General features: G+C 43.1%; 39 protein-coding genes and 1 pseudogene (1 of these 40 running past the window's edge). 14 read left to right on the forward strand and 26 right to left on the reverse strand.

The annotated features are described in order from the left end of the window. Positions 1-241: 241 nt before the first annotated feature. Positions 242-712 (reverse strand): annotated as a pseudogene (locus RDN93_RS08075) (ATP-binding protein); the annotation flags it as partial. 349 nt (positions 713-1,061) lie between these two features. Here RDN93_RS08075 and RDN93_RS08080 point away from each other — a divergent pair. Continuing rightward, positions 1,062-1,559: an HU family DNA-binding protein gene (locus RDN93_RS08080; protein ID WP_308745029.1), complete on the forward strand. Its 498-nt coding sequence runs from the start codon at positions 1,062-1,064 to the stop codon at positions 1,557-1,559. Positions 1,560-1,662: 103 nt separating this feature from the next. On the opposite strand, the gene RDN93_RS08085 is transcribed toward RDN93_RS08080, so the two are convergent. The 6 genes from RDN93_RS08085 to RDN93_RS08110 all read right to left on the reverse strand — a co-directional run bounded on the left by RDN93_RS08085 (position 1,663) and on the right by RDN93_RS08110 (position 12,491). Beyond that, positions 1,663-3,438, reverse strand: a complete 1,776-nt coding sequence (locus RDN93_RS08085) for an oxaloacetate decarboxylase (RefSeq protein WP_308745030.1) — start codon at positions 3,436-3,438, stop codon at positions 1,663-1,665. 320 nt (positions 3,439-3,758) lie between these two features. Next, the gene (locus RDN93_RS08090; RefSeq protein ID WP_308745031.1) at positions 3,759-4,514 is read right to left on the reverse strand and encodes a succinate dehydrogenase/fumarate reductase iron-sulfur subunit; all 756 of its coding nucleotides are present in this window, start codon (positions 4,512-4,514) and stop codon (positions 3,759-3,761) included. A gap of 36 nt (positions 4,515-4,550) precedes the next feature. Then, complete coding sequence (locus tag RDN93_RS08095; protein WP_308745032.1) at positions 4,551-6,530, reverse strand: fumarate reductase/succinate dehydrogenase flavoprotein subunit; 1,980 nt, start codon at positions 6,528-6,530, stop codon at positions 4,551-4,553. 37 nt (positions 6,531-6,567) lie between these two features. Next, positions 6,568-7,272, reverse strand: a complete 705-nt coding sequence (locus tag RDN93_RS08100) for a succinate dehydrogenase/fumarate reductase cytochrome b subunit (RefSeq protein ID WP_308745033.1) — start codon at positions 7,270-7,272, stop codon at positions 6,568-6,570. A gap of 120 nt (positions 7,273-7,392) precedes the next feature. Continuing rightward, complete coding sequence (locus RDN93_RS08105) at positions 7,393-8,265, reverse strand: helix-turn-helix transcriptional regulator (protein ID WP_308745034.1); 873 nt, start codon at positions 8,263-8,265, stop codon at positions 7,393-7,395. A gap of 77 nt (positions 8,266-8,342) precedes the next feature. Then, positions 8,343-12,491, reverse strand: coding sequence for a two-component regulator propeller domain-containing protein (locus tag RDN93_RS08110; protein WP_308745035.1), 4,149 nt, complete (start codon positions 12,489-12,491; stop codon positions 8,343-8,345). Between the two features lie 217 nt (positions 12,492-12,708). Between RDN93_RS08110 and RDN93_RS08115 the strand changes: the two genes are divergently transcribed. The 6 genes from RDN93_RS08115 (at position 12,709) to rhuM (ending at position 23,140) form a co-directional block, all read left to right on the forward strand. Beyond that, on the forward strand, positions 12,709-14,115 hold the full coding sequence (locus tag RDN93_RS08115) for a hypothetical protein (protein WP_308745036.1): 1,407 nt from the start codon (positions 12,709-12,711) through the stop codon (positions 14,113-14,115). Positions 14,116-14,136: 21 nt separating this feature from the next. Further along, positions 14,137-17,166, forward strand: coding sequence for a TonB-dependent receptor (locus RDN93_RS08120; protein WP_308745037.1), 3,030 nt, complete (start codon positions 14,137-14,139; stop codon positions 17,164-17,166). 22 nt (positions 17,167-17,188) lie between these two features. Then, positions 17,189-18,796, forward strand: a complete 1,608-nt coding sequence (locus RDN93_RS08125) for a RagB/SusD family nutrient uptake outer membrane protein (RefSeq protein ID WP_308745038.1) — start codon at positions 17,189-17,191, stop codon at positions 18,794-18,796. 10 nt (positions 18,797-18,806) lie between these two features. Beyond that, a complete protein-coding gene (locus RDN93_RS08130) occupies positions 18,807-20,432 on the forward strand; it encodes a glycoside hydrolase (protein ID WP_308745039.1) in 1,626 nt (541 codons plus the stop codon). A 30-nt stretch (positions 20,433-20,462) separates the two neighbouring features. Further along, a complete protein-coding gene (locus RDN93_RS08135; RefSeq protein WP_308745040.1) occupies positions 20,463-22,052 on the forward strand; it encodes a glycoside hydrolase family 30 protein in 1,590 nt (529 codons plus the stop codon). A gap of 110 nt (positions 22,053-22,162) precedes the next feature. Next, the gene (gene rhuM / locus RDN93_RS08140) at positions 22,163-23,140 is read left to right on the forward strand and encodes a RhuM family protein (protein WP_308745041.1); all 978 of its coding nucleotides are present in this window, start codon (positions 22,163-22,165) and stop codon (positions 23,138-23,140) included. 98 nt (positions 23,141-23,238) lie between these two features. Here the strand turns inward: rhuM and RDN93_RS08145 are convergent, their stop codons facing one another. The 7 genes from RDN93_RS08145 to RDN93_RS08175 all read right to left on the reverse strand — a co-directional run bounded on the left by RDN93_RS08145 (position 23,239) and on the right by RDN93_RS08175 (position 33,380). After that, positions 23,239-24,828, reverse strand: a complete 1,590-nt coding sequence (locus RDN93_RS08145; protein WP_308745042.1) for a S41 family peptidase — start codon at positions 24,826-24,828, stop codon at positions 23,239-23,241. Between the two features lie 20 nt (positions 24,829-24,848). Beyond that, positions 24,849-25,304, reverse strand: a complete 456-nt coding sequence (gene coaD, locus RDN93_RS08150) for a pantetheine-phosphate adenylyltransferase (RefSeq protein WP_308745043.1) — start codon at positions 25,302-25,304, stop codon at positions 24,849-24,851. Further along, positions 25,301-27,178: a DNA topoisomerase IV subunit B gene (locus RDN93_RS08155; RefSeq protein ID WP_308745044.1), complete on the reverse strand. Its 1,878-nt coding sequence runs from the start codon at positions 27,176-27,178 to the stop codon at positions 25,301-25,303. Before RDN93_RS08155 ends, coaD begins: the two co-directional genes overlap by 4 nt. A 10-nt stretch (positions 27,179-27,188) precedes the next feature. Next, positions 27,189-28,325: an N-acetyltransferase gene (locus RDN93_RS08160; RefSeq protein WP_308745045.1), complete on the reverse strand. Its 1,137-nt coding sequence runs from the start codon at positions 28,323-28,325 to the stop codon at positions 27,189-27,191. Between the two features lie 99 nt (positions 28,326-28,424). After that, positions 28,425-30,899, reverse strand: a complete 2,475-nt coding sequence (locus RDN93_RS08165) for a PQQ-binding-like beta-propeller repeat protein (RefSeq protein WP_308745046.1) — start codon at positions 30,897-30,899, stop codon at positions 28,425-28,427. A gap of 45 nt (positions 30,900-30,944) precedes the next feature. Next, a complete protein-coding gene (locus RDN93_RS08170) occupies positions 30,945-32,822 on the reverse strand; it encodes a sodium:solute symporter family protein (protein ID WP_308745047.1) in 1,878 nt (625 codons plus the stop codon). A gap of 123 nt (positions 32,823-32,945) precedes the next feature. After that, positions 32,946-33,380, reverse strand: coding sequence for a hypothetical protein (locus RDN93_RS08175; protein ID WP_308745048.1), 435 nt, complete (start codon positions 33,378-33,380; stop codon positions 32,946-32,948). A 177-nt stretch (positions 33,381-33,557) separates the two neighbouring features. Here RDN93_RS08175 and RDN93_RS08180 point away from each other — a divergent pair, with 177 nt between their 5' ends. Next, a complete protein-coding gene (locus RDN93_RS08180) occupies positions 33,558-34,184 on the forward strand; it encodes an AAA family ATPase (RefSeq protein ID WP_308745049.1) in 627 nt (208 codons plus the stop codon). 24 nt (positions 34,185-34,208) lie between these two features. Here the strand turns inward: RDN93_RS08180 and RDN93_RS08185 are convergent, their stop codons facing one another. The 5 genes from RDN93_RS08185 to RDN93_RS08205 form a co-directional block, all read right to left on the reverse strand. Beyond that, positions 34,209-35,396, reverse strand: a complete 1,188-nt coding sequence (locus RDN93_RS08185) for a glycoside hydrolase family 130 protein (protein ID WP_308745050.1) — start codon at positions 35,394-35,396, stop codon at positions 34,209-34,211. A gap of 193 nt (positions 35,397-35,589) precedes the next feature. After that, positions 35,590-36,771, reverse strand: coding sequence for a hypothetical protein (locus RDN93_RS08190; protein WP_308745051.1), 1,182 nt, complete (start codon positions 36,769-36,771; stop codon positions 35,590-35,592). A gap of 23 nt (positions 36,772-36,794) precedes the next feature. Further along, positions 36,795-38,363, reverse strand: coding sequence for a glycoside hydrolase family 30 beta sandwich domain-containing protein (locus RDN93_RS08195; protein ID WP_308745052.1), 1,569 nt, complete (start codon positions 38,361-38,363; stop codon positions 36,795-36,797). Positions 38,364-38,393: 30 nt separating this feature from the next. After that, positions 38,394-40,022: a RagB/SusD family nutrient uptake outer membrane protein gene (locus tag RDN93_RS08200; protein ID WP_308745053.1), complete on the reverse strand. Its 1,629-nt coding sequence runs from the start codon at positions 40,020-40,022 to the stop codon at positions 38,394-38,396. Positions 40,023-40,057: 35 nt separating this feature from the next. Further along, entirely contained in the window at positions 40,058-43,123 is a 3,066-nt protein-coding gene (locus tag RDN93_RS08205) for a TonB-dependent receptor (RefSeq protein WP_308745054.1), read from the reverse strand. Between the two features lie 1,335 nt (positions 43,124-44,458). Here RDN93_RS08205 and RDN93_RS08210 point away from each other — a divergent pair. Continuing rightward, positions 44,459-45,295 (forward strand): Rpn family recombination-promoting nuclease/putative transposase, encoded by an 837-nt coding sequence (locus tag RDN93_RS08210; RefSeq protein ID WP_308745055.1) that lies wholly within the window; start codon positions 44,459-44,461, stop codon positions 45,293-45,295. A gap of 454 nt (positions 45,296-45,749) precedes the next feature. On the opposite strand, the gene RDN93_RS08215 is transcribed toward RDN93_RS08210, so the two are convergent. Then, positions 45,750-46,667 (reverse strand): alkaline phosphatase, encoded by a 918-nt coding sequence (locus RDN93_RS08215; protein ID WP_308745056.1) that lies wholly within the window; start codon positions 46,665-46,667, stop codon positions 45,750-45,752. 227 nt (positions 46,668-46,894) lie between these two features. Here RDN93_RS08215 and RDN93_RS08220 point away from each other — a divergent pair, with 227 nt between their 5' ends. Beyond that, positions 46,895-48,463: a DUF4832 domain-containing protein gene (locus RDN93_RS08220; protein WP_308745057.1), complete on the forward strand. Its 1,569-nt coding sequence runs from the start codon at positions 46,895-46,897 to the stop codon at positions 48,461-48,463. Between the two features lie 8 nt (positions 48,464-48,471). Here RDN93_RS08220 and RDN93_RS08225 read toward each other — a convergent pair whose 3' ends face one another. Further along, positions 48,472-49,461 carry a calcium/sodium antiporter gene (locus RDN93_RS08225; RefSeq protein WP_308745058.1) on the reverse strand — a complete coding sequence of 330 codons (990 nt, stop codon included), beginning with the start codon at positions 49,459-49,461 and terminating at the stop codon, positions 48,472-48,474. Between the two features lie 259 nt (positions 49,462-49,720). On the opposite strand from RDN93_RS08225, the gene RDN93_RS08230 reads away from it, so the two are divergent. The 4 genes from RDN93_RS08230 (at position 49,721) to RDN93_RS08245 (ending at position 54,210) form a co-directional block, all read left to right on the forward strand. Next, positions 49,721-49,915 (forward strand): transcriptional regulator, encoded by a 195-nt coding sequence (locus RDN93_RS08230; RefSeq protein ID WP_308745059.1) that lies wholly within the window; start codon positions 49,721-49,723, stop codon positions 49,913-49,915. Positions 49,916-49,933: 18 nt separating this feature from the next. Then, positions 49,934-50,572, forward strand: coding sequence for a hypothetical protein (locus RDN93_RS08235; RefSeq protein WP_308745060.1), 639 nt, complete (start codon positions 49,934-49,936; stop codon positions 50,570-50,572). Between the two features lie 11 nt (positions 50,573-50,583). After that, positions 50,584-52,056, forward strand: a complete 1,473-nt coding sequence (locus tag RDN93_RS08240; RefSeq protein ID WP_308745061.1) for a DUF4062 domain-containing protein — start codon at positions 50,584-50,586, stop codon at positions 52,054-52,056. A 297-nt stretch (positions 52,057-52,353) separates the two neighbouring features. Next, on the forward strand, positions 52,354-54,210 hold the full coding sequence (locus RDN93_RS08245; RefSeq protein ID WP_308745062.1) for a mechanosensitive ion channel family protein: 1,857 nt from the start codon (positions 52,354-52,356) through the stop codon (positions 54,208-54,210). Between the two features lie 55 nt (positions 54,211-54,265). On the opposite strand, the gene RDN93_RS08250 is transcribed toward RDN93_RS08245, so the two are convergent. The 5 genes from RDN93_RS08250 to RDN93_RS08270 form a co-directional block, all read right to left on the reverse strand. Continuing rightward, complete coding sequence (locus RDN93_RS08250; protein ID WP_308745071.1) at positions 54,266-54,742, reverse strand: hypothetical protein; 477 nt, start codon at positions 54,740-54,742, stop codon at positions 54,266-54,268. Between the two features lie 17 nt (positions 54,743-54,759). Then, positions 54,760-55,410, reverse strand: a complete 651-nt coding sequence (locus RDN93_RS08255) for a hypothetical protein (RefSeq protein WP_308745063.1) — start codon at positions 55,408-55,410, stop codon at positions 54,760-54,762. Between the two features lie 47 nt (positions 55,411-55,457). Further along, positions 55,458-56,663, reverse strand: coding sequence for an SAM-dependent methyltransferase (locus tag RDN93_RS08260; protein ID WP_308745064.1), 1,206 nt, complete (start codon positions 56,661-56,663; stop codon positions 55,458-55,460). Between the two features lie 76 nt (positions 56,664-56,739). After that, positions 56,740-57,513 (reverse strand): M15 family metallopeptidase, encoded by a 774-nt coding sequence (locus RDN93_RS08265; protein WP_308745065.1) that lies wholly within the window; start codon positions 57,511-57,513, stop codon positions 56,740-56,742. A 59-nt stretch (positions 57,514-57,572) separates the two neighbouring features. Continuing rightward, positions 57,573-57,671, reverse strand: partial view of a DUF6493 family protein gene (locus tag RDN93_RS08270; protein WP_308745066.1) — the 3' end only. Its footprint extends 2,790 nt past the window's final position; 99 of the gene's 2,889 nt are visible here — the last part of the coding sequence; its start codon lies beyond the right edge, outside the window; its stop codon occupies positions 57,573-57,575.

Here is a 57,671-nt window from a genome sequence, read left to right on the forward strand (position 1 = left end):
GATACCGTTTATAATAAACGGTGCAAGAATTTATTAGAAACGTTGACGGGGATTTAATATAAAAGATAAACTTTTTTCTGTGTAAGGGGATGTTTCTGACTTGAATTTCGTTTTGTTACGCATGTGAAGTGGTAAAATAATGTTATACAAATAATATGTACTTTCTTAGTTGGTATACTTTATCGGGCTGATACAAATCTAATACGGGAAAGTGCGTATTGTGGAATATAGTATTTAATTTAATGCAAATGACTATCTGTATTCCTTTCTCTATTGCTATTTTTTCGGGTAACTGCAAGATGTCATTTTCCGCATTATTCTGCATATTGTACTCGAATGAAATAGAGAAATCGTTCATTGGATCCGCTCCAATAGAGATTCTAGGATTTATGTGTGAAAGAAATTGTTTCGTATTCTCAATCCATTCATTCCATTTGGAAGAAGTTTGTTTCTAGACAGAGGTGGCAAAGAGACGATAAAACTCATTTTCGGTGCGGCAAGAAAAGATATCTATATAAACGACTTTCCTCTTATTATCTTGTGATAGCTGGGCTACTTTCTTAACGAGCGATGTTTTTCCCCATCTTCTAGGAGAAATAAGTACTGTATTTACTCCATGTGCAAAGTTGAGGAGTAAACGTTAAGTCTCTTTCTCCCTGTCCGTAAAGTTATTACCGGAGGTGGCTACACCAAAAACAAAAGGTTTTTCCATGATAATTCTCTTTGTTGCAATGAGCAAATGTGATCTCTGAAATAACTAATAAGTTTGTTAGTAACAAAGTTGTTAGTTGTATATATGTTAGTTTGTATTGTTATACTTTTATTGGGTGACAAGTATAGTATGAACGCATTCTCCGAAAATTAATTAGTTTGTATATTTGATTAATAATTAGTACGTTACTGTTTCATTCTGATAGCTCATAGATGACGAAAGAAGACACAATGGGGACAAAAGGGGACTGGGCGGTATGTGCCCCGTTATATCTTTGCAGAGTCATTCAAACAAAGAGAATGGCATACAGATAACCCTTATTTTTTTAACCATTTAAACTTTAACAATTATGGCTTTAGAGTATGTAGTAACAAAACGTGTGTTCGGTTTTGACAAGGACAAAAACGAGAAGTATGTAGCGAAATCGGTTCGTTCCGGTAGAGTAAATTTCACCAAAATGTGTCGTAAAGTAAGTCAACTTTGTGGCGTTCACCGCAAGGTGGTAGATCTAGTAGTCAGTGGCCTGGTGGATATTATGGCAGAGGATATTGACGACGGAAAGAGCGTACAATTAGGTGAGTTTGGCATCTTTAATCCCACTATTCACACGAAAAGTGCAGATGATGCGAAAGATGTGTCGGCGAAATCAATCATTCAAAGGAAGATTAACTTCTATCCGGGAAAAATTTTCAAGAATACGTTGGAAGATATGAGCATCACCCGTCGTGTGGAGATTGAAACGGATTATACGGATGGAAGTAGTAACGGTGGTAATACCGGCGGAAATCCGGGTTCCGGTGATGATGGGAAAGGGGATGACGGTGAGACACCGGATCCGGCTGCATAATTAGGCTGGTTTTGTCTTGGAAGTGGCTTTAGAGTAGTAGTGATGCACAGAGAATCGGATTAATAACCGATAATCTGTGCATTTCTTATTACTTAATTATTAATCATGCGAAAATGTCACTTCTTTGGATATAAGCTATCACATCTCCTTTATGGACATTATCACCTTGCTGTGCGCATACTTCAACAATACGCCCGGTAAATCCGGTAAATACTTTTTCGTATTCTCCCCACGGAGTGGAAAGATAACATAGTACAGAATCGTGTTGATATTTGCACCCGATGAATGGCGCGGTCGACGGTCCTTCTACGGACACCTCCCAAAGTACTTGTCCGTTGGCGGGGGCAATGACGGGGTCGGCTTTCGCACGTTTCAGTTTCTTTATCTCTTCTTCCGAATAGCCATTCTTTACCATGGATGCATCTTTGGCACGTTGCAGTTCTTCCTCAAAACGCTTCTTGGCAGCGCCCGATTTATAGTCGCGATATTGACGGTCGTGCATAGCCAATTCAAAGAGTTCTTCATCATCTTCTCCATATTCCCAGCCGTTCTCGTCCATTTCCTTGCGGTAGTTATCCAAAGCATCCGGATAGTTCAACTGCGGGTCTGTATCGACAAATTCATATCCTTTGGATTTTGCCAGTTCCACAATCTCCGGTGCAAGAGTGCCGGGAAGACGTCCGCTTTTGCCTAAAATCATGTCCCAGGTGTGATTGTCTATCATTGTCCAGCGTTCTTCACCTTTCACCAGTTGCATGAGGTTCATTAATGCAACGTTCTTTACATACTGGCTGAAAGGGGTTACTAAAGGGGGATAGCCTAACTTGGGCCATACATATTCCACTTCATCGAAAAGCATGACAAGCAGGTCGTCAATATTGAGTTCCGGTTCGTTCTTGCTTCTTAATATCATATTGATGCCGGAATGTACACCTTTCAGGTCTGCCATCATAGAACCCATCATTCCACCCGGTAAACCACACTTTAATAGAAGTGAGGACATATACTTGTTGGTGGTATCCATGAAATAACCTAAGAAATCGTCAATGAATTCTTGCGTCATGGCACGGGCTTTCATATATGCTTTCATGTTTATGTCAGGAACCTGGAATCCCAAGTCCTTTAACATTGCCTGTACGGAAATAATGTCCGGATGAACCTTGCCCCAGGACATGGGCTCCATGGCTACATCGATAATATCCGCACCGTTCTCACAGACTTCGAGGATAGATGCCATAGATAATCCGGGACCGCTATGACCGTGGTACTGTATCAATATCTCCGGGTGTTTTTCTTTAATAGTCTTGACCAGTCGTCCTAACATACCCGGACGTCCCACGCCTGCCATATCTTTTAAGCAGATTTCCGGTGCGCCGACAGCAATTAACTGATCGGCAATTCGGGCATAATATTCAACGGTATGCACCGGAGAGTAAGTAATGCAGAGCGTTGCTTGTGGTATCATGCCTGCATCCAAAGCATACTTAATGGAAGGAATTATGTTTCTCGTCTCATTCAGTCCGCAGAAGATACGTGTAATGTCTACGCCTTGTGCATGTTTGACTTTATACATCAGTCTGCGCACGTCTGCGGGAACAGGATACATTCGCAACGCATTCAGACCGCGGTCAAGCATATGCGTTTGGATGCCAGCTTCTCTGAAAGGTTGAGTGAAAGCACGGACGGCTTTGTTGGGGTTTTCACCGTATAACAGGTTTACTTGCTCGAAAGCACCCCCATTGGTTTCAACTCGTGCGAAACACCCCATTTCAATAATTAAAGGAGCTATACGTACTAGTTGGTCAACTCGCGGCTGATATTTACCGGAAGACTGCCACATGTCCCGATAAACAAGACTAAACTTAATTTCCTTTTTCATTGTAGTCAGCATTAAACGTTCTTTTTTCGGTTAACTTCACATATACAAATATAAAGGAATATTCTGACATATAGTCAATTAAATGCTTGATAATATAGGTGAAAAGATATGTTATATATCATAATGCAAGTAGATAGGAACTTTTCGCTCTTGTTTAGGCTTGGTCTTATGTTAAACTGATTCAGCGGGTGGGTAATTGGCTTTTATGTAAAAGAGCAACCTTTTAAGTGAGAATGGTGAAAAAAAATCCCCTGTCGGCACGCCGGCAGGGGATTCTGTCATTAATCAAATTGTCTCTCAACTCGAAAACTAGCAGTTTTTTAGTCTTTCAATTTCGCGATGATGAAGTCACGGTTCAAGCGGGCGATGTTGCTGATAGAAATGTTCTTCGGACATTCAGCCTCGCAAGCGCGAGTGTTGGTACAGTTACCGAAGCCCAGTTCGTCCATTTTGGACAACATGGCTTTTGCACGACGCAAAGCTTCCGGTTTACCTTGCGGGAGCAAGTTCAACTGGCTGACCTTTGCAGAAACGAACAACATGGCAGAACCATTCTTACATGCAGCTACACAAGCACCGCAACCGATACAGGAAGCGGCATCCATAGCTTCGTCAGCGATAGGTTTTGCAATCAGGATAGCGTTGGCATCCTGAGGAGCACCTGTGCGGACGCTTACATAGCCACCGGCCTGCATAATCTTGTCATAGGCAGTACGGTCTACCATCAAGTCCTTGATAACAGGGAACCCTGCCGAACGCCAAGGTTCAACAGTGATTGTGTCACCGTCGTTGAAACGGCGCATATAAATCTGGCAAGTAGTAGCACCTGTTGCAGGACCGTGCGGATGTCCGTTGATATACAGGGAACACATACCGCAGATACCTTCGCGACAGTCATGGTCGAATACGATAGGTTCTTTTCCATCGCTGATTAACTGTTCGTTCAGGATATCCAGCATTTCAAGGAATGAAGTATCACCGGGGATATCCTTCATTTGGTAGGTTTCAAAAGCACCTTTAGCCTTCGGGCCGGCCTGGCGCCATACCTTCAGTGTAAATGATATATTCTTATCCATTTTCTTCTAATTCTTTTTAATGTTTAACTTCGCCGATTAGCTCTTGTAGTTACGGGTCTGAACCTTGATAGCTTCGTAAACCAACGGTTCTTTGTACAATACCGGAGCCTTTTCATCGTCGCCCTGATATTCCCAGCATGCTACGTAGAAGAAGTTTTCGTCATCACGTTTTGCTTCTCCTTCTTCGGTCTGGTATTCTTCGCGGAAGTGACCACCACAACTTTCGTTACGGTTCAATGCATCGTAAGCAACAAGCTCACCCATAGTGATGAAGTCGTACAGACGGATTGCTTTGTCAAGCTCTACGTTCATTCCTTCTTTAGAACCAGGGATAAACAGATTAGTTTCGAATTCCTTGCGGATTTCTTTCAGTGCGGCGATACCTTTCTTCAAGCCTTCTGCCGTACGTCCCATACCTACGTATTCCCACATGATGTGACCCAGTTTCTTGTGGATAGAATCAACTGATTCCTTACCTTGGATGCTCATGAACTTGTCAATCTTAGCCTGAACTGCCTTTTCTGCTTCAGCAAATTCGGGAAGGTCAGTAGAGAAACGAGGAACAGTAATCTGGTCTGCCAGGTAGTTTTGGATAGTGTAAGGCAATACGAAGTAACCGTCAGCGAGACCTTGCATCAATGCAGAAGCACCGAGGCGGTTTGCACCGTGGTCGGAGAAGTTACATTCACCGATAGCGAACAGTCCCTTGATAGTGGTTTGCAGTTCGTAGTCTACCCAGATACCACCCATTGTATAGTGGATAGCCGGATAAATCATCATCGGATTATAATATTTCACCCCATTGATTTCTTTTGCCAGTTCGCCCGGGTTGACATCAGTGATTTCTTCGTACATATCGAAGAGGTTACCGTAACGTTGAAGAACAACGTCAATGCCCAAACGGTTGATGGCTTCAGAGAAATCGAGGAATACAGCCAAGCCGGTATTGTTTACACCGAAACCTGCGTCGCAACGTTCTTTGGCGGCACGGCTGGCAACGTCACGCGGAACGAGGTTACCGAATGCCGGATAGCGGCGTTCCAAGTAATAGTCGCGGTCTTCTTCAGGAATATCGCTTCCTTTGATTTCGCCTTTTTGGAGTTTCACTGCGTCTTCTTTCTTCTTCGGAACCCAGATACGACCGTCGTTACGGAGAGATTCGGACATCAGAGTCAGTTTGGACTGTTTGTCACCGTGTACCGGGATACAAGTCGGGTGAATCTGAACATATGCAGGGTTAGCGAATACAGCACCTTTGCGGTAACAAGAGATGGCAGCCGTACAGTTACAACCCATAGCGTTGGTAGACAGGAAGTAAGCGTTACCGTAACCACCGGTAGCGATAACTACGGCATGAGCGGCGAAACGTTCCAGTTTACCTGTGATTAAGTTTTTAGCGATGATACCGCGGGCACGTCCGTCAACGATGACAACGTCCTGCATTTCGTAACGTGTGTACAGTTTTACAGTACCTACGTTCACCTGGCGGCTCAGTGCGGAGTAGGCGCCCAGCAACAACTGCTGACCTGTCTGACCTTTAGCATAGAAAGTACGTGATACCTGGGCACCACCGAAAGAACGGTTGTCCAGCGTACCGCCGTATTCGCGGGCAAAGGGAACACCCTGAGCCACACATTGGTCGATGATAGCGTTGGATACTTCAGCCAGACGATATACGTTAGCTTCGCGGGCACGGTAGTCACCGCCTTTTACTGTATCGTAGAACAGACGGTAAACGGAGTCGCCATCATTTTGATAATTCTTAGCAGCATTGATACCACCCTGTGCAGCGATAGAGTGTGCACGGCGCGGAGAGTCCTGGATACAGAAGTTGAACACTCTGAAACCCATTTCACCGAGTGAAGCAGCGGCAGAAGCACCTGCCAGACCCGTACCCACAACGATGATATCCAAACGACGCTTGTTAGCGGGGTTCACCAATTTCTGGTGAGCTTTATAGTTAGTCCATTTCTCAGCCACTGGGCCTTCCGGAATCTTTGAATCTATCTTGATCATAATATTATTTACAATTTAATCATTTACAATATCCTATTTAGCAAGCACCGCCGCAAATCAGCGTTTTCACGAAGAATACCACTACTACGAGGGCGAAACCGAGTACAACAATTGTAGAGTAGATGTTGGAGATGCATTTCCAACGGCTAATCCATACTTTGTTGTTCCATCCCAGTGATTGCATGGAGCTCCAGAAACCGTGAGTCAGGTGGAACCACAGCGCAAACAGCCAAACGAGGTAAAGAACTACGTAAACCGGGCAGGAGAAAGTCTGCTGGATGTGATAAGCGCCGTTAGCGGCATAAGCCAGCGTCAGTGTGTCGGCGTGCATGCCCATGTTGTGCATCAGTTCCGGCAACTGCATTTTTGCCCAGAAATTGAAGAGGTGCAGGCCAAGACCTACGATTACGATAATACCCAACACCAGCATGTTCTGGGAAGCCCATTCTACAGTTTTAGGCTTGTCGGTCACTGCATAGCGTTCGCTACCACGCGCTCTGCGATTCTGCATTGTCAGCCAGAATGCGTAGATGATGTGAATGATGAAAAGAGCAGCCAATCCTGCGGTAGCCACTAACGCATACCAGTTTGCTCCCAGGAATTCACAGATCATGTTGTAACCATCAGCCGAGATGATTGCAACCAAGTTCATCGCCATGTGAAATGTTAGAAACAGGACAAGGGCGATACCGGTAACGCTCATCACCACTTTCCTTCCTACAGATGAATTACTTAACCACATAAATGATTGAATTTAAATTATTTAATTGTTAGAACTAAAATTTCGACGTTTTACACCTCTTACAGTCTGCAAAAATAGGGGAAATAGATTGATTGAGCAAGGAATTAAAGAAATAATTCCTTAATCGGCAATCTTTCCGATTTTTTCACCGCTGGCTGCCTTCTTGCGCAGCGCGCGGGGAGTGTCGCCAAAAGAGTCTTTGCAGAAGTGCGCAAAGTGGGACAGGGAATCGAATCCGTATCGGTTGCAGATTTCCGTTATGCGCATTTTAGTGTGTTGAAGGTCTTCCAGGATACCTTCTCGCTTCTTCTCCAGTATCCATTCGTACACAGGTACACCGTAGAGGTTCTTGAAAAGCCGGCGGAAAGTAGTGGTGGTATAACCGCCCAGATGTGCAAATTCTTCCACGTTCTTCACAGTGCTGTAATTTTGCATCACGAAGTAATGGAAACTTTCCGTGTAGGTGCTGATAGGGTAGAAGAAAGAACTTAATTGCGGCAAGGGGTAGAAGTTGGTAATCAGGAAAACCAGCTCTTTGCACTTCAGCTCAATGTATTTGCTGCAAGGGGATTCCTCATTGAGGAATTCAGGCATACTGGTGATTAGATGAAAGAGTCTTTCGCTCATAATCATCGGAGTATAGGTGAGAGGGGCTTCTGCTTGTTCCATCACTTCCTTGTAACGGTCTTCGCAAAGCAACGGCAGTTCGTTGAACCAGTACACAATGTATTCGACATCTGTAAGTGCCAGGAGTTCTATCTTTGAGCCGATGGCTTGCAGGATGAACTGTTTTTCACGCAATATGTTTCCCGGATATTCTTCGCTATTGATAAGCAGCTCGCCTTTTATCATAAAAATCATACAGTTTTGCGTACACTTATCCTTCGGGATATGCTCTCCCTTAGGTAAGTTTTTATGTGCAAGGATGTTCTCTGCGGCTCTGGGGCATCCTTCACAGTTTGTATATTGTATGCAAAAAGAATCTCCTGGCATGAGTTTTATTTCATGAATTGTTATCTTCGGGGAACAAAGATAAGCTTTTTTGCGGAAAATGAAATGTTTTCTTGTATTTATGTTTCAGTGAAATGTTTTATATGATTCTTGATTTGTTTCAGATAATCCGAAGGAGAAACACCGAACTCATCTTTAAAACATTGGCGGAAATATCCTGTACTGTTCATTCCTACCTTGTAAGCAATTTCGGAAATGTTGTATTTTCCTTCAAGTAATAAGCGTTCCGCATTCTCCATTTTTACTTTTCGGATGTATTCATTGGTCGACAGTCCGGTCAACGCTTTCATTTTCCGGTAAAGGGTAGAACTACTCATACACATCTTATCTGAAAGGTAAGTGATATCAATCTTTTCCGAAGAAAGGTTCTCTTCAATTAATAGTGTAATCCTTCCGATAAATTCATTGTCAAGTTTACTCAGCGCTTCGGTAATCAGCGTACGTTTCTCATTTAAGGCTGTATGACTGTTTGGAGTAGGCTGCGACTGGAATTGTGCAACCAGTTTCTTCCTTGATTCAAGCAGATTATTGATGCGGCTGCGCAGCAACGAAGCACTGAACGGCTTCGTCAGATAAGAATCTGCCCCTACCTCGTATCCTTCTTCCTTGTCCTGCAAGGAATCTTTCGCGGTCAACAGTATGATAGGAATATGGCTTGTACGTACATCATCTTTCAACTGCCGGCATAGCGTGATACCGTCCATGACAGGCATCATAATATCGCTGACTATAATATCGGGAATATGGTCGAGAGCCTGTTGTTTCCCTTCTTCGCCATTGTTGGCTGTGATGACTTCAAAAGAATCTGAGAAAGACTCGGCAATGTAGTTTTGTATTTCCTCATTATCTTCTACAATCAACAGGATAGGTTTGCCGCTATCCATTGCTGCATCCTGTATATCTTTCGAGACAGCATCCCGCCTTTCTTCCTTTTCAGCCAGTTCTGTTGAATCGGTGTGTAACGCATTTGGGTAGATATTATCCGTCAGCAGACTGATATAGAAAGTACTCCCTTCGTTTTGCGTACTCTCAACGCGAATTTCCCCTTCATGCAGTTCCACGAGATTTCTGACCAAAGCTAGTCCGATACCTGTTCCGGACGCCTGATGCGAACCGCTTTCCTGATAATAACGGTCGAAAATATGCGGCAGAGCCTCGGCTGAAATTCCGTATCCGGTATCGCTGACTTTAATCTCCGTATAAGCCACTTCATTGCGTGCCGTTTGATAAAGACTCAGTGTGATGCATCCCTGTTCTGTATATTTGATAGCATTGGAAATCAGATTATCCAGAATAATGGTAACGATTTCCTTGTCAAAGAAAAGAAGCATCTCCTCTTTCTCTATCTGAATCCGGAAGTCAATCTTTGTTTTCTGGTTGAGTTCCTTGTATTTAAGCCCTGTCTCGTAGATTAGGGGGGCGATATTGCCTTTGCAGACACATAATTTCTTGTTCTGTGTCTCCGTCTTGCGGAACTCCAATATCTGATTAATCAGATTGAGCAACCGGAGTGCACTTTGATGAATGACGGACAGCTTCTGCGCCTGTTTTACCGGAAGAGACTGGTCTTTCTGCATATCTTCCAAAGGCCCGAGGATTAATGTCAGCGGTGTGCGCAGTTCATGGGTGATATTCGTGTAGAAACGCAGGCGTTCCACATTCAACTCCTGTTCTTGTTCGTGATTCTTCTTCTCCAGTGTATAGAGGCTTTCTAAATCCAGCTTCTTTTTGTAAGCGTGCAGAATAAGATAGATGATACTGACAGATACCAGTATGTAGACCAACTTCGCCCACCACGTCAGCCAGATGGGTGGATTAATCCGGATGGTGAGCGAAGTAGCTTCGCCCGGCCATTCTTGATTATGCACCCGCGCTTTGATAAGGAATTCATATTTCCCCGGCGGGATATTCCGGAAAGTGACGCTGTTGTTCTCGTTGACTGTGTACCATGAGTTTTCGAGTCCTTTCAGCATATAGGCATACTCCATTTGGTTGACAAGGGAGTAGTTCTGTACATTGAATGTCAGGCTGAATGTATTTTGGGCATGGGTCAATTCCACTTCTTTTCCTTCCAACAGTGAGACAAAGGTGTCATTGCTTTCCTGATTATCCAGCCGCTCGAATATTTTCATTTCCGTGATGATGATTGGCGGCGTTTTAAGTTCGCTCATTGTGATGTTGGGAGTAAAGCAGCACACCCCGTTGATAGAACCGAAATAGATAGCCCCGTCCATATTCCTTGCTACACTGGCACTCATAAAACTTCCGGCAGGCACATCGTCCGAGTGACCGTAATAATAGAAACAATCTTTTTCTGTCACATAGCAGCCGATACCTTTGTTACTGCTGAACCAGATATTTCCCGTTTCGTCTTCGGTGATAGCTTGGATACACGTATTGACAAGACCGTCTTTGCGTTGATAAGTCTTGTAATCCAAATCGTTCATAGGATTGAAACATACCAGCCCGTCTCCGGTAGCTATCCACATTCTTTTTTGTTTGTCCCGGTAGATTTGATTGATAGTGTTGGAGCAGAAACCTTCTCTTTGAATATACTTCCTTATTAAGTGGAAGTCCGGTGAATAAACCCCCATTCCATCGCCGAATGTGCCAATCCAGAAGCGTCCTTTCTCGTCCTGTGCGATACTCCGGATGAAATTGCCATGCAGCTCACTGTTGCCGGTGTGGTAATGTTGAATGACTTTCATATTGTCGGGATTGTAGACGAATATCCCTTCACTGCATCCTATCCAGATACGGTGCTGGCTGTCTTCGTAAAAGGTGCGGACATCCAGATTGGATTTCCCCATTGGGGAGATTGAACGGAATGCCTTTACACGGGTGTTATAATAGCTGATACTTCCTTGAAAAGCACCGAACCATAGATTGTCTCTGGAATCACGGAAAGCGGTCAGAACAGAGTTTGCCTGTAAATCTCCTGTTTCCTTTTTATATATGGCAATCCGTTTGTTATTCTTAAACACATTGATTCCGCTACCGTCCGTACCTATCCACAGACGTCCTTGGCTATCGGCGCAGATACTGCTTACCACCTTATTGTTCAGACTGTTCTCATTGTCGTGGATAGGAGAATAATCAATAGTCGTGAATAAAGGGGGCTCACTGCTGATAAAGTTGATTCCGCCGCCCCATGTCCCAATCCAAATGTTATTGAAAGAGTCCTGATAGATATACCGCACACTGGCATTGGAAAGGCTGCGGTTATCGTCCCCTTCCCGTAGAAATTCGAAAGTAATCTGTTTGGGTGAAAAGAACTGGCTCTGCTTCAGGTCGAGTATGGCGATACCGTTCAATTCGGACGCAATCCATAATTTATTATCATTCAGTTGCTTGATAGAGAAGATGCGGCTGGAGAGTGTACCATGTTTGTCGTTCGGATTCTGACGGAAGGTTATAAAGTTTTGGGTCGTGGCATTATAGAGGGCCAGACCGTTGTCTGTCCCAAGCCATATATTTCCGTTATTGTCTTTTAGTATAGTCCGTACATCATTCCCAGGCAGGCTGTTGGGATTGTCCGGTTCATTTTTGAAGTTCCTTACACTCTTGTCTTTCAAGGAAAGTATGCTGAAACCTCCGTTCACATGTCCGATATAAAGATTGTCGTCTCCACCATCTAATACGGTCCATGTCTGTTCGCAGCCTAATGCCGGAACGGTTGTCTTGTTGTAATGCGTGAACTGTCCGGTGGTAGTATTGAGATAGTCTATGCCTCTATAATAAGTACTTATCCATAATCCGTCCATACTTTCTGTGGAAGCGGCTATATCCGTGACATCGTTTGTTATCAGGCTATGCGGATTCTGCGGGTCATGCTGATAAGCGGTAAATGTCAGCGAATGATAATTGTAGGCATTTAACCCGTCACGTTGCGTAGCAATCCATACAATGGGACGTTCCGGGTCGGCATATATCCGGTTAAGTTCATTCCCGGTGATACTTTGGGAATTCTTGGACGGGTCGTTCTTATAAAAGGTGATGAAACGGGTGCCGTCAAACTTATTGAGCCCTTCTTCCGTGGCAAACCACAGGAACCCTTGCTTGTCCTGCGCGATACTGACTACATAATTATTAGAAAGTCCTTGCTCAATACCCAACCGTTTTACAGAATAAGGTTGCGCTGTCAGTTGGGAGACTGATAATAAAGACAGGAAAAGAAATAAAGTGCCAAACGCAATGTGTTTTCTCATAACTCGTGCCTATTCGTTTCATTTACAGGTTCAAAAATAGGAATAAATATTTTATTTAGCGTATGTAAATCGTGCATTGCATGATTTGTGATGCTTCTCTGCATGATTTTTATCTGTTTTTATAATAGGAATGGTCTAAATTTGTGATGTCGATTTAAAATATTCATATATAGATAAATCGTACTAAGACAATATTAATCATTAAATACTAATTATTATGAAAGCTAAATTGTTGCATGGCACGGTTTTGTGGACTTTCCTTTCGGCTACGGCCTTATTGGTTGGATGCAGTGATGATAAAGACTACAAAGATGTAGATGGACAGTCTCCAACTCTTGAATTAACTTCCGGACATATCCGTACTTTGACAGGATATGAATTTAAAATTACCGGTAAGATAGCGGATAAGGACGGTATCCGTTCAATTAGATTACAATCTGATGAACTTTATCTGGATAAAACGATTGAATTGCTGGCTCTTTATTCTGAACCATTGTATGAATATAACCTGAATTATGGTTTCACTATTCCTGAGAAGACTAAAGGGGAGAGTTTCAGTGTAAAGATAACTGTAACCGACCTGGGCGGACGCACTGTAGAGGATGATGTATTGATAACAATGGATGGTGATTATACAGAGCCGGTTTTAAAACCTTCTATCGGTCTTCTGAGTGATAATATAAATATTGTATTATCTGAAGGAACTTCTAAAACTTTCTGGTTTACAGCGGAGGATAATAAAGAATTGGATTATCTGGAGTTGGCTGTCCCCAATTTGGATATTTTGGAACATGTAGATGTTGAAGGAGAAGATTTGAAAAAAGGAACATTGAAAACTACCATAGTCTTTCCTTCTGACAAAACAGGGACTTACACTTTAGTAATACGTGCTGTTGATGCTTTGGGCAATGTTGCGGAGAAGAATTATTCAGTACTTGTTTCCAGAGTGAAAGATTATGAGAACATGTATTTGGTTGATTTTGAGGGAACAGATACTAAGTTGCTTACAGGGAATGACGTATGGGGAGTTCCAATGCCCATAGAACGTGTTGCAAACTTTACTTATAAGGCTCGTTGCTATTCACCTGCGGCAAATACTCCGATTCGTTTTATTACAAGTAAATATAGTTTTAGTATCTGCTTTGGTGACGATATAAATAATCCGGGAAAATTAACAGGTATCTCTGGAGATATACAACCGATTATTTTGCCGGAAAAGGGTTATTATGAAATAAACTTCAATACTGAAGAGGGAGTTTATGAAGTAGAAGCTTATGATCCGGGAGTACCGGTGATTGACGGACTCAAAATGGGCTTTGTCGGTGGATGGTTTGATAATGCCAAAGGCTGGGACGGACCTAAAAATGTGTATGAATTGACTCAGGATTCTGATAATCCACATTGTCTTACCGCTGAACTGACTTGGAGTAAACAAGACTCTTTTGATGTAACAATAACTCCTTATAGTGCAGCGGGTGACTGGTTGGAACCCGGCTGGCGGTTTGATGGTAAAAATGAATCATTTGCAACAGGTGTCAATGACTCATCGAAAAAGGTGCCGGTAGGTACATACACTTTTATCTTTGATACACATCTTGTTCAGTCTAAGTTGTTGAAGAAATAATTAAAATAATGCTATAAAAACATGAAGCGATATCTATTTTTGTTATTATCGTTCTTTACGCTGAGCCTTTATGCTCAGCAGGGAAGTCTGACTGGTACTGCTATTGCAGCGAGTGATAAGGAACCAATGATTGGTTTGACTGTTTTGGTGAAAGGTACGACCAATGGAACTGTTACTGATTTGGATGGAAATTACACATTGGCTAATGTTTCCGGGGATGCGACTATTGTGTTCTCCATGATCGGGTATAAGACGCAGGAAATCAGAGTCAATGGGAAAAGCATAATCAATGTCGTGATGGAGGACGATACACAAGCTTTGGAGGAAGTTGTTGTTATCGGTTATGGTGCTGTGAAAAAGAGCGATCTGACAAGTTCTATATCTGCCATCAAGGGCGATGAACTGAGGAAGTTGGCTGGTGGTAACGCGATGAATGCTTTGCAGGGAAAGATTAATGGTGTACAGATTACTGGTGGCGGCGGTCCGGGAACTTCACCTCGTGTCATTATCCGTGGTGTATCTACTGTCAATGGTTCTGACCCATTATATGTAGTGGATGGAATGCCGGTGGGAACTAATATTAATTTTCTCGATCAGAATGATATTGAATCTATGCAAGTTCTGAAAGATGCCTCTGCAGCAGCTATTTACGGTACACGTGGGTCTAATGGTGTTGTCCTTATTACTACCAAGAAAGGTAAAAAGGGAGCTACTCAGTTTGGTTTCTCTGCTTCTGCCGGGTTTCAGACACTGAAAAAGCCGGATATGGCAAAAGCTTCCGAGTACGAATATGTGTTTAAGGCGCGTTATATCAATGATAATGCCGAACCGCGTTACAATAGTAAAGAGAATATTACCGACGCAGAAGGCACGGACTGGTGGGATGAAAGTATGAAGAAGACAGCATTGATTCATAATTATAACTTTAACTTCTCGGGTGGTACGGATAAATTGCTCTATTCGGCTAATATCGGTTACTTCGGACAAGACTCGCAATATACTGTTGGTAACTGGCAGAAGCTGACTGCACGTTTCAGTATGGAGTATACTTTTAATAGCATAGTGAAAGCGGGTATTGATTTCACTCCGAAATATGAGAATTGGACAGATACTCCAAATCTGTTGGGGAACATAATGGCTATGGATCCGACTACTCCTATCATGCGTTCTCAAAGCGAGTGGACTACTAATGTATACGATAATTACGCACGTTCCAGCAATAATTTGGTATGGAATCCGGTTGCGCAGTTGGCACGTATGGACAAACACAGCGATGAATATGGTTTATTGGCCAATCCTTATGTAAACATTGAACCGGTTAAGGGGTTGGTAATCCGTTCACAGTTCGGTGTGAACGCCCGCTTCCGTATTTCGGATGAATTCACTCCTGCTTTCAATATAGATACGTTGGAGAAATCCGATTACAGTAAAGCCTATCGTAAGACGGATAATTGGGTAGACTGGAACTGGACAAATACGGTAAACTGGATTAAGAGCTTCAACCGGAAGCACAATTTGAATGTGATGGCCGGATATACGATGGAACGTTTTCAGGAATATTGGTTGGAAGGCTCCAAGGAACGTACGCCTACTAATGAAGAGAACCTGCACTATGTTTCGGCTGGTACACAGAATCCACAAACAGCAGGTGTAAATGCGTATTCTTCATTGATTTCTTATTTAGGTCGTGTGATGTATAATTATAACGATCGTTATTATCTGACTGCTTCTATTCGTGTGGACGGTTCTTCCAAATTTATGAAAGACAACCAGTATGCAACTTTTCCCGCAGTGTCTGCAGCGTGGCGTATTTCTGAGGAACCATTTATGAAGCGGCAGCATATATTTGATAATTTGAAGATTCACGGCGGATGGGGACGTGTAGGAAATCAAAATATTGACAATTCTGCTTATCAGTCCACTATCGGGGCTGCAGACTATGTTTTCGGTGGCAATCGTGAAATAGGTACGGCGGTAGGCTCAATAGGTAACTCGTTGATTAGATGGGAGACTGTAGAAGATTACAATGTCGGTATTGATATGGCATTCTTGAAAAAACGTTTGTCGGTAACTGCAGAATGGTTCCGTAAGGAATCTCATGATATGTTACTGAAAAAGGACAATATGCTGATATTGGGTTTCCCGATGTGGAACGGTCAAATGTGGGAAAATGTAGGTAAGATGAGAGCTACCGGTTGGGAACTTTCTGTCAATTGGGAAGATCGCAAAGGTGATTTCGATTACGGGATTGGTGTGAACTTGTCTTCTGTCAAGAACAAAGCTATTAAATTATTGGGTTCTACTCCGATTAATGCCGGTAGTTTCAATGGAGATTACATCATCCGCAATGAAGAAGGGGGCGAGATTAGTCGTTTCTACGGATATATAGCTGACGGAATTTTCCAGAACTGGACGGAGGTGAATGCACATACTGATGAATATGGTACGCGGATTCAGCCGAATGCACAACCGGGAGATATTCGTTTCAAGGATTTGAATCATGACGGAAAGTTGGATGACAACGACAAGACTTTCATTGGAAATGCGTTCCCTGATCTGATGATTGGTATTAATGCCCGTTTATCATGGAAAAACATAGACTTTGCAGCCAACTTCTACGGAACGATAGGGAACGATGTGTACAATACGACCAAAGGACGTCACTCGGGTGTATCTGGTGAGAATGTATATGCTGGAACTTATAATGCTTCCTGGCATGGTGAAGGGACAAGTTATGATTTGCCTCGCCTGTCCTATAATGACGCTAACCAGAATTGGACCCGTGTTTCTTCTTTCTATGTGGAAGACGGTTCTTATTTACGCTGCAAACAATTGCAGATTGGATATACATTGCCGAAGAAATGGACAAAGAAGATTTCATTGCGCCTTTCTTTCTCGGCACAGAATCCGTTTACTATTACCGGATATTCAGGAATGGATCCTGAAGCGGCAGCTTTGGGTACTGAGGGAAAAGTGACAGAGTCGGGTATTGACTGGGCGGGATATCCCAACCCGCGTACATATCTTTTTGGAATCAACATGAATTTCTAATGTTATTAACGGAGATAAGAATATGAAAATATATATTTTAGGCTTGGTTATAGCCGCTTCTACATTATCCTTGACCGGCTGTTCTGATTTTTTGGATACACCTGTACTCGGACAGCAGGATTTAGGTGAGTATTTTATCAATGAAGATCAATGTAAGCAACAAATTACAGGGTGTTATCAGTCCATATTTTGGGATGACTGGTGGCAGGTACAGAAGTTTTACCTGTGTGGTGACATGTGCACGGATGATATGTGGGTAGGTAATACAGGTGAGGATCAGGGTGCTTACGAAGATTTGGCCTTCTTTACGGGAGATGCTTATGGTGGGGGAGAATGTAGCCAGAACTTCTGGCAATACCGTTACAAAGGTATATTACGATGTAATATTGCAATTGAAAGAATACCGGGTGTAGAGTTTGAAGATGAATCGTTAAGAGACCGTTATGTGGCTGAGGCAAAGTTCCTGCGTGCTTATCAATACTTTGATTTGGTGAGATATTTTGGTGGTGTACCTATGGTGTTGGGAATGAAGATGCCTGTTGAAGTGGAAGGTATTCAGCGTGCTTCTACAGCAGAGGTATATACTCAGATTGAGAATGACCTGAAAGATGCTGCGGGCATCCTGCCGGTTAAAAGTGAATATTCCGGTGCAGATTTGGGCCGTGCAACCAAAGGGGCGGCACAAGGCTTGTTGGCGAAAGTTTATCTTTATCAAGAGAAATATGAAGAAGCAGAAGATATGTTGGAGCAAGTGATGGGATTGAACGGTCATGCGTCACAAGGGTATGATTTATTGGATGATTTTGGAGATGTATGGAGCATATCTCATAACAACAGCGTCGAATCGTTGTTTGAAGTACAGACTAATAGTGACATAGCTTATAATTTAGGACTTAGAATGCCTGTCGTTTGTGGTTCTCGTGATGATGGAGGCTGGGCATGGGGACTGCCTACTAGCAATCTCGAAGAAGCTTTCAAAGATGCAGGTGATGATATTCGTTTGAAATGGACTATTATTAAGGATAAAGCGACAAGCGTACCAGGCGATTCTCACTGGTCGGCTACTGTACCTTATTCGGTTTCTACTACTTCGCATAAATCAGGTCGTGTGACCCGTAAGGTGTACATTCCTCATAGCCAACGTCCGGAACCTTATGATGCATCTCATAATCCGTTGAACTATCGTATTTTGCGTTATGCGGACGTGTTGTTGATGTATGCTGAGGTTGAAAATGCACTGGGAGATGACGGACAGGCCCGCTGGGCATTGAATAAGGTAAGAGAACGTGTTGAACTGGACCCGGTAGAATCGGATGGAACTGCTCTTCGTGACGCCATACGCCGGGAACGTCGTCTTGAACTGGCTTTGGAGAATCAGCGGTTGTTTGATATCCGTCGTTGGAAGAATGATAGTGGTAAGTCTGTAATGAGTGATATTATGGGACCGAATGGCTCATTTGTAAAATATAATACAGAAGAGTCTGCCGATCCATATGAAGTTGGTAATCAAAAAGAAAGTAGCTCTAAAGGGCGCAACTTCAAGGAAGAGCGTGACTTAGTGTTCCCAATCCCTACAACAGAGATTACCCAAAGTAATGGTAGCATAGTACAGAATCCCGGATATAATTAATTAAATCATTATGAAACACAGAAATTTATTTATAGGACTTTCATGCATGGCGGCAGGGCTCTGCGCATGTAATGACGAATATACATTCGTGCCGGAATATGAAGTTAAGTTGCCGACTGATACTACTATCAATGTAACTATTGACGCTTCAACAGTATATCAGACTATTGATGGTTTTGCTTCTTCCGATGCATGGGATATGGAGTATGTGGGTAAATATTGGAGTACTTCCAATAAGGAAGCTATTGCCAGATTGCTTTTCTCCTGCGACGTTGATGATAAAGGAAATTCATCAGGCATCGGCCTGTCCATGTGGCGGTTTAATTTAGGAGGAGGTTCTGAAGAACAAGATGATGCGAGTGGTATTGTCTCAGATAAGAAAGAGCGTCGTGTCGAGTGCTTCCTGACAGGTGCAAACGGTGGTTATGACTGGTCTAAGTCTGCCGGACGAAGATATTTCATGGAAAAGGCAAAAGAGTATGGTTGTGAGTCGTTTGTGCTGTTCAGTAACACGCCTCCTGTGTATTATACCTATAATGGTCAGGCGCGTTCAGACAAAGGAGCCTGGAGTAATTTAAAACCGGAACATTATGATGATTTTGCTGACTTTTTAGCTACTTGTGCCAAGCATTTTGTGGATGAAGGCTACAATATAAGCCATATTAGTCCGGTTAATGAACCTCAGTATAACTGGAATGGAAATGAGCAAGAAGGTTCTGCCTGGCAGAACACAGAAGTGGCAACACTAGCTAAGGCGCTGGATGCAAGTCTGACGGCGAAGGGGTTGACTGATACTCAGATGCTATTGGCTGAAGCCGGAAAATGGGATTACCTTTATGGTAATGGTGATGCCGGAAGTGCCCGCGGCGATGTAATCGAAGCGTTCTTTAATCCTGGTAACACGGATACTTATATCGGTGATCTGGCTCATTTGCCAAAGTTGATTTGCGGACATAGCTATTGGTTGGATACAAACTGGAGTAATATGTATTCTGTCCGTTCTTCCGTCAAGTCAAAAGCAGAACAATACGGTTTGAAAGTCTATCAGACAGAATGGAGTATGTTGAGCGAAAACTATGAAGACTATGCTAGTTATGGAGATGCTTCTTATATGGATCTGGCTTTGAGTATGGCGAAAGTGATTCATCAGGATTTGGCTACAGCCAATGTCAGTTCCTGGTCGTACTGGACCACTTGTAGCCGTGAACGCTGGAGTCAGAAGAGCCGTTTTTATCTGATTCGCCTTTCTCCCGATGGAAAAGACGGCGAAAGCTACGAGGATCTGGCTACTAACGGCACTTATAAGGCCAGCAAAAATCTTTGGGTATTGGGTAATTACAGTGCATTTGTGCGTCCAGGTTATCAGCGTATTGATTTAAAGATGGAAGAAGAAACGAAGGATTTCTTTGCTACAGCTTATATTTCACCGGAGAAAGATAAACTGGTAGTGGTATATACAAATATGACCGATAAACGTGCGGAAATAAATAATACGTTTGAAGGATTAGGTAAAGAAGTGGGTGGTTTTGAACAATACACTACTTCTGAAGCAAAGGACTTGAAACGTGAACCCGGCTATAATAAAGGTGTGGTACCTGCTAAAGGTATATCTACCTTTATTTATACTCTTCAATAAAATGGTTTTCAACAGGTATTAGATTAGACTATGAAAGGTAAAACGCTCTTAGCCGCTTTAGGCTTCTTCTCAATCGCAGGTATGGCGGGTGGATGTTCTTCCCGTCCTGCCCCCGATATCAATTTTCAGATAGAAACGGACAAACCCTGTCAAACGATGGCATATTTCGGCGCTTCCGATGCCTGGAGTATGCAATTCATCGGACTTTGGCCGCAGGAAAAGCAGAATCAGATTGCCGACTGGCTATTCAGCACCGAGAATGATGCGAACGGACAGCCGAAGGGTATTGGCCTGTCTCTCTGGCGTTTCAACGTCGGGGCGGGCAGCACTGAACAGGGCGAAGCCAGTCAGATTGCTTCCCCCTGGATGCGTGCCGAATGTTTCCTCAACGCCGACGGAACATACGACTGGAACAAGCAACGGGGACAGCGCAACTTCCTGAAACTGGCAAAGGAACGGGGAGTGAACAAATTCCTTGCTTTCTTGAACTCTCCCCCTGTGTATTATACGCAGAACGGGTTGGCTACCAATACCGGTCGTGGCGGCACGGCTAACTTGAAGCCGGACTGTTACGAAAAGTACGCCCGTTTTCTGGCAGACGTAGTGCAAGGGGTAGAAGAGCATGACGGTATCAAATTTGATTACATTTGTCCTTTCAACGAACCGGACGGGCACTGGAACTGGGTGGGGCCAAAACAGGAAGGCTGTCCGGCAACAAACAGGGAGGTAGCTCATACCGTCCGCTTGTTGAGCAAAGAGTTCGTAAACCGGAATATGGATACACAGATTCTTGTCAATGAGTCTTCCGACTACCGTTGTATGTTCCGCACTCACGAAACGGACTGGCAGCGGGGATATCAGATTCAGGCTTTCTTTTGTCGGGATAGTGTGGATACGTACTTGGGAGATACACCGAATGTTCCCCGACTGATGCTTGGACATAGTTACTGGACTACTACGCCATTGAGCGAACTGCGCAATATCCGTTGTCAGTTGCGCGATACATTGGACAAGCATAATGTCGACTTCTGGCAGACAGAGACTTGCATCATGGGTAATGATGAAGAAATCGGCGGCGGAAACGGCTTCGACCGTACGATGAAAACTGCGCTCTATGTAGCCCGTATCATCCATCATGACATCGTATATGCCAAAGCTAAGAGCTGGCAATGGTGGCGTGCCATCGGTGGTGACTACAAAGACGGATTGATTCGTGAATACACAACGGGCGACAACTTCTTGGATGGCAGGGTAGAAGACTCCAAACTCATGTGGGCTTTGGGAAATTACAGTCGCTTTATCCGTCCGGGAGCTGTACGGTTATCCGTCTCGGCTTTCGATAAGACAGGTGCTTTGATTCCCGATGGTGATACCGACCAACAAGGATTGATGTGTTCTGCTTATAAGAATGTAGACGGAACGTATGTGATGGTAGTTATTAATTATGCCAATGAAGAAAAAGAGTTTTCTATTTATAAAGAAAAAGTAGGAAATGCACAATGGCAGATTTATCGTACTTCAGATAAAGAAGGGGAAGACTTGCTTCCGGTGGGGATAGTGAAAAGTGGAAAGATTGTTCAGATTCCGGCGCGCTCTATTGTAACTCTTCAGAACAAATAACTAAAAACGGCTTTATCTTTTTATTTCTTTTTGAAAGCTGTACATTTGTGTGTCCGTCCATTACTACGAAGGTAATGGAGGGACACAATGCATAAAAAAGGAGGCATTTTATGGACAATAGAGGAAATATTGTCATTTATCAGACCAAGGATGGAAAAATGTCCATTGATGTGAAGTTGGAGAATGAGACGGTGTGGCTGACATTGAGTCAGATAACAGAACTTTTTGATCGTGACAAATCGGTGATATCAAGACATATAAGTAATGTGTTTAGAGAAGGTGAGCTAGACAGAAGTTCAGTTGTTGCAAAAAATGCAACAACTGCTTCTGATGGAAAGATATATCAAGTAGAGTATTTCAATCTGGATGTAATCATCTCCGTCGGCTATCGTGTAAAGTCGCAACGCGGCACCCAATTTCGTATCTGGGCAAACAAAGTGTTAAAGGATTATCTGATTAAAGGTTATGCCATTAATCAGCAAGCCAAAGCTGCTCAACTGGAAGATTTGAAGAACACCGTGCGCCTTCTTTCTAACGTCATCGAACACAAGCAATTGACGTTGGATGAAGCCAATGGACTATTGCGTGTGATTACCGATTACACTTACGGTCTGGATACGCTCGATAAATATGACTATCAACAATTGGAAGTGGACTCCACTACTCCTACCTGGGAATTCCGTGCCACCTATGAAGAAGCTATGGAAGCCATTCACCTTTTGCAGGAAAAGTTCGGAAGCAGTGATTTGTTTGGAAATGAAAAGGACCAGTCATTCAAAAGTTCTATTAATACCATTTATCAGACATTCGGTGGAGAAGAACTTTATCCGAGCGTTGAAGAGAAAGCAGCGATGCTTTTCTACCTTGTCGTGAAGAATCATTCGTTCAGTGACGGTAACAAGCGTATTGCCGCTTTCCTGCTTCTTTGGTTTCTGGAGAAGAACGGTATACTGTATAAATCCGACGGTTCGAAGTTAATCGGCAACAATACCCTTGTAGCACTTACGTTAATGATTGCCGAAAGTCGGACGGAAGAAAAGGACGTGATGGTGAAGGTAGTAATCAATTTGATTAATAAGAATAATTGAATTCAGGTCTTATTAATGAGTGATATAGATAACGAGAGATACCTCGCCACAAGGTGTTTCTCATTTACACAAAATATTTTATAGTGCCAATATCAGGGCTAATTTGCTTTCAATTTCTTCTGATACTCATCCGAATTCAATATCTTCAAAGCTTTTTGCACACTCTCATTCGTCGTATTCATTACCCGGAAATATTCGTTCATATCCCAGAGGTCACGGGCAATCAAGGCTTTGAGTTGCGTCTTGATTAGCGGGAGCGATTTCTGGTACTGCTCTTCGTTAAACTTCACGCCCTCTTTATCACCCATTTCACGCAAAGTAGCCATCATTTCATCATCTATGATAAACTTATCATTAAATGATTCGAATTTCTTGTACTTGTTGGCTAATTCCTTCCGGTGTCCTTCGATAAACTTCATGGTGAACTTGATAACAACGCCTTTGGCTACCAGGTTGCGGTGATAATCCGTGTAGAGAGTCGTATCAATAGGCACGAAATAATCCGGCATGATGCCACCACCACCGTAAACGGTACGTCCGAGCTTCTTGGTCTGTACTTTTAATGAGTCGGGGAAGTGGATACTGTCGGCATTCATCAGCTCACCGTGGTTGAAGCGTTCTATCAAGTCCTTGTTGTAATCTGTCGAACTGTCGTAAGGCTTTTGGATGCAGCGGCCGGCGGGTGTATAATAACGGGCGATAGTCAGGCGAATCATTGAGCCGTCGGGAAGGTCGATAGGACGTTGCACCAATCCTTTGCCGAAAGAACGCCGGCCTACGATAATACCTCTGTCCCAATCCTGCACTGCTCCACTGACGATTTCACTGGCGGAAGCTGTATATTCGTCAACCAATACGATAAGGCGACCATTACGGAAGTCCCCGTTTCCTTTGGCGTAGAAATCGCTGCGCTTGGCAGTCCGTCCTTCGGTGTAGACGATTAATTCCTTTTGTTCCAGAAACTCGTTGGCGAGGTCGATGGCAGCATTGAGATACCCTCCACCGTTACCTTGCAGGTCGAGAATCATATCTTTCATTCCCTGCTTTTGAAGTTCCTTCATTGCTTTCTTGAACTCTTCGGCAGTTGTCGCTCCGAAACGGTTGATACGGATATAGCCTGTCTTGGGCTGAATCATGTAAGAGGCGTCAAGGCTGAGGATAGGTATCTTATCTCTTTTTACGGTGAATACCAAAGGGTCTTGTACACCACGGCGGATAATTTTCAGATTGACTTTGGAGCCTTTCGGGCCGCGAAGGCGTTTCATAATATCTTCCGTATTCATCTTTACTCCAGCAATGGCACTGTCGTTGACAGCGATAATGCGGTCACCGGCAAGGATGCCCACCTTTTCTGAAGGCCCGTTGCTGACAGGTTGCACCACTAGCAAGGTGTCTTCAATCATCTGGAACTGTACACCGATACCCTCGAAGTTGCCTTGTAATGGTTCGTTCATCTTCTTCACTTCTTCTGCATCTGAGTAGGTGGAGTGCGGGTCGAGTTGTGCCAGCATTTTGATAATGGCTTCTTCTACCAGTTTGTTTTCATCTACTTTGTCTACATAGAAGTTGGAGATGGCAAATTCTGCCATTTGCAGCTTGCGCATGGCAGCCGAACCGAAATTCTGAGCCTGTACGGCTGATACTGTCCACAGACAAGCCCAAAGGACGTATATTTTAATCTTATTCATAATTTTACTTTACTCCATTCTCAGCTTATCCTCATTCCTTTGGGAATAAACTGGCTGATATCTTTATTATAGGTCAATAACTCGCGTACGATGGTGGAGCTGACGCAGGTCAGTTCGGGTTCCGTGAAGAGCAGGATCGTTTCAATGCCTGCCAGCTTGCGGTTGATATCCGCAATCGTCTCTTCGTACTCGAAATCTTTCACGGTACGGATGCCGCGGACGATGAACTGTGCTCCTACTTCCTGTGCAAAGTCAATTGTCAGACAGTCATAGGACATCACTGTGATGCGAGGTTCGTCTTTATAAAGTTCCCGAATCATTTCTTCCCTTTTCTCGATGGGGAAATACGTATTTTTGTTCTCGTTGATACCGATTCCTATCACAATCTCGTCCATAAAGGTAAGTGCACGTTCCACTACCGAATAATGTCCGATGGTGAAGGGGTCGAAAGTACCCGGGAATATTGCTCTTCTCATGATGCCAAGTCTTCTTCTATAACCAAGTTGTCTATAATAAAGTTCTGCCGTTCCATAGTATTCTTGCCCATGTAGAACTCAAGAAGCTCTTTTACTGCGTCTGTCTTGCGCAGTGTCACTTGTTCCAGGCGCATATCCTTGCCGATAAAGTGCTTGAACTCGTCCGGCGAAATTTCTCCCAATCCTTTGAATCGGGTGATTTCGGGATTCGGGCCTAATTCGTTGATGGCGTTGATGCGCTCTTCTTCGCTGTAACAATAGCTTGTTTTTTTCTTGTTGCGCACGCGGAACAAGGGAGTTTGCAGGATATATACATGCCCCTTCTTGATAAGGTCGGGGAAGAATTGCAGGAAGAAAGTAATCAGCAGCAGGCGGATGTGCATGCCGTCCACATCGGCATCGGTGGCTACGATGACTTTGTTGTAGCGCAACCCCTCTATTCCGTCCTCTATGTTGAGAGCCGCCTGGAGCAGGTTGAACTCTTCATTTTCGTAAACCACTTTCTTTGTCAGGCCGAAAGAGTTCAGCGGCTTACCACGAAGGCTGAATACTGCCTGGGTGTTGACATCACGGCTTTTGGTGATGGAACCACTGGCGGAGTCTCCCTCGGTGATAAAGATGCAGGAGTCTTCTTCCAGCCCTTTTCCCTTCGGGTCGTTGAGGTGGATGCGGCAGTCGCGCAGTTTACGGTTGTGCAGGTTCGCCTTCTTGGCACGCTCGCGGGCAAGTTTCGTCACGCCTGCGATGGCCTTGCGTTCCTTTTCCGATTCCTGTATCTTTTGTTGGATTGCTTCGGCTACGTCTGCGTGCTTGTGGAGGAAGTTGTCTACTTCCTGTTTGATGAAGTCGCCTACGTATTTGTTGACCGTCACACCACCGGGAACCATATTGGTGGAACCTAGTTTGGTCTTGGTCTGGCTTTCGAAAATAGGCTCTTCCACGTTGACGGCAATGGCGGCAACCAGTCCGTTACGGATATCGGTGTAGTCCATGTTCTTGTTGAAGAACTCCTTGATGGTACGGGCGATATGCTCCTTGAAAGCACTTTGGTGTGTACCGCCTTGCGTGGTGTGCTGGCCGTTGACGAAGGAGTAATACTCTTCTCCGTATTGTCCGGTATGGGTGAAGGCTATTTCGATGTCTTCCCCTTTCAGGTGGATAATCGGATAAAGTCCGGTGGCCGTCATGTTGTCGTTCAGAAGGTCGACGAGACCGTTGCGCGACAGGATGCGGTGTCCGTTATAGATAATGGCAAGCCCTGTGTTGAGATACGTATAGTTACGTAGCATCGTCTCGATAAATTCGGGCTTGAAACTGTAATTCAGGAATAATGTGTTGTCCGGTTCGAAGAAGATATATGTTCCGTTTTCTTCTTCAGTGTCTTGGGTGTCGTCAGTCAGCAGGGTTCCTTTGGAGAAGGTGGCCATACGTACTTTGCCGTCGCGATAACTGCGTACCTCGAAACGGGAGCTCAGTGCGTTGACGGCTTTCACACCGACACCGTTCAGTCCGACACTTTTCTTGAATGCTTTGCTGTCGTACTTGCCACCTGTATTCAGCATGCTGACGGCTTCAATCAGTTTTCCTTGCGGAATGCCTCGCCCGTAGTCGCGGACACTGACACGAAGGTTTTCTTCCACGGTAATCTCGATTTTCTTACCGGCTTGCATTTTGAACTCGTCAATACTGTTGTCAATTACTTCTTTCAGGAGGACATAGATTCCGTCTTCGGCATGTGCACCGTCGCCCAGCCTACCGATATACATACCGGGGCGTGTGCGCACATGTTCCATGTCGCTCAGGTGGCGGATGTTGTCGTCAGTGTACTCTACTGCATTGTTGTTGTCTACAGGTATCAATTCGTTCTCTTCCATAGCTGTTTTTTTATTTTATCTCTTTGATGAACGCACGGCGGCGCTTATGTTGTTGAGTCTCAAAGTAATCCCATTGTGCCTGAACCTTTCCGTTCAGTTCCAGTTCGGGGTTGCTTTCCGCAAAGATAAAACCTAATTTTTGATAAACTGGAATTAAATCGGAAAATAACAAAGCGTTAACACCTTTGTTCTGATATTCCGGTTTCACTGCAACAAGTAGTAAATCAAGCATTTTGGCACGGCGTTTCATGAATAATGCTTTCAACAGGTAGAACCATCCGAGGGGCAGCAGGCGTCCGTGCGACTTTTGCAGGGCTTCGGCCAGTGAGGGCATGGAGATGCCTACGCAGACCAACTCGTCGTTGGCATCGGTGATAAGGGTCACCATACGCAAGTCGAGGATGGGCAGGTACATTTTCACGTACTGGTTAATCTGTCGCTGTGTCAGTGGAGAATAGCCGTAGAGCGGGCTGTATGCTTCGTTCATCAGCTCGAAAATCTTCTGTCCGTAGTCTTTGGCTATTTTCCTTCCGGAAGTGTATTTTTTTATCTTGAGATTATATTTCCGTTGAATCAGTTCGGAAATGCGCTTGTGTTTGTCGGGGATGGCATCGGGAATGTAGATTTGGTATTCTACCCAGTCGGCGTCTTTTTCAAAGCCGAGTTTCTCCATGTGTACCGGATAGTAGGGGTAGTTGTAGATGGTAGCCATGGTGCTGAGTTGGTCGAATCCTTCGATAAGCATTCCTTCCGCATCGAAATCGGTAAATCCGAGAGGCCCGGCAATGTGCGTCATGCCCCGTTCCTTTCCCCAGTCTTCTACGGTCTTGATGAGTGCGGAAGAGACTTCGGGGTCGTCAATGAAATCTATCCATCCGAAACGGACATTCTTGCAGCCCCATTTCTCATTTGCACGGTTGTTGATGATAGCGGCTACGCGCCCTACGATTTTATCGTCCCGGTATGCCAGGAAATAATCTGCTTCACAGAACTCGAATGCCGCATTCTTCTTTTTATTGAACGTATTGAGCATATCGTCATAGAGGTCGGGCACGGAATAAGGGTTGTCCTTATACATCCTGTAATTGAAACGGATAAATTTCTTCAGCTCACTCTTTGTGGTGACTTTCTTGATTGTAATAGCCATATCTCGTATTTATGATTGAGGGAACAAAGATACGTGATAATCTTCAAATTACAACGCAGAGGGTGGCAAAAACTGTATATGATGAATTGAAGAGTGGGTTTACTTTGAAGAGAAACAATAGACATTCCCTGCAAAGTCGCAAACAACCATCCGGTTGCCGGATACGGCTATGGTCGAGAATACGGGGGCTCCGAGATTATATTTATCTTTTATGATTCCCGTTGCCTGGTCGATGGCATATAGATAACCGTCGGAAGCTCCGAGATAGACGATTCCCTGTGACGCTACGGGGCTTGTTTCCACTCCGGCTTGGGGGGTGCTGGAATAAGGGGCGGTATACACAAGTGAAGGTGATGTCTCTACTTTCCATTTATTGAAAAGTGTAGATTTGTCCAGTGCGAAAACTCCACGGTCGGCTGTGCCGAAGATAATTTCCTGTTCGGTGACGAGCGGGGTGGATGTAACGTCCAGGTTGGCCGATAGCTCTTTTTGTTGGAGTACTTTTCCGGTTTTCGGTTCTATGGTGAAGAAGCTTTTGGAAGAGATAATCCACAATGTTCCGTCTTTATAGACCGGAGATGCTCCCCGGTTGCCGAGTCCGTTGCCGGAGAGTTTCCAAAGTAGTTTCCCAGTGCAGATGTCGTTGCCGTATAATCCTCCCCATTGGGTTCCGCTGACTAATACATCTCCGGCAACGGTCAGTGTTGTAGTAGAGCCTTCCCGCTGTTTCCAGTCTTTGTTAGTCCATATTGTTTGTCCTGTTTTTAAGTCATAGGCAGATAGTCCGGTACCGATTCCGGCATAGACTACACCTTTATCTATGGTCACTCCTTCAGTCAGATAGGGGTAACTGTCAAGATTGATATATTGTTTCCAAAGTAACTTTCCTGATTCTGCGTCTAAAGCATATAGATTGCAAGAAGCGTCCTGGGCTATTACAACTCCATTCTCATAGGCAATTGTATTTTTTATGGAGTTTACCGTGCGGAACTTCCATAACGGTTTGCCGGAGCTGAAATCAAATGCGCAGATAGAAGTGTTCAGTGACACATTATCATCGGTGGTAGCGATGAATATCCTTTGTCCGGCGATAATGGGAGAAGTCATAAAGATGTTGCTGCCAGTGTTGGCTGTCCATTGCAGTTGCAGAGGGAGCTTGATTTGAGAACCGTTGATGCCTCCGGAGTGCGCTGCGTTTTGAAGTAGGGTGTTCCAGTCTTTGCCCGGAATAGTAGGCGGGTTGAAATCTTTTTGATAAGTGAATTGGCTGGTAGCAGTCGCTTTCTTTCCGTCGTTGAAGAATGAGGTTACTGTAAGATTCAGTTTCTTTCCATTTTCATTCACTGGCATTTGGATGTTTTCACTCCAATTCCAGTCAGTGAGAGAGGTAAGATTACCTTTGGCTATTTCCTGATTATTCTCCGCATCGCTCAGGATATAAGAAACACGTGATGTTTTCGCTTGCGAGTGATATGTGTTGACGGAAACAAGAAGCAGGTTTTCGTCTGCAGAAGCAGTAGCAGTAGTCTGGTTGTTCATTGGAGAGACGATGGCTATTTGCGGTTCGATGAAAGCGTATCTCAATTCTGTACTGATGTTATTATTGGCATCTACCTTAATATCACGGAAAGAAGAGGGTGAGTGGTCAATGCCGCCTTTGTCTAACGTTCCGGTGCAGATTGTGTAAATTCCATTCTGATTGCGGACGTAGTTGTAGTGCATATGCCCGTATATTTGCGCTTTTGTATTGAAAGCACGCAGGTCGAGTATATGTTCATTGTCGGCTTTGAATACGAAAGTGTCACTTGCGGTGAATAGGTCATGATTGAAAAGAATCAGTGCTTGCCCTTTCTTCATCAGTGCGAGGTCATTTTTCAGCCAGTTATATACGTCTTTCAGTGTATAATCAGTCGGATTGTCTCCGTGGCTGATGGGGGTGACTACATAATGGATATTGCCGATGTCGAATGAATACCATGTCGGTCCGTAGAGAGATTCGTAGAGTTCTTCGCCATATTTGCCTTTCACCAGGTCGTGATTGCCGATACAATAATAAACGGGGCAATCCATCGTTTGTGAATTGACCACTTGGTTGTGCATTGTGAGCCCCGGTTCGTAACAGATGTCACCGGTATGAATCAGGAAGGCCGGTTTCTCGTTGTTGATGTAATGTTTCAGGTCTGTCACCCAACGTCCCATCCCACCGGTCACTTCGGTGTCGGTGATTTGGACGAAAGAGTGCTCTTTCGATTTAGTCTGTTCGCTCTCCGATAGCAGGAAATCGTAGCTTTTTCTATTTTCTTTGGTAGAAAGATAGAATTGCTGTGTTTTATATCCCGCAGGAGTTGTAATAGTGATGAACCGTGTCTTTTCGAATCCGGGTAAAGAGAACCGACCCTTCTTATCTGTCTTTACTACGTTCAATCCGTCGGTTACCATAACGCCCGCCAGCGGCTTGTCGCCTTTGTTAAATATGCCCGATTGGTCGGTGTCGACATAGACTGTTCCTTTGAATTGAGCGCTTAGTGGCAGATATAGTAAAAATGAGATTAGTATGACAGATAATCTTTTCATGGTCAGTTCTCCGGTTTTTAGTGTGTTAAGCTAATTATTCCTTTTTTATTTCAGTTGTTTCATTTCTTCATTGTAGCGTGCTTCTTCTTTGCATAAAGGTTTGTACCACGTCTTTCTTAATATGAGTGTGGTGACCAGAAGCAGAGCGATGGAACTCCACAGTCCCAGTTGTTCGCGGACAACGAGGTACATCGGAATGATGGTAAGCGTACATTGCCAAACGATACCGATTGCCACGTTGAAAGCGTCTCTTTTGAAGTTTCTGTTTGGCCGGATGTGGGGATAACGGGCCAACGCTTTTTTTTCAACCGGCTTCCACCATCCCCAGGGGCGTACACGGGTATAGAAGTTGATAAGTGTCTCTTCATCAGTCGGGGGAGCGCTGTAAGTTCCGGCGATACATCCTATCAGGGAAACGCCAAACAGAACGGGGAAGAAATACAGTACCCATGCATCAGGGACAGTAAATTTCATAACGATTGCCGCCAATACTCCGGCTGTCATTCCCCAGAAATAGCCTTCACCATTGAAGCGCCACCAGTGCCATTTCAGTACGTTGGCTGCGATATATCCACCGAAGAGTGCGCCTACAATCCATTGGAAGATTTCATTGATATCTTTCAGGAAGAATCCGATGACGGTGCTGACTACTACCACTGCAACAGAAATAACATAACTGCTGCGGATTTGCGTTTTTACGCTTGCTTTCGGGTTGATATATTTCAGATAAATGTCATTCACGATATATGCGGGAGCTGCATTCACCGTAGAAGCGAAAGTAGACATAAATGCAGCCAATAGCCCTGCCAGCAATAGCCCTGCCAGTCCGGCAGGCACATAACGGGTAATCAAATGGGGAAGAATCGTCTCAAAATCCGTCCGTGTAACTTCCATTTGTGCCATTCCGCCATCCTCTTTGAAGAAGTAGATAGCCAGCAATGCGAATCCCATAATCATCAGGTAGCGGGGGATTAATAATACCACGGATACGGAACCGCTCATCATAGCCGCTTCTTTCGGAGATTTGCAGGACAGAATCTTCTGCATATCATAGTTGGGAGCGGGGCCTGCCATACTCATAAAGATTCCTTTCAGTAACGCCATCATGACGAAAATGCTAATCAGGCTGTAAGGTTCGTTAGCCATTCGCTCGGTAAGAAGATTCATCCGGCTGCTCCAGTCAATATCGAGCGTCCACCCGAAGAAAGGTGAATCCCAGCCGACGGGAACAAATGAGTGAATCATATCCGGTGCTACCATCTGCATGCCGATGACAACAATAACGATACCTGCTACCGTCATAATCAGGAACTGAACGACATCCGTCCATACGATACTCAACATTCCGCCGAGCATCACATAGAAAGTCGCGATTGTGGTAAAGAAAATACCGTATACATGAGGGACATATTCAGCAGGAACATTGAAAGGAATAAATGGAGATACCACTTCCCAAGGGATGAATATCTCCATAAATTTACCAATACCTATGAATCCATAACTTAAAAAACCGAGTACGCTGAGTAACGCGAATACGATCACAATCGTATGTGAAAGCGTTGAACCTTTTCCTTTTCCGAAACGGGTTTTAATCCATTCGGCACCGGTGAGCACGTTGGAACGGCGCAGCCACACGGATAAGTAAACCATGAGGAATATCTGGTTGAATACCGGCCATAGCCAGGGAATCCAAAGACTTTTGAAGCCATAGGCGAATGCCCAATATACCATTAGCATTGTGCCCGTAATATCGAACATTCCGGAGGCGTTGGACAATCCCAGCATATAGAACGGTAATGATTTTCCTCCTAAGAAATAGGAATCCATATTTTGGGCAGCACGTTTTTTAAGGATAAGTCCGATGACAATCATTGCGATAAGATAGGCGCATATGATAAGAAGGTCGGCAGTGTGTAATTTCATACTATTGTTTTAAGTCGATTTATATATTGTATGTTCTTTGCTGCAAAGGTAGGGAGAAAGAGTTGGGCAAACAAGTATTATTTTAGCACATTCTGATACTAAACAATAAATGCTTCTTATTCCTTATGATATTAATTCATTCCTTAGATTCCCTGCCTGTATATGTTTTATGCCATTGTGCGAAGGTAAAACCATATCGTCAATTGAGACCACCAGCTTTGGAAGGTTATCATTTATGCTCTCTAATGGCGAGAACTCCCGTTCTATGGTACTTTGATCTGCCATTATATAAGAGCACTGTATATAAACGGTTTCTCCTGTTTTTTGAGTAGCGAAGTCAATTTCTTTGCCTTTGGTATTGCTTGTATAAACTTTATATCCCATACGGAGTAAATCCAAGTAAACTGCGTTTTCTATCTGGTAGCCAAAGCCGTAACCATAACCAGGATAGAGATAATTTTTATAAGCAAGATCATTAATGTAGAACTTACTTGTTCTGGAAAAGGTTTCTTTTCCCTTGATGTCATAACGACTTTGTTTGTCTCTACGAGCTTGCAAATACTTTCCACAGAAGCAGCAGAACGGACTCCGTGAGCCAGATGTAGCTAGTCTTTTTGCTGATTAAGATTGAAGATCTAAGCTATTCTTAGTCGATGTTTATTTAATATTGTTTTCTGTTTCGTATAAGAAATAAAATAGCTATATTTGTTCATTCTATTACTTATAAGAAATAAAATGAGAAAGCTGGAGTATTATAAAAGAGAATTGTATATTCAACGTATAAGACCTTTTGTCAACACGCAGATGATAAAAGTTATTGTTGGACAAAGGCGTGTAGGAAAGAGCTATTTGCTGTTTCAGTTGATGGATGAGATTCAGAGTGAATTTCCAAAGGCGGATATCATTTATATCAATAAAGAATTATTCGAATTTGATCAGATTAAAACATATGTTGATTTGATCAATTATGTGTCTGCCACAAGAAAAAATATGGATGATAAATGTTATCTGTTTATTGATGAGATACAGGATATTGAAGATTTCGAAAAGGCTTTGAGACATTTCTTTGCAGAGAATACCTATGATATTTATTGTACTGGGAGCAATGCCACTATGCTTTCGGGAGAATTGGCTACTTTTCTGAGTGGTAGGTATATTGAGTTTAAAGTATATGGTTTGACGTACGCAGAATTTTTAGAGTTCCATAAACTAGAAGACTCAGTTGAAGCATTTAGTCGTTTCTATCGGTATGGCGGACTTCCTTATCTTGCTAGTTTGCCTTTTAAGGTTTGTGTCAGCTCAATAAAAAAGCCCGCCATTGACGTGGAATTTGTCAATGACGGGCAGTTACTATTATTCTAAGACCTATATCTAACTCGCGTTACCTTAAAAACAAACCTGTTCTGCCATTGCATATTTGTTAGCTTCTATGAGTTTGCAAATGTTTTCTACAGAAGCAGCAGAGCGTAAACCGTCTGCCGGTGTGTGAAGACAATAATCTATCAGTCTGTCTACGGTGGAAGTTGCTACGTGCATGCGGGTATCCGAAGACGCATAATAGATATATACCGTTCCGTCCTCATCCGCAATCCATCCGTTGGAGAAGAGTACATTGGATACATCACCTATTCTTTCTTCATCTACCGGAGCTAGCAAGTATCCACCCGGCTCGGCGATTATCTTTGTCGGATCTTCCAGAGACGTCATATACAGATAGAGTACATAACGCAGCCCGGCAGCGCAAGCCCGTACACCGTGGGCGAGATGCAACCATCCTTTGGGGGTTTTGATAGGATGGGGACCCTCACCATTCTTCACCTCTTTTATAGTGTGATAGTAACGGTGGTTGATGATAATCTCTTCTTTTACTTCAGCGTGAGTCATATCATCTATTAGTGCCCAGCCGATACCTCCGCCGTTTCCGGCATCAATAAAACTGTCTTGCGGGCGGGTGTACAAAGCGTATTTACCGTTAACAAATTCCGGATGCAGAACGACATTGCGTTGCTGGCTTTTGGAAATCAGGTTCGGCAGGCGTTCCCAATTCTTCAAGTCTCTGGTGCGGACGATACCTGCTTTCGCTATGGCGGAAGATAAGTCGCCCGGCGCAGCGTTCGGGTCAAGGCTTTCGCTACAGAAGATACCGTAAATCCAACCGTCTTCGTGAGCCGTCAGGCGCATGTCGTAGACATTTGTTTCCGACGGGTCTGTATCCGGCAGATGTATCGGGTATTCCCAAAAACGGAAATTGTCTACGCCATTCGGACTTTCAGCGATGGCAAAGAATGATTTACGATCATTTCCTTCCACGCGGACTACCATCAGGTACTTTCCGTTCCATTTGATAGCTCCCGAGTTCATGGCGGCATTGACGCCAATCCGTTCCATAAGCCATGGATTCGTTTCCGGATTCAGGTCGTAACGCCACTCCAAAGGAGTGTGATCAACTGTCAAGATAGGATATTTATAACGCTCGAATATTCCATTTGGGGAAAATATTATCTTGTTTTTACGTGAGATAAGTGACTCATGTTCTTTTTTTAGAATATGAAGTCTATTATTGTATCTATTCATATCTATTCAACATATTAAGAGATAAAGATTTGCTGTCTATTTCTCTTGTATCTTCTTGACAAGACTAAAAAGAAACTGTTCACAATGCAGATAGACATGAAATGTATACTGTGTTGTACAGACAGTTTCTTTTTATGTTTTATCATTTTAAAAGTATGGGGGTACTTTTAAACGGATATGTCAAGTTTATAAATTATTGCTTAGTGATAAAATAAGAACGAACGGTGTAACCAGGTTCCAAGAAGCTAACCCAATACCAGCCGTCTTTTATTTTATCTATTTTACAGTCTTCTATTGGGTAGGCAACATTTTTATCTATTGCATTTTTAGCAACTTTATAAAGTACAGCGTTGGTTTTTGCTCCTTCTTCAAGGTTACCGGTAAATTGAACTGCAAATCCGGCAGCATAACTTCCTGTACCTTTTATTGTTAATAGTGAAATATTAAGTTCTTTAGAATAAATAGCTTCACCAACTTTTGATGTAGAAAGACTCTGGTAAGCAAAAGAACCGGCTATTAAGTAACGATAGCTTGGATTTTCTAAATAAGGTTCGTCAATAGTCTTGATATGAATATCAATAGACTGCCCTTCTTTGTCCTTGATGGTGATTGCTTTATTGAAATAGTTTCTTTTCAGTCCTTCAATAATAACTTCTGTTCCATTTTCTCCTACCGTGCATTTGATATAAGATGAGGAGTAGTTGGGGAGACTACAAGTATAATCACCGTTTCCATCCAGAATTTTGATCGTGACAGGTTTATCAGTTATTAGATAAGTAATATCTTCACTATTATCTACTACTAGTTTCTTAATTACTTTCACTGTAATTTCAGCTGTTTTGTTGCGTTTATCCTTTACGGTCAATGTGGCAGTACCTGGAGCAATACTGGTAATATCTACTTTGCCATCCTCACTAATTTTTGCAGTTGCTACAGCTTCGCTGGAGGAAGTAATGCTATAACCACGATTGCCAGTATACACTTCAAGAGTTTTAGATTCTCTAGGGAACATGGTAGTAGCAACTGTTTTCATTACAAGGTCTAACTCCTGATCTACAACTACTTTTATATTTGCTGACTTTTTGGCCCAGTCGGTAACCGTTACTATTGCAGTACCATATTGTAGGCCGGTTACGATTACTTCATCGCCTGATATAGCGGCTGTCGCTACTTTTGTATCCGAACTAGTCACTTTATAGCCACCGTTGCCATCAACAATTCGGAAACTTCCTTCGGCTGCTTCATCCAGATTGATTGCTAGGGCTTCTGCATCTACAGCTAGATTTGCATAACTTGGTGCGTCTTCATTGCAACCGGAGAATAACCCGGTTGCAAAAAGCGCGATTCCTGCTAAATATAATAAATTTCTTTTCATGATATTCTTTAAATTATGGTTCGTTATTCGGTTCCGTTACTTTTACTTTTCATTTTACCGGTCACAGTTACTACACTGTATTTAGGCACGGTAATAGAACGCAGACCATTCAATGATGGATTGATCTTTTTATGTAGCCACTTCACATTTTCACTGGATGTGTACGTTCTCATGTTCTGGAATTCTACTCCATCGATTTCCAACAAAGTACTGAATGATTCAGTTTGAGAAGAATTAACGAGTACAAGGGTGTAAGTATTGTCTTTAATATAGGCAGAAGCATATAACTCTTCCGGGAACTTATCTGTTTCAGATGGAATCTTTTCTACATCTACGCGTACAGCACCTTGATCTATAAATTTAGTATATTGTCCGTAAGAGTAGTAACGAGGTACTCTGTAGAATTCTGTGCTAGGCAATGATTCTTTCAATTGGATTAGGTTTTCTCCTGTTGTGCTACATGGACGTGCACCTGCCCACCATACAAAACCGCTAACATTGGCTTTTGTTAAGTAATAGTGGAATGTTTTTGCCCATTTCATTGCGTCGGGCCATGTTTCTTTACGATCCTTATCATCACTAACTTCTGTCTGCCAGATTTGAATATTGCGCTTCACAGCTTCTTCAAAAGGAACTAAATTTTCATCACTTGTAGAATATCCATGACCAGCCATCATTATATTTTGATCTGCTAATTGTGGATATTTCTTAAGACTCTCATTAACATGTGTAACCGCCCATTTCCACTGTGCATTTTCTGCATACATAAGTCTCATGTCACCATATCCTCTTTTGATCATTTCCGGGCGAAGATGGTTGAGTACTAAATCGGCCATCTGGTCTACTGTCCAAGAACAGCTAGCCCATCCTCCCATACTTGCTAGAAAATCCGGTTCATTCCATCCGGATAGTGCGAAAATATCAATGCCGAATTTTTTCTCGTATGCCTCTACGAAATCGATTAGATATTTTGCATATTCCGGGTAGTATTCTGGTTTCATCGCTCCACCATTCAATTGGACCTTATTTTTCCATATAATGGGAGGACACCAAACAGAGAAAAAGTAATTAACATGTTTGTATTTCCTACTTATAAGATCTACCAGCCACATCTGTCCCAACTGAGTCTGTTCTCCACATTCTTCACCATTGTAGACGCGCCAATAGTTATTAATCATAGAGGGTTCATCGGGAGGTAACATAAAGTTACGGTCCATCTTGAACTCTATTTCCTTTGTTGCTGGATTGCAGTAAGAAGGGAATATCTCACCACGGAAGATATTCAGTCCTAAACCGGATTTGCTGAAGAGGTCTTCTACCACTTTTTCACGTTCCACAGTATTCCAGATGCGGTGTGACCATCCGCAGAAAGCGCAGCCGAAGCCTTCGATAAGTTGATGCTTGTTTTCTTCTCCAATTTTCATCTTTATCACAGCGGTTGTTGATGGTTCGGATACAAATCCATCGTCCTCTAAGTTTTCCGGTACAGGGTCTGGAATAAAAACATCACTGTGGTCTAAACTTCCGTCATCACAGGAATATCCTAGAAAGAGGAAAAGAGTTACAAATAATAATGAATATATCTTTTTCATAATTGTTATTCTATAATTGGTTTTAATGCATTATTTCCACAATTCGGTTTGCTTCATTGCGTTGTTGTTATTCAACTCGCCTGAAGGAATTGGATAATATTTATATTTCTCCTGAAAATTGTCAGCTCCCTGCTTGTCATTTGCTTTGAAGATTGTTTTGATTTCGCTGGTGGTATACCAACGTTTCATATCATCAAAGCGATGCCCTTCTCCGAAGAACTCAAGCAGACACTGATGTTCAATCTCATCCATCACGTTAGCTGCGGTGAAAGTCTTATCTGCCAGTCCGGCTCTCTGACGAATGGCTTTTAATGCTGTATTTGCTCCATTCAGATCATTAGTTTGGGCACAGACTTCGGCATACATTAACAGTACTTCTGCAAAACGCATGGCGCGAACGTTATTTGACTTACCTTCTTTGTGTCCCATGTTGTCTGCATTGCCGTCATTGGCGAAGTAAGCAGTGTATTTTTTCAGAAGGAATTTACCGTCTCCCAAGCTGAAGGTTGGGGCACCACCCGCCATTTTTCCACTGTTGCTTTCCCAGAGTTGTTCCATTGAACGGTTGCCACCATACCATTTTTCATTCTTCACCACATCGCCCAAAGCTTCAGGATTGAAGAATAAGCTGGCATACATGCGTTTGTCATACTTTGTGTCTGATTTAGCAGGACGTTCTTCTTTTACAAACTGTCCAACGGCAAAGCTGGAAGGCATTAGCTTTGCCCAACCGCCACCGCCCACCGGACCGAGGAACTGAGGAAGGGAACTACCGAGGTTGATTCCGCTTTCGTTACCCCAAGTCAGTTCACCATCACTGCTATATTGTAGCTCGAATACAGACTCTTCGTTGTTTTCTTTCGCTGGAGTAAAATTCTCGGCAAAGTTTTCCATCAATTGATAGCGTCCCGGATAGTAAGGAGCATTCATTAGAAGTTGCAATTGTGTTTTGGCTTCGGTATATTTTTTTTGATATAGATATACCTTGGAAAGCATGGCAATAGCTGCACCTTTCTCGATGCGTCCTTTCTGTTCTCCATTTCGTGTGATAGGTAAATTGCAGCTAATGGCAGCAATCAAATCATCTTCTGCTTGTTTCCACAGTTGTGCTTCTGTGGCTGCCGGTTTATTAGTTTCATCTTCGTTAGAAGGAATCAGGCGCAGGGGAACTTCTCTGTAGTTATGTACCAGTAAGAAGTACTGAAGACCTCTGAGGAAAAGTGCTTCTCCTTTGATCATAGAACGGTCTTCTTCGCTAATACCGCTTGCCGGAACCAAATCAATGTTTTTCAATACGATGTTTGCACGTTGAATGCCAGTATAGAGTGCTCCATAAGGATCATTGCCAGTGGTGGTAGAGTTTTGGAAAGTGGCAATAGCCCACATGGATGCCTCTTCATTCAAAATAGTGAAGATATCGTCACCACGGCTGTTCAAGTTTAGCCAGCCGTCGAATGCACCGTAATAACCGTACATCTGGTATTTTATGGGTGAATAAGCGGCTGCCAAACCACTCTCTGCATCAGTTTTATTTTTCCAGAAGTTTTCTTCTGTAAAGTGATTGCGGTCTGATAAATCTAAAAATGATTCGCTACATGATGTCAGAGCTCCGGAAAGAAGAACTGCCATACCTATATATGATAACCAATTTTTTTTCATGTTGTAAAATTCAATTAGTGTGTATAATCTTAGTATTATAAACTTACCTGAATACCGAATGAGATAGTACGTGGTAACGGATAACGTCCTTGGTCGATACCTCTTGAGAATACGCTGTAGCCTGCTCCGATGTCTACACTGCCGCTTTCGCCGAGGTCAGGAGAATAACCGGAATACTTTGTCAGCGTGAAAAGGTTCTCCATGGATGTGTAGATTCTCACATTTTCCAACTTAATCTTCTTCAACATTGATTTAGGAAGAGTATAACCAATATCGAGTGTTTTCAGGCGGAAGTAAGACCCGTCTTCCAACCATCTGTCGGTATATGCCAGTCCGTTGTCGGCTCCGTCTACTTTGGAGAAACGAGGGATGTCTGTATTTGGGTTGTCCGGTCTCCATGAGTTAGCCAGTCTTGTGCTGTAATTGCCGTTGAACTTACCCGATTCGAGACAGTAACGCTGATAGTTATATATGTCATTACCTACTACTCCATCGAAGAACAGACCGAAGTCGAAACCTTTCCATTCACCACCCAGGCGTAAGCCAAAAGCGAAATCAGGGAATGGGTTGCCTACGTCGTGCTGGTCGTTTTCATTGATCACACCGTCACCGTTCCAATCTTTGTAACGTACATCACCTACTTGTGCACCCGGTTGAATCATATTACCGTTTTTATCTTTATAGTCTTCAATCTCCTGTTGGCTATGGAAGATTCCGTCAGACTCGATCAGATTAAAGAATGACATGGAGTGTCCTTCTGCAAATCGGTTGATTCCACGTCCGCCTGCACCGTGAGCAGAATAGCCTGAGATAGCTAGATTGTCACCACCGGCAGTAATTTGAGTTACTTCATTTTTTTCGGTAGTAAAGTTTGCACCGATGTAGTAGTTGAAGTCTTTACCGATTGTGCTACGCCAGTTCACTGCCAACTCGAAACCTTTATTGCGTACTTGTCCGGCATTCTGGATAGAAAGACCGTTGATACCGGTAGAAGCTGCATAAGGAATTGGGAGCAACACATCGTTGGTGTTCTTTATGTAAGCATCAGCTGTCAGAGTCAGTTTGCCATTGAGCATAGTTAGGTCTAGGCCGGCATTGAATGTTTCGGTGCTTTCCCAAGTCAGATCGGCAGGAGATACTGCATTAACGTTGGGTAGGCGACCAAACCAGATACCATTACCTTGTAGGTAGTTCATTCCGTCGGATACTACGCTGATGGTAGGATAGAATTTGTCCATCTGCTGATTACCCAGTTTACCGTAGCTAAAGCGGAGTTTAAACTGGTCGAACATATTCTCCAACGGTTTGAAGAATTTCTCACGATTGATGTTCCAGCCAATAGATGCTGAAGGGAAGCTACCAAAGCGGTTTCCTTTCTTAAAGCGTGAGGAACCGTCACGACGGATAGAGGCAGAAACTAGATAGCGATCGTCGTAAGAATACATCACACGTCCGAAGAGAGAAACCAGTGCGAGCTCGTTGATTGAGCTAAAGGCTTTCATTGTACTTACATTGCCCGTCATTGTTTCAATGAATTCAGGAATGTCTGTATTGCTTCCGTTCAGACCGTAGCTCTTGTCTTTCTGTGCGGAATAACCGGCCATTAACGCGAGATTGTGTTTGCCGAATACTTTATCATAATTTAGAGTGTTCTCCAATACCCATGATTCGTAGTCCGAAGAGCCTTCGCTTAGGTCAGGAGTTTCATTCTTACCATAAGTGCCTAGGTCATAGCTACCTGTGTATGTGCGACTTTTGTTGTGGTCTTTTCTAAGTCCTAGGTTCAGTTTGTATTTCAGACCTTTCAGAATTTCTGCTTGCAGATATGCATTCAGGAAGATCTGGGTCTTTTCGTTAGTATTGAGTACGGTACTGTAATAAGCATAAGGATTAGGGAGATTGATATCTGCAGAGGTTCCCCATCCGGTACTATTGGTAGGATCGAATACCGGTACTACTGCAGGGAAGCGGAGGATTTCGCCCATTGTGTCCTGGTTGATGTTTCCTTCACCTTGGGATAGGCGAACGATTAGCGATTCACCGATAATCAGGCGATTGTCCAGAAAAGAGAAGTCGCTCTTCAAACGAATATTATAGGATTCGTGACTTGTGTTGCGAAGAATACCTTCTTTGTTTAAATAGCTTGCAGATGCGCTGTAGGTAGCTGTTTTGGAACCACCGCTAATATTAGCGTTCGCTTTATAGGTCATTGCAGTGCGCAACATTACATCTTGCCAGTCGGTACCGACACCAACAAATGGAACTGCACCAGTTTCTGAACTGTAACCATCGGCAGCTAGATTATAGTAGCGTGCGAAGCGGCTATATTCTTCACCATTAAATACATTCAGCGTTTTTGGAGTCTGGCTAAAACCTGTGAAGAAACTTACATCTAGTTTGGTAGGCATATCCTTGCGGCCGCTTTTTGTAGTTACTAATACTACACCACCGGCAGCACGAGAACCATAGATAGCGGCAGCGGCAGCATCTTTCAGTACCTCAATAGAAGCAATATCTGATGGGTCTACCATACTAAGATCTCCAAAAGCTCCATCAATTACATAAAGCGGGTCATTGTTTGAAAGAGAACTGATACCGCGGATGTTAATAGTCATTCCTTCGTTCGGATCACCACTTGTGCTTGCTACAGATACACCGGCAATTTTACCTTGGAGGGCTGTACCCGTATTTGTAGCAACAGCACCATTCAATTCTTTTGCGCTTACTGAACTTACAGCTCCGGAGAGGTGGCTTTTCTTTACTGTACCATAACCGATGACAACAACTTGTTCAAGAGTTACGTTATCTTCTTCCATACTAACATTGATTGTAGCGTTTGAAGATACTGCCTGCTCTATACTTTTCATACCTATTGTAGAGAATACAAGCACATCACCCTTATTGGCTTTAACTGTATATTTACCGTCTATATCTGTAACTGTACCAGTGTCTCTGCTTTTTATTTTTACTGTGACTCCTGGTAAGGGTTCGTTTGTCGTAGCTTCTGTTACGACTCCTTTAACTTCGATATTCTGGGCTGCCAATGGAATACTGGTCAGGCAGAGAAAGAAGAAAAGTAAGAAATGAATTTTTTTACTCATGATTTATTGCATTAGATTTATAAACTCTATTCTATTAAGCATATAACTTGTTCCGTTATCTGTAAGTTGTTGCTTGAAGTGTTTGTTGTCGGCACTGTTTTTACAAGAAGTAAATGTACCTATGTAACTTAATAGGTGTGCTACTCCAATAAGGTAAAATAATCTGTTTTTCATAACATATATGATTTTATATTGTTAAACTCTGGGAGCAAAGGTAGGGTGGTTTACTTTGGAGGACAAATATAATTTTATCAAATACTAATACAAAATTAACAAAAGGCATAAAAATAGATAAAAATGTTGTTTTAATCTCCTTAATATAATACTAAATCTCTTTAAATAGCTGTGTTTGTAGGTGTGACTATCAAAAGTGTGCCGTTATGTATCGAATATTTATAATACCTATAATATACTTTCTGCTCACTAGAAAAACGTCTGTGTCTTCTGTATTAAATATGAGTTTAACTTATATAGAACGTAGTGTAAAAAAGAGTTATATGTCATAGGCTATTTATTATATTGCCAAAGTGCAATTTTTCCCCAAAAAACAAACTTCAAGCAGGCTGTTTTTACTTCCATTTTCTTGAATAACTCTTTGTTTATCATAAATATTGCTTTTTACATTTCTATCTTCTTTTTCATCATTATCATTTCATTTATTTCCGTACGGTTATGAACTAATTTCGAACTTGTGCAAATTTGTCGTTAATACTGAATGAATTTATGATTGATGATGCATGATTTTATTCGTCTGACAATTGTTGCTTTTTCGTCTGACAGTTGTCAGACGGAAGAATAACAGTTGTCAGACGAAAGTTCAACAACTGTCAGACGAATAAATTTATATATAACAGGGATTAAATCATTGCATACTGCCAATCTGATTTTAGAAAAACTAAGATTAGTTCATTTCCGTACCGTTTAGCTCATTTCCGTACGGTTATGAACTAATTTCGAACTTGTGCAAATTTGTCGTTAATACTGAATGAATTTATGATTGATGATGCATGATTTTATTCGTCTGACAATTGTTGCTTTTTCGTCTGACAGTTGTCAGACGGAAGAATAACAGTTGTCAGACGAAAGTTCAACAACTGTCAGACGAATAAATTTATATATAACGGGGATTAAATCATTGCATACTGCCAATCTGATTTTAGAAAAACTAAGATTAGTTCATTTCCGTACCGTTTAGCTCATTTCCGTACGGATTTAAACAACTTCACCTCTACATAGTTATTTATCCTAATTATTTATCCTAAAACAAACATTGAACGATTTATTTTCTTAATTTTGTGCTAAAACCAAATAGCAATAAAAGAAAAAGGAAGTAGTATGGAACAAGCGGACAGATATATTCGTTTCGACTGGGCAATCAAGAGACTGCTTCGTCAAAAAGCTAATTTCGGTGTATTAGAGGGTTTTCTCACGGTATTTCTTGGTGAAGAGGTGAAAATCATCGAAATACTGGAAAGTGAAAGTAATCAGCAGACAGCCGATGATAAGTTTAATCGTGTAGATATCAAAGCCAAAAACGATAAGGGTGAGATTATCATCATTGAGATTCAGAACACTCGTGAACTGTACTACCTGGAGCGTATCCTCTATGGAGTGGCGAAAGCCATTACGGAGCATATCTCTCTTGGAGAACGTTATTATGAGGTGAAGAAGATTTATTCAATCAGTATCTTATACTTCGATATCGGTAAAGGGGATGACTACTTATACCACGGTCAGAACAACTTCGTCGGAGTGCATACGAATGACCGTCTTGAAGTGACTACCAAAGAGAAAGACGCATTGGTGCATAAGCTTCCCGCCGAAATCTTTCCCGAGTATTTCCTGGTTCGGGTAAATGAATTTAATAAGGTGGCGGTCACTCCTTTGGAAGAATGGGTGGAGTATCTGAAAACAGGTTGTATCCGTCCTGATACAGAAGCACCGGGGTTGAAAGAAGCCCGTGAGAAATTGGTGTATTATAATATGTCCAAAGCGGAGCGACAGGCTTATGATGAACATTTGAGTGCGATCATGATACAGAATGATGTGTTGGATGGGGCGAAATTGGAAGGTCGCATGGAAGTTGCTCGTAACATGAAAAAGCTGGGAGTTCCCATCGAAATTATCATGCAAAGTACTGGATTATCAGAAAAGGAGATAGAGAACTTATAAGTAATATAGCTATTACGAAGCGGTCTTTTATATCAATTTTCTTTAGTACAATATCTCTGAATCCCGCTTTCTTTGCGGCTTTCACCCATTGGCGCGGTTTAAACCGATTGGGATTCCATGTGTCTGCCAGTGCCCAGTATTCTTTTGGGGTGATAGTTCCGTCTTCCTACGATTTGTTTGCGTACATTCCCCATGACAGGTCAATGCCCCCATGAACGGCTGACATACCCAAATGGCCGTACCTCTTTCTCATTCTTAGATGATTTTAGAGCGATTATTGAAACTCTAATCGCTAATGAATATTAAGTATTTAGTCTTCATTATTAGTAAAAAAGACATTGGAAGATTTATTTTTTATAATGTAATAGCCTAAATAGCAATAATCTTTCAATATATTGAAAGATTATTGCTATATTTATTTCAGTAAATAAGATGAGTGTGGAGAAAAAAGTGATTATTTGAAAACCATCTTCATCGGTCTGCCTATCCAGACTTGTGGTTGCTCAAGATTAAAAATAGATGCTATGGTAGAAGCTACGTCATATTGCATCATGCTTACGTCATCAAAACGAAGTCCTTTTTTAATATTCTTGCCGGAGATGATGAAAGCTGTTTCCATTTCCTGCATTGTTTTGCCGCCATGACCTTTATTAATACCGCCGTGGTCGGAAGTTAATATGAAAATAGTATCATCAAGGATTCCTGCGTCTTTTACAGCTTGGACAATTTGTCCGACATAGGTATCCAACTCTTTGAGTTTTTCATAATAGGCGGGAGTATCATGTCCTTCAGTGTGTCCGGTATGGTCAGGGCTATCGTAACAGATGGCAACGAGAGTCGGGTGTTTTTCCTTTATATAGGTAGATGCCATATTGCCTAATTCTTTGGGAGTCTTGTTGTAATCGGCCACATGGTAATGATAACTCATAGAAAGGGTATCCACAAGGTATTTGATTCCGTCCCATTCATAAAGGCAGCCGATTTCTGCTTCCGGGCGGGCATCGCGCAGCAATTGGAAGATAGTAGGGAAAATTCCGTTCTTGTTCAATACGCGTGATGGAAGTTCCGGAGTTTTAGAGCCCCATTCGGTGTATCCGTGGAGTTCCGGCCCGGCTCCCATAAACATGGATGCCCAGTTGATGGCGCTGGAAGAAGGAAGGGCCGAGCGTTTTTTTAATGTATAAGAGCCGTCTTCCATTAGCTTCTTGACGTTAGGCATGTCTGCTTTGGGCAGGCTATATGCACCCCAGCCATCTAATCCGATAAAAACAACGTGCTTGGCTTTGTCTTTTCCTTTGGCATTGCAAGAGAAGCTGAGACTGAAGAGTAAAGCAAATGTAGTAAGTAGTGTTAAGAGAGTTTGTCTATTCATGATATTTTTATTTATATGGTTAATGTTTTATTCGTTGTTTAATGAGAAGTCATAGCTAACGACAGACAAAGATAGGACTATTTTGAATGTGAGACAAATACAATCTTAGCATTAACCAATACTTTTGCGTTTTTTATCCCAAACTGATACTTTACTGTGCGAAATGATTTCCGGCGGGTTGCCGTATCTTGATTTGTTATATATTTGCCGGCAAACAAGATATTACTATGAAGAAGAATTGGATGTATGGTGGTGTAGTGGCTGCCTTGTTTGCTTTGGTGGTAAGCGGTTGTGCTGACTCCCTGCGGACTGTTGAGTTTCGCGGAATCTGTGTAGATGACTTGCACGGTGAAAACGGGCTCTATAACCCCGGGAGAGGATTCCGCCTGGAAACAGCGGTAGATGTGCTGCATGAGAAAAACACTCCTACGAAAGAGCTGGTGGAACTGTCGGAGAAGTACATGGCGGACAGTGTCTCGCTTTCCCAAAGTTATTTTTATCTTACTTATCTGATAGGTGAGAATCTGTCTGAAGAGAATTTCCAAACTATGCAGATGTACTTTGATGAGTTGCAGAAGCAGGGAAAGAAAGCCGTATTGCGTTTTGCCTACGAAAGGGATTTTATGGGAAGAGCCGCCACAGGTCCTACCGGAGAACAGATATTGGAACATCTGGACCAGTTGAAACCTTTTCTGGAGAAGAATAAAGACTTGATTCTGGTAATGCAAGCCGGAATGATTGGTGCATGGGGCGAGTGGCACAGCTCTATCCAAGGTTTGGAGAACTCTGAAGAGATAAAAGCTGCGGTATTGGAGAAATTGCTTTCAGTCGTTCCCGAAGAGAGAAACGTGCAAGTAAGGCTGCCTGAGTTTAAGAATCTGCTGAAGGACAAACCGGAACTATATAAAAGACTTTCGTTCCATGATGATTTCATCGTGATACGTCCCGACAGATGGGATGCTGATATGCACGAAGGAACTGCCAAGTTCGACCAGATAGTGAAAGAATCGCCTTATCTCGTAGTAGACGGGGAACTTCCCTGGGGATTTTGGAGCGTAGGTGCCGATCCGGACAGCCCTTCTGCCGGATGGATTATTGACGGGCTGCAAGCGGCAAGACGTTTATTCCTTCAGCACTATACTTCATTGAGTGTTATCCATAATTATAAGGAACAACATCCTAACAACAGATTTGACGAGAATAACCCGCCCGAATATTCCATGGTGGTATGGAAGAAAACAATGATAACGGAAGATTCTCTTCGTCAACACCATATGCCTGTATCCGACAGTTATTTCCAAAAACAGGACGGAACGAAAGTGAAGCGTACTATGTTCGATTATATACGTGACCATTTGGGCTACCGTATCGAACTGCAATCTCTGCAATTGCCTGATAAGTTGCAAACCGGAAAAGAAAACCTGTTGAAACTGAACTTGGTAAACAGAGGTTTTGCCACTGTGTTTGGAGAGCACCCGGTTTATTTTGTGCTGACTGACGATAAAGGGGAAGTTACGGAATTCCCGACCGAAGCCAACCCGTTGGACTGGCAGCCGTTCCAGCCGGGAGATACGACTTATACGCCGTTGACACATTCTGTTGATTTATCCCTTCAACTGCCGGGGGCGGTTGTTCCCGGAAAATACAAACTGGGTCTGTGGATACCGGATGGCTCAGAAAGGTTGAAGTATAATTCCCGTTATGCTATCCGTTGTGCGAATGGGAATACGGTTTGGGCGGTGTCTAAAGATGGAAAATACGGAGTCAATATATTGACGACTGTTGAGGTGGAATAAATGTTGGTTTATGTGTTATAAATCAGCACCACCGTGTACGCCACATAGCAAAGTACCATAATGCTTCCTTCTATTCGAGTAATCGTCCGTTTGGCGAAGAACAGTCCGAAGAACCAGAGCAGGATACACGAACCTGCCAGCGTGAATAAATCAAAGTTGGTGATTCCGTTGAGGCGGAGCGGAGTAATGCTGGCACTGCATCCCAGTACAAAGAAGATATTGAAAAGATTGCTGCCGATTACATTTCCGATGGCAATTTCGGGATTCTTCTTGAGTGCGGCTACGATGGAAGTGGCAAGCTCCGGCAGGGACGTTCCTGCAGCTACCAGTGTCAGGCCGATAATGGATTCGCTTACACCCAGGTTGCGGGCAATACCCGTAGCTCCATTAACGAATAATTGTCCGCCATAAATAAGTGCGCCCAGCCCGCCAAGAATATAAAATGTGGATTTCCACCAGGGAAGCAATTTGATTTCGTCTTCTTCGGCAGGGTGTGCGGGTTGGTGGGCGTCACTCGTCGCAGTCGTGGACGGAGTACGGGCAATCGCAAAGGTATACCCCATGAAGATGGCGAAGAAACAGAGTAATAATAAGCCGTCTATTCTGTTCAGGATGTTTTCTGATGCCTTATCCAGAAATACATCATTAGCACAGACCAGCAGGACGACAGAAGAAAGTATGCAGAGCGGTATCTCCTTTCTGAGTGTGTTCCGGGTGATGACAATAGGGGCGAACAGGGCAGTGCAGCCTACAATCATCAATGTATTGAAGATATTGCTTCCCACCACATTGCCGATGGCAATATCCGCGCTGCCTTTGAGGGCGGAAGACACACTGACTGTCAGTTCCGGGGCGGAAGTACCGAATGCGACAATGGTAAGTCCGATGACGATAGGCGGGATACGGAAACGTTTGGCTACTGAAGCCGAACCGTCCGTCAGTCCGTTGGCTCCTAAAAGAATGAGGATTAATCCCCCTATAAGAAACAATATATTCATAATTTTTCAGTTTGGCAGCAAAGATAAAAAATCTAAATGAAATTAATGACAAAACTCAGAAAGAAGGTTGTAGGAGGATGATTTAGGTAATATGTTGAAAAAGGTATGACCGCTAAAAGTCGGTTGAAACCGGACGTTATTATCAGAGGACAAATAGCTATGGGCTTTTCATGCAACTACATGATAAAAGTTTTACTATTCTATCATTTGGGGTATTTATTCTTTGATTAGTTCAAATAAAACAATAAATTTGCATTATATGCCGATGAAAGGGGAGATAGTGAAAGATTTAACTAAATTGATAGTAGTCTTGGCCGAGCAAAAGAAAACAGGAAAATGGTTGGCTGAACAATTTGGGAAAGATATTTCGACCGTTTCTAAATGGCGTTCAAATAATAGTATGCAACTGTCGTTAGAGGTGTTAATGAGGCAAAAGAAGAATTTATTGAATTAATTACACAATAAAAGTTTTATGTCCCGACTAAGTGATCTATATAAAGCAATGGAAACATTGCGCAAAGAAGGTCTTTCTTTGAATGAAGACCTTGAAAAACAAGTGAGTGATTTGGAAGAGAACATCATCAAAAAAGAAATTCTTCCGATTGTAACCGAGACGATTGCACCGGCTTTAAAGCAAGTGCAGCGCGAATTAGTGCTTGTCGTGGATTATGTACCAGGCTCGCCTATTAGTGTACACTTGTCTCGTAAACGAAATTTTACAGCAGATATAGCAGATGCCAAAGAGATTCTTCCTGACCCACAGGTAGAGCATAAAGAAATAGGAAAGACTGGACCGAAAGGCGAAATTGCGCCAGCTACCCGATTGAGGATTACATTTGCTGATGACCGAGTGATTCAAGAGCCACAAGCTGCTGAGACTTTCCGTAAGTTTGTAATGGAAGTAGGTGCCGACCGCGTACGTTCTTTAGGAATGAAGCAAAATAAAGTACCTCTGATTTCCAATACGCTTGACAAGAAATATAGAAGTTCACAAAAGCCTGTTGGTAATGGTTGGTATCTGATGACATGTAGTAGTACGCTTACTAAGAAACGGGATATAGAACGTATAGCCAATGCGTTTGATATAAAGATTAAAGTTGAAATAGTGTAATTCTTTCAATCATGAGACGAATAAGAATATTCATAAGCAGCGTACAGAGTGAGTTTGCCGAAGAACGTGCAATGCTTTGTCATTATATCCGAACAGACGTGCTGTTGGGAAAATTCTTTGAGCCGTTTATTTTTGAGGAAGTACCGGCTAATGAGTATTCTGCAAATCATGTTTATCTGAAAGAAGTTGAGTTATGCGACATATACTTGGGGCTGTATGGTAATCTGTATGGATACGAGGATGGGGAAGGTATTTCTCCAACAGAGCGAGAGTATGATTTGGCGGCATCACTGCATAAAAGTCGGCTTATCTATATAAAAAGCATTGGTGAGGAAAAAAGACATCCCAAAGAAAAAGCATTGATAAGAAAAGTAGAGCAAGATATAGTACGTAAGACTTTTGTAGATATTGACGGATTACGAACTTCGGTATATGCTTCTTTAATCAGATATTTGGAAGAAAAGGAATATATCCGGTGGCGACCGTTTGATGCTTCCTGCGATAATGGAGCAACATTGAAGGATTTGGATGAGGACAAAATGAGGAATTTTATACACATGGCTCGTTCAAAACGTAACTTCCCGCTGTCGGTGGAAACTTCTCCTGAGGTTTTGCTTACTCATTTAGATTTAATTGATGAAAATGGGCGTTTGGCTAATGCGGCCATATTATTGTTCGGGAAGAAACCTCAGAAGTATTTCATTACTTCAGAGGTAAAGTGCGTGCAATTTTATGGAGATGTAGTAGAGAAACCAATGCCGGCATATCAGATATACAGAGGCGATGTTTTTGAATTGGTAGATCAAGCTACAAGTTTTGTCATGAGCCGTATTGATAATTGGGTAGGAACAAGGGCAGAGGGAGAAAAAGCTGATATTCCAACACGTCCTGAATTGCCTATTGATGCCGTAAAGGAAGCCATTGTAAATGCTGTGTGTCATAGAGACTACACAAGTAATGCGAGTGTGCAGATAATGTTATTTCGCAACAGACTGGAAGTCTGGAATCCGGGAACATTACCATATGGTCTTACCGTTCATAAACTTCATGGACCGCATAAATCGTTACCTGCAAATCCGTTGCTTGCTGACCCAATGTATTGGAATGGATATATCGAGAAAGTGGGAACAGGTACAGAGGACATTATCAATAAGTGTCGGGAATATGGTTTAAAGTCTCCTGAATTTTATCAAGAAGAAGATTTTAGAGTAGTCATCTGGAGAGTAATCGAAGGACAAGACGTTCCAAAGGTGATCCAAAGCGTTCCAAATAACGATCCAAAGGCGATCCAAAGCGTTCCAGACAATGAAACTAGACTCTTGGAGATGATAACGGAGAATCCCTCAGTGTCAAGGGCAGAACTTGCCAAGCGACTTGAGTTAAGTGAACGGCAAATAAGAAAAATAATTGACCAGTTACGGAATGCTGGTAAGTTAAAACGAGAAGGTGGTAAGATTGGAAAATGGATTATTACTGGAGAATAGTAAGAACAGTAGCTAAATTCCTTGATTAAGCAAAGGGTTTGGCTGTTGTTGTACTAGAGTTGTTTTGATGAGATGCGAAGCGCAGCAGATTGGTGTAACTATAATGTCGCCGAATCGTTACTGACAACTATCTGCTTCTCTGCTCAATGTTGTTATCCAGACAGATATAAAAAAAGTTCTTATCCGAAACAAAGATAATCATTTTGGAAGTTGATATGTCAAAAACAATCCGTATGTTTGCTCTGTTTTAATTAAAAAGGTGATTAACATTCATTTAATATCTGCGAACAATAGGATATGGAAATAAATAGGATGAAAAGAATAATGCTGGTGTTGCTGATGTCTTTTGGGGCAATGGGTGCACAGGCGCAGTTGGAACAGGCTGTCAAGAAGATATTTGCCGGAGATACCATAGCCAGTAAACATACCGCTTTGAAGCGGGACTCGGATTCGGCCTATGTGGCAAACCTGCAAAAGACATTGGAAGAAGCCCGGCTCAATGAAGCGAATATGCGTATGGAGATGGAGCAGATGAAGCTTCAGATGGCTGCCGCCGATTCAGTGAAATATGCTCAACAACGCCAACGTATCGACTCTCTGCGCCAGTTCACCAAAGGAATACCCGTAGTGGCGGACGATGATACTTTATTCTATCTTTTCACCAAACGTGGCGGATACACTCCTCAGCAACGTGCGCAGATGACCGGTGCTGCGATTGAAGAACTGGGAAGACGCTTCAATCTCCGTCCCGACTCCGTGTCAATCGACCATTCGGATATTGTTTCCGATTTGATGTACGGCAATAAGGTACTGCTCTCTCTCACGGATCAGGACGCTTTGTGGGAAGGCATTTCCCGTGACTCTCTCGCTAAGGAAAGGCAGCAGAATGTTGTAACCAAGTTACACGAGATGAAAGCGGAGCACGGACTTTGGCGAATGGTGAAGCGTGTGCTTTATTTTATCCTGGTGATTGTCGGCCAATATTTCCTGTTCCGTCTGACCAACTGGTTGTTCCGTAAGCTGAAAACACGTATCCTGCGTCTGAAAGATACGAAGATAAGGCCTGTGTCCATTCAGGGATATGAACTGCTGGATGCGCAGAAACAGGCTAACTTGTTAGTCTTCCTTGCGGGTATAGGGCGGTATATCCTTATGGGTTTGCAGCTATTGATTACTATCCCGCTGATTTTTATCATTTTCCCGCAGACGGAAGGATTGGCTTATCGTATATTAGGTTATATCTGGAATCCTATCCGCGGTATTTTTGTGGGTATCATCGACTATATTCCCAAACTGTTCACAATCATTGTCATTTGGTATGCAGTGCGGTACTTGGTGCGTCTGGTGCATTATCTGGCACGTGAGATAGAGGCGGGACGCTTGAAATTCAACGGTTTCTATCCGGATTGGGCAATGCCGACTTTCCATATCGTCCGCTTCCTGCTCTACGCATTTATGATTGCGATGATTTACCCTTATCTGCCGGGTTCCGATTCGGGAGTATTTCAAGGGATTTCGGTATTTGTCGGATTGATTGTTTCGCTGGGGTCGAGTACGGTAATCGGTAATATCATTGCCGGACTGGTGATTACGTATATGCGTCCCTTCAAGATGGGCGACCGGATTAAACTGAACGATACTACCGGGGATATTATAGAGAAAACGCCGCTTGTCACCCGTATCCGTACACCGAAAAATGAGGTGGTCACTGTCCCCAACTCGTTTATCATGTCTTCGCATACCGTGAATTACAGTACCTCGGCGCGCGAGTATGGGCTGATTATCCATTCGGAAGTATCTATCGGGTATGATGTTCCCTGGCGACAAGTCAATCAGATATTGATTGATGCTGCGTTGAACACTCCCGGAGTAGTGGATGACCCGCGTCCGTTCGTATTGGAAACGTCTTTGAGCGACTGGTATCCGGTCTATCAGATTAATGCTTATATCAAAGAAGCGGATAAGATGGCACAGATTTATTCTGACCTGCACCAGAATATTCAGGATAAATTCAATGAAGCAGGAATTGAAATCATGTCTCCGCATTATATGGCTGTCCGGGACGGAAATGCGACGACAATGCCTAAGGATGATTGGAGGAATGGCAATCCTGTGGATAAAGCGGCACAGGGCGAGACTACTGGGAAGTCATAAAAGTGTCCCTTTCATTACGAGAGAGACACTAGCTGTTGTCTGTTTTTCACTGAAGTTAATTATTGCCGGACATGGCGTAATGAATATCAAAACGTCCGTTAGTCAGACGGTTGCCGTTGCCGAATGTCGCGCTGATTATTTTCGCGTTTGTGTCAAAGCGGCTTACAAAGGCTGTCCCGGCTTCCAGTTCTTCTCCATCGGCTTTTACATTGGTGATGACGGACTCTTCTCCTTCTTTGGGAGCCAAGAGAGTGAATTCTATATAGAAGCCGGTTTCTTTTGTTCTGACTGAAACGGATAGTTTATCCTCTTCTTCGTTTTTGTAGTAGAAGAATGAATCGTGTGTCCATAACGGTGAAGGGTGCCAGCCCCAATATCGTCCGCCTACATAAATCCAGCCGTCTACAAGGCATCCGAATGTATCGGCACCTGTGGTTGTGGCGGGCGGCATTACTGTGATATCCACTGTGTTATCTTCCGTACAGCTACAAAGGCTGAGAATAGAGAAAAGGATGAGTATGTATTTTTTCATCTTCATCGAAGCTAAGGTTAAAAATAATAAGATAATCCCGTAGTGAGATTCAGACGGGAAAGATTAGCGTCATGGTTCTCATCGAATCTGACGATGGTCGTTTCTCCATGATAGTGGGTTTTCATTCTGACAAGTCCGCTGAACAGGTATTGTACACCTATCCCGAGTCCCAGGCTGGAAGTCAGTTTGTAGGTAGCGTTGCTGTTGATAAGAAAACCTATACTGCTGGCTTTCACTTTCCGCTTCTTGCCGAATACCTCGCTGTTGTTGCGTAAAAAGAGTACGCCGGGCCCTACTCCTCCACGAATCTGCCAATGCTTGGTATGGGCATTGCACATTCCGATTTGGGGGCTGAAGAAGTGAATCAATAAGTGGTCTTTCCCTTCGGGATGGCTGCCTTTGGAAGAGAATCCGGTGTAGATTGCTCCGAAGATGAAACGTTTGATAGGGCGGAAGTGATATTGCCCGTCCCAACTTACCCCCTGCGCAAGTTCGCGCTGATAGCTGTGGGTGTCGATGGTAAGCGTGGGAGTTCCCTTGAGCATATTACCGTAGCCGGCATGGAAGGAAAAATCATGTCTTTCGAAGTCCTTCTGCGAGAAAAGTGTACCATGGCAGGCGACTAGTACGATTATTATTAAAACCGTTTTTAGTTGTGCTTGATTCATGTGAAATTAGTTTAGATAGTTAGTTTATTACAAAAGTAGTAAATATCTCAAGTTTTCTCACAACGGATCAGAATTTTTTGTCCATTATTTAATGTGCTGGCAAATAGGTAGGTATTTCCTCCTTCTGTCAGGCTGATTCGTTTACGAAGTTCAGCTACTGTGGCAGGAAAGTTGCGTACAGTGATATTGGCTTTTTTAAGGTCGGCCAGGTTTTCCTTTATTTCTTTCTTGTTGAAACTGCACTGGCTGATGATACGGAACGCTCTTCCGGGAAAATCTGTAATCAAGGCATCGGAAGTGTAAAGATGACTGTTGGGGTGCAGCTTCTTTACAGGATAGGCTGCGGCAATACTGCGGAAAGCGCCGGCTTTCAGGAGGGATGTGTTCGGTTCATACAGGTAACTTCCCAATGTGTCGGTATACATACATTCGTTGCGTTGTTCCTGTTCGCGGGTGAAAACGAAGCGTTGCTCTTCGTGTGTTCCTTTTGTGGAGAGGTTTATACAATGAATAGGGACTTCTTCCGGTGAGGTTTGTCCTGCTGGCGGTTCTTGTCCGAGTAGTAACAGCAGTTCTTTGCATTCGTTATTGACGGACAGGATATGGACTTCTTGTGTATGCCGCAACTCTTTCAATGCTAATGAAAGGTCGAGCATGGGGGAGAGTTTGACCATTACCCGGTTGGCTTTGCTTAGTAAAAGTTCCTCCAGTTCGGCTACGTCCGGTTCGCAGTCGGAGATGGCTACGGTTTTGCCGCCGTGCTCGTTGCGGCGGGCAGGGTCGAGAAAGATGCAGTCTACGGGAGACATTGCTTTCAGGTAGGCTACGCCATCTTCATTCTTGACGGTAATGTGGTTCAGGTTGAGTATGGGAAAGTTGTGTGCCGCTATTTCGCAAAGTTCTTCCTGCCGTTCTACGTAGGTGGCTGATTTGAATTTGGCAGCAAGGAAAGAGCAGTCTATCCCGAAGCCTGCGGTAAGGTCGGTCAATGATTCACCTTGCAGGAGACTTGCCTTGTAGCGGGCGGTGATTTCCGAAGAGCATTGTTCCAGTGACAAGTGTTTCGGATACCATATATCTTCTATCTCCTTCCACGATGGGATTTTTTCAGCGGCAACCTGCCGTCCGGCTATCTGGGTGATGGCAGTCGGCATGTCTACATTCGGATACTTTTTAGCTTGTAGGGCTAAGGCACGTATATCGTCTGACGAGTGTTCACGGATGAATTGTTGGGTTTCGGGGAAGATTTGCATATGGGTATTGTTGCGTTATATAGGGGATTATTATGTCGTATGATAGTGATAGTACGGTTAATTGTTGGATGCCGGGTTATGGTATTACCTTGTATTTCAGCCTGGCTACGTCGCGGCTGCAAAAGTTGAAGTGCCACCACTCACTGGGCAATGCGCGGAATCCGGCTTCTTTCATTACTTTTCGTAACAGTATCCGGTTTTGCCGTTCTGCCTCGCTCATTTTTCCGTTACGTACCAGTTCGCTTTCGTGGGTGATATGTGCTTCTATACCTAAATGGTCGACTTTTGTTCCCATTGGTAATGGTTGTCCCAAAGAATCCTGGATGCTGATGTCTACTGCCAGTCCGTAATTGTGGAGTCCGCCGCCACGGTTCGGGTTGGAGACGTATTTATATTTAGATGTTCCTTTCACTATATTCCACATCTTTTTTTGTACGGACATCGGACGGGCGGCGTCATAAATGAGGAGACTGTAAGACGGGTGCAGTTCTTTCAATGCTCTTTGTGCTTTCACAAGGGCATATGCAGCGTCCGGATGTAGATAGGCTTCCGACAAATTGTCATAAAGCACCTCTCCGGTGAAATTATCAGCTTGTGTGTACATCAGTTTCACTACCAGGCTACTGTCCAGTTCGGCAACGTTCACCAAACCCAAAGAGTCCATATAGAGAGCCATTGCGCTTTTCATCGGTTGCGGAGTGGGGGGACATTCTTTCCGGAGTTGTATATCATCCGATGGATGCTCGTATTCCGCTATGGCGGAGTTTCCCTTTTCCTTGTGACCGGAAACGGAAGTACATTCTGCCAGCAGCAGGCAGAGGATAGGCAAACTATATTTTAGAAATCTCATTCGGACTTTTGTATTTAGTGCGCCAAAGATACTTCTTTTTGGCTTTAACTCCAATCTTCTTATCTCTGGATATTGGCTACTGCTTTCTTCAGATTGGCTACTCCTTTCCATACATCCAACAGGTGCAGGACACGCGCATCTTCCGCTTTGCTATTATT

Source organism: uncultured Bacteroides sp. (genome assembly GCF_902491285.1).
GTDB lineage: Bacteria > Bacteroidota > Bacteroidia > Bacteroidales > Bacteroidaceae > Bacteroides.

Excerpts from the sequence above, each read along its gene's own strand:
- RDN93_RS08155 (WP_308745044.1), bottom strand. The coding sequence starts at position 27,178 with ATGGAAGAGAACGAATTGATACCTGTAGACAACAACAATGCAGTAGAG.
- RDN93_RS08250 (WP_308745071.1), bottom strand. The coding sequence starts at position 54,742 with ATGAAAAAATACATACTCATCCTTTTCTCTATTCTCAGCCTTTGTAGC.
- RDN93_RS08210 (WP_308745055.1), top strand. The coding sequence starts at position 44,459 with ATGGAACAAGCGGACAGATATATTCGTTTCGACTGGGCAATCAAGAGA.
- RDN93_RS08105 (WP_308745034.1), bottom strand. The coding sequence starts at position 8,265 with ATGCCAGGAGATTCTTTTTGCATACAATATACAAACTGTGAAGGATGC.
- RDN93_RS08090 (WP_308745031.1), bottom strand. The coding sequence starts at position 4,514 with ATGGATAAGAATATATCATTTACACTGAAGGTATGGCGCCAGGCCGGC.
- RDN93_RS08145 (WP_308745042.1), bottom strand. The coding sequence starts at position 24,828 with ATGAATAAGATTAAAATATACGTCCTTTGGGCTTGTCTGTGGACAGTA.
- RDN93_RS08180 (WP_308745049.1), top strand. The coding sequence starts at position 33,558 with ATGAGAAAGCTGGAGTATTATAAAAGAGAATTGTATATTCAACGTATA.
- RDN93_RS08085 (WP_308745030.1), bottom strand. The coding sequence starts at position 3,438 with ATGAAAAAGGAAATTAAGTTTAGTCTTGTTTATCGGGACATGTGGCAG.
- RDN93_RS08110 (WP_308745035.1), bottom strand. The coding sequence starts at position 12,491 with ATGAGAAAACACATTGCGTTTGGCACTTTATTTCTTTTCCTGTCTTTA.
- RDN93_RS08200 (WP_308745053.1), bottom strand. The coding sequence starts at position 40,022 with ATGAAAAAAAATTGGTTATCATATATAGGTATGGCAGTTCTTCTTTCC.
- coaD (WP_308745043.1), bottom strand. The coding sequence starts at position 25,304 with ATGAGAAGAGCAATATTCCCGGGTACTTTCGACCCCTTCACCATCGGA.
- RDN93_RS08195 (WP_308745052.1), bottom strand. The coding sequence starts at position 38,363 with ATGAAAAAGATATATTCATTATTATTTGTAACTCTTTTCCTCTTTCTA.
- RDN93_RS08135 (WP_308745040.1), top strand. The coding sequence starts at position 20,463 with ATGAAAGGTAAAACGCTCTTAGCCGCTTTAGGCTTCTTCTCAATCGCA.
- rhuM (WP_308745041.1), top strand. The coding sequence starts at position 22,163 with ATGGACAATAGAGGAAATATTGTCATTTATCAGACCAAGGATGGAAAA.
- RDN93_RS08260 (WP_308745064.1), bottom strand. The coding sequence starts at position 56,663 with ATGCAAATCTTCCCCGAAACCCAACAATTCATCCGTGAACACTCGTCA.
- RDN93_RS08160 (WP_308745045.1), bottom strand. The coding sequence starts at position 28,325 with ATGGCTATTACAATCAAGAAAGTCACCACAAAGAGTGAGCTGAAGAAA.
- RDN93_RS08095 (WP_308745032.1), bottom strand. The coding sequence starts at position 6,530 with ATGATCAAGATAGATTCAAAGATTCCGGAAGGCCCAGTGGCTGAGAAA.
- RDN93_RS08100 (WP_308745033.1), bottom strand. The coding sequence starts at position 7,272 with ATGTGGTTAAGTAATTCATCTGTAGGAAGGAAAGTGGTGATGAGCGTT.
- RDN93_RS08225 (WP_308745058.1), bottom strand. The coding sequence starts at position 49,461 with ATGAATATATTGTTTCTTATAGGGGGATTAATCCTCATTCTTTTAGGA.
- RDN93_RS08235 (WP_308745060.1), top strand. The coding sequence starts at position 49,934 with ATGTCCCGACTAAGTGATCTATATAAAGCAATGGAAACATTGCGCAAA.
- RDN93_RS08245 (WP_308745062.1), top strand. The coding sequence starts at position 52,354 with ATGGAAATAAATAGGATGAAAAGAATAATGCTGGTGTTGCTGATGTCT.
- RDN93_RS08115 (WP_308745036.1), top strand. The coding sequence starts at position 12,709 with ATGAAAGCTAAATTGTTGCATGGCACGGTTTTGTGGACTTTCCTTTCG.
- RDN93_RS08120 (WP_308745037.1), top strand. The coding sequence starts at position 14,137 with ATGAAGCGATATCTATTTTTGTTATTATCGTTCTTTACGCTGAGCCTT.
- RDN93_RS08170 (WP_308745047.1), bottom strand. The coding sequence starts at position 32,822 with ATGAAATTACACACTGCCGACCTTCTTATCATATGCGCCTATCTTATC.
- RDN93_RS08165 (WP_308745046.1), bottom strand. The coding sequence starts at position 30,899 with ATGAAAAGATTATCTGTCATACTAATCTCATTTTTACTATATCTGCCA.
- RDN93_RS08125 (WP_308745038.1), top strand. The coding sequence starts at position 17,189 with ATGAAAATATATATTTTAGGCTTGGTTATAGCCGCTTCTACATTATCC.
- RDN93_RS08185 (WP_308745050.1), bottom strand. The coding sequence starts at position 35,396 with ATGAATAGATACAATAATAGACTTCATATTCTAAAAAAAGAACATGAG.
- RDN93_RS08230 (WP_308745059.1), top strand. The coding sequence starts at position 49,721 with ATGCCGATGAAAGGGGAGATAGTGAAAGATTTAACTAAATTGATAGTA.
- RDN93_RS08240 (WP_308745061.1), top strand. The coding sequence starts at position 50,584 with ATGAGACGAATAAGAATATTCATAAGCAGCGTACAGAGTGAGTTTGCC.
- RDN93_RS08080 (WP_308745029.1), top strand. The coding sequence starts at position 1,062 with ATGGCTTTAGAGTATGTAGTAACAAAACGTGTGTTCGGTTTTGACAAG.
- RDN93_RS08190 (WP_308745051.1), bottom strand. The coding sequence starts at position 36,771 with ATGAAAAGAAATTTATTATATTTAGCAGGAATCGCGCTTTTTGCAACC.
- RDN93_RS08265 (WP_308745065.1), bottom strand. The coding sequence starts at position 57,513 with ATGAGATTTCTAAAATATAGTTTGCCTATCCTCTGCCTGCTGCTGGCA.
- RDN93_RS08220 (WP_308745057.1), top strand. The coding sequence starts at position 46,895 with ATGAAGAAGAATTGGATGTATGGTGGTGTAGTGGCTGCCTTGTTTGCT.
- RDN93_RS08205 (WP_308745054.1), bottom strand. The coding sequence starts at position 43,123 with ATGAGTAAAAAAATTCATTTCTTACTTTTCTTCTTTCTCTGCCTGACC.
- RDN93_RS08130 (WP_308745039.1), top strand. The coding sequence starts at position 18,807 with ATGAAACACAGAAATTTATTTATAGGACTTTCATGCATGGCGGCAGGG.
- RDN93_RS08215 (WP_308745056.1), bottom strand. The coding sequence starts at position 46,667 with ATGAATAGACAAACTCTCTTAACACTACTTACTACATTTGCTTTACTC.
- RDN93_RS08255 (WP_308745063.1), bottom strand. The coding sequence starts at position 55,410 with ATGAATCAAGCACAACTAAAAACGGTTTTAATAATAATCGTACTAGTC.